At 40.7% G+C, this 57,671-nt stretch carries 45 protein-coding genes (2 of these 45 running past the window's edge); 34 read left to right on the top strand and 11 right to left on the bottom strand.

Annotated features, from left to right (window positions below; all coding sequences use genetic code 11):
- The 3 genes from BSCG_RS22450 to BSCG_RS22460 all read left to right on the top strand — a co-directional run.
- Window positions 1-1,938, top strand: the 3' portion of a protein-coding gene (locus tag BSCG_RS22450) for a bifunctional DNA primase/helicase (RefSeq protein WP_008775016.1). It extends 105 nt beyond the left edge of the window; only the last 1,938 of its 2,043 coding nucleotides appear in the window; its start codon lies off the left edge, out of view; it ends in the stop codon at window positions 1,936-1,938.
- A gap of 12 nt (window positions 1,939-1,950) precedes the next feature.
- Entirely contained in the window at window positions 1,951-2,229 is a 279-nt protein-coding gene (locus BSCG_RS22455; RefSeq protein ID WP_008775015.1) for a helix-turn-helix domain-containing protein, read from the top strand.
- A gap of 409 nt (window positions 2,230-2,638) precedes the next feature.
- Window positions 2,639-3,157 (top strand): dihydrofolate reductase family protein, encoded by a 519-nt coding sequence (locus BSCG_RS22460; RefSeq protein ID WP_032849351.1) that lies wholly within the window; start codon window positions 2,639-2,641, stop codon window positions 3,155-3,157.
- Window positions 3,158-3,187: 30 nt separating this feature from the next.
- Here the strand turns inward: BSCG_RS22460 and BSCG_RS22465 are convergent, their stop codons facing one another.
- Window positions 3,188-3,556, bottom strand: coding sequence for a winged helix-turn-helix transcriptional regulator (locus BSCG_RS22465; RefSeq protein ID WP_008775013.1), 369 nt, complete (start codon window positions 3,554-3,556; stop codon window positions 3,188-3,190).
- A 198-nt stretch (window positions 3,557-3,754) separates the two neighbouring features.
- On the opposite strand from BSCG_RS22465, the gene BSCG_RS22470 reads away from it, so the two are divergent.
- Window positions 3,755-4,648 (top strand): radical SAM protein, encoded by an 894-nt coding sequence (locus BSCG_RS22470; protein ID WP_032849322.1) that lies wholly within the window; start codon window positions 3,755-3,757, stop codon window positions 4,646-4,648.
- Between the two features lie 57 nt (window positions 4,649-4,705).
- Here the strand turns inward: BSCG_RS22470 and BSCG_RS22475 are convergent, their stop codons facing one another.
- The 5 genes from BSCG_RS22475 to BSCG_RS22490 form a co-directional block, all read right to left on the bottom strand.
- Entirely contained in the window at window positions 4,706-5,215 is a 510-nt protein-coding gene (locus BSCG_RS22475) for a nitroreductase family protein (protein WP_008775011.1), read from the bottom strand.
- Window positions 5,216-5,257: 42 nt separating this feature from the next.
- Window positions 5,258-6,079 carry an MBL fold metallo-hydrolase gene (locus BSCG_RS22480; protein WP_008775010.1) on the bottom strand — a complete coding sequence of 274 codons (822 nt, stop codon included), beginning with the start codon at window positions 6,077-6,079 and terminating at the stop codon, window positions 5,258-5,260.
- Window positions 6,076-6,288 carry a hypothetical protein gene (locus BSCG_RS0127220; RefSeq protein ID WP_032849321.1) on the bottom strand — a complete coding sequence of 71 codons (213 nt, stop codon included), beginning with the start codon at window positions 6,286-6,288 and terminating at the stop codon, window positions 6,076-6,078. The genes BSCG_RS22480 and BSCG_RS0127220 overlap by 4 nt, the downstream gene beginning before the upstream one ends.
- 12 nt (window positions 6,289-6,300) lie before the next feature.
- Entirely contained in the window at window positions 6,301-8,517 is a 2,217-nt protein-coding gene (locus BSCG_RS22485) for a heavy metal translocating P-type ATPase (RefSeq protein WP_008775009.1), read from the bottom strand.
- A 79-nt stretch (window positions 8,518-8,596) separates the two neighbouring features.
- Window positions 8,597-9,169, bottom strand: coding sequence for an AraC family transcriptional regulator (locus tag BSCG_RS22490; RefSeq protein WP_229097321.1), 573 nt, complete (start codon window positions 9,167-9,169; stop codon window positions 8,597-8,599).
- Between the two features lie 739 nt (window positions 9,170-9,908).
- Between BSCG_RS22490 and BSCG_RS22495 the strand changes: the two genes are divergently transcribed.
- From BSCG_RS22495 to BSCG_RS22560, 14 genes are all read left to right on the top strand, one after another.
- Window positions 9,909-11,093, top strand: a complete 1,185-nt coding sequence (locus BSCG_RS22495; RefSeq protein ID WP_032849349.1) for a PLP-dependent transferase — start codon at window positions 9,909-9,911, stop codon at window positions 11,091-11,093.
- 134 nt (window positions 11,094-11,227) lie between these two features.
- Window positions 11,228-14,467 carry a SusC/RagA family TonB-linked outer membrane protein gene (locus tag BSCG_RS22500; RefSeq protein WP_008775005.1) on the top strand — a complete coding sequence of 1,080 codons (3,240 nt, stop codon included), beginning with the start codon at window positions 11,228-11,230 and terminating at the stop codon, window positions 14,465-14,467.
- Window positions 14,468-14,494: 27 nt separating this feature from the next.
- On the top strand, window positions 14,495-15,943 hold the full coding sequence (locus BSCG_RS22505) for a SusD/RagB family nutrient-binding outer membrane lipoprotein (RefSeq protein WP_008775004.1): 1,449 nt from the start codon (window positions 14,495-14,497) through the stop codon (window positions 15,941-15,943).
- 70 nt (window positions 15,944-16,013) lie between these two features.
- Window positions 16,014-16,664 carry a response regulator transcription factor gene (locus tag BSCG_RS22510; RefSeq protein WP_008775003.1) on the top strand — a complete coding sequence of 217 codons (651 nt, stop codon included), beginning with the start codon at window positions 16,014-16,016 and terminating at the stop codon, window positions 16,662-16,664.
- Window positions 16,665-16,736: 72 nt separating this feature from the next.
- A complete protein-coding gene (gene rlmF / locus BSCG_RS22515) occupies window positions 16,737-17,666 on the top strand; it encodes a 23S rRNA (adenine(1618)-N(6))-methyltransferase RlmF (protein ID WP_004305783.1) in 930 nt (309 codons plus the stop codon).
- A 55-nt stretch (window positions 17,667-17,721) separates the two neighbouring features.
- A complete protein-coding gene (locus BSCG_RS22520) occupies window positions 17,722-18,501 on the top strand; it encodes an N-acetyltransferase (protein WP_004302258.1) in 780 nt (259 codons plus the stop codon).
- Between the two features lie 141 nt (window positions 18,502-18,642).
- A complete protein-coding gene (locus tag BSCG_RS22525) occupies window positions 18,643-20,400 on the top strand; it encodes a helix-turn-helix domain-containing protein (RefSeq protein ID WP_004302259.1) in 1,758 nt (585 codons plus the stop codon).
- A gap of 64 nt (window positions 20,401-20,464) precedes the next feature.
- Window positions 20,465-20,827: a DUF488 domain-containing protein gene (locus BSCG_RS22530; RefSeq protein WP_008775002.1), complete on the top strand. Its 363-nt coding sequence runs from the start codon at window positions 20,465-20,467 to the stop codon at window positions 20,825-20,827.
- Window positions 20,828-20,910: 83 nt separating this feature from the next.
- The gene (locus tag BSCG_RS22535) at window positions 20,911-22,143 is read left to right on the top strand and encodes a Cof-type HAD-IIB family hydrolase (RefSeq protein ID WP_004305786.1); all 1,233 of its coding nucleotides are present in this window, start codon (window positions 20,911-20,913) and stop codon (window positions 22,141-22,143) included.
- Window positions 22,140-23,255 (top strand): isochorismate synthase, encoded by a 1,116-nt coding sequence (locus tag BSCG_RS22540; protein ID WP_008775001.1) that lies wholly within the window; start codon window positions 22,140-22,142, stop codon window positions 23,253-23,255. The genes BSCG_RS22535 and BSCG_RS22540 overlap by 4 nt, the downstream gene beginning before the upstream one ends.
- A 19-nt stretch (window positions 23,256-23,274) precedes the next feature.
- A complete protein-coding gene (gene menD / locus BSCG_RS22545; RefSeq protein WP_008648533.1) occupies window positions 23,275-24,942 on the top strand; it encodes a 2-succinyl-5-enolpyruvyl-6-hydroxy-3-cyclohexene-1-carboxylic-acid synthase in 1,668 nt (555 codons plus the stop codon).
- 3 nt (window positions 24,943-24,945) lie between these two features.
- A complete protein-coding gene (menB, locus tag BSCG_RS22550) occupies window positions 24,946-25,770 on the top strand; it encodes a 1,4-dihydroxy-2-naphthoyl-CoA synthase (protein WP_004302264.1) in 825 nt (274 codons plus the stop codon).
- Between the two features lie 60 nt (window positions 25,771-25,830).
- A complete protein-coding gene (locus tag BSCG_RS22555) occupies window positions 25,831-26,856 on the top strand; it encodes an o-succinylbenzoate synthase (protein WP_008775000.1) in 1,026 nt (341 codons plus the stop codon).
- A 31-nt stretch (window positions 26,857-26,887) separates the two neighbouring features.
- Entirely contained in the window at window positions 26,888-27,985 is a 1,098-nt protein-coding gene (locus BSCG_RS22560; RefSeq protein ID WP_032849320.1) for an AMP-binding protein, read from the top strand.
- Window positions 27,986-28,066: 81 nt separating this feature from the next.
- Here BSCG_RS22560 and BSCG_RS22565 read toward each other — a convergent pair whose 3' ends face one another.
- Together BSCG_RS22565 and pulA are read right to left on the bottom strand one after the other, a co-directional pair.
- Window positions 28,067-29,170: a mechanosensitive ion channel family protein gene (locus BSCG_RS22565; protein WP_008774998.1), complete on the bottom strand. Its 1,104-nt coding sequence runs from the start codon at window positions 29,168-29,170 to the stop codon at window positions 28,067-28,069.
- 43 nt (window positions 29,171-29,213) lie between these two features.
- Window positions 29,214-31,181, bottom strand: a complete 1,968-nt coding sequence (gene pulA / locus BSCG_RS22570; RefSeq protein WP_008774997.1) for a type I pullulanase — start codon at window positions 31,179-31,181, stop codon at window positions 29,214-29,216.
- A 295-nt stretch (window positions 31,182-31,476) separates the two neighbouring features.
- Between pulA and BSCG_RS22575 the strand changes: the two genes are divergently transcribed.
- Entirely contained in the window at window positions 31,477-32,922 is a 1,446-nt protein-coding gene (locus BSCG_RS22575) for an alpha-amylase (protein WP_008774996.1), read from the top strand.
- 356 nt (window positions 32,923-33,278) lie between these two features.
- On the opposite strand, the gene BSCG_RS22580 is transcribed toward BSCG_RS22575, so the two are convergent.
- Window positions 33,279-33,842: an RNA polymerase sigma-70 factor gene (locus tag BSCG_RS22580; RefSeq protein ID WP_008774995.1), complete on the bottom strand. Its 564-nt coding sequence runs from the start codon at window positions 33,840-33,842 to the stop codon at window positions 33,279-33,281.
- A gap of 375 nt (window positions 33,843-34,217) precedes the next feature.
- Here BSCG_RS22580 and BSCG_RS22585 point away from each other — a divergent pair, with 375 nt between their 5' ends.
- From BSCG_RS22585 to BSCG_RS22610, 6 genes are all read left to right on the top strand, one after another.
- Window positions 34,218-35,513 carry an InlB B-repeat-containing protein gene (locus BSCG_RS22585; protein WP_008774994.1) on the top strand — a complete coding sequence of 432 codons (1,296 nt, stop codon included), beginning with the start codon at window positions 34,218-34,220 and terminating at the stop codon, window positions 35,511-35,513.
- Between the two features lie 167 nt (window positions 35,514-35,680).
- Window positions 35,681-36,598, top strand: coding sequence for a FecR family protein (locus BSCG_RS22590; RefSeq protein WP_008774993.1), 918 nt, complete (start codon window positions 35,681-35,683; stop codon window positions 36,596-36,598).
- Window positions 36,599-36,851: 253 nt separating this feature from the next.
- Complete coding sequence (locus tag BSCG_RS22595) at window positions 36,852-40,172, top strand: SusC/RagA family TonB-linked outer membrane protein (RefSeq protein WP_008774992.1); 3,321 nt, start codon at window positions 36,852-36,854, stop codon at window positions 40,170-40,172.
- A 22-nt stretch (window positions 40,173-40,194) separates the two neighbouring features.
- Window positions 40,195-41,835, top strand: a complete 1,641-nt coding sequence (locus BSCG_RS22600; RefSeq protein WP_032849348.1) for a SusD/RagB family nutrient-binding outer membrane lipoprotein — start codon at window positions 40,195-40,197, stop codon at window positions 41,833-41,835.
- Window positions 41,836-41,865: 30 nt separating this feature from the next.
- Window positions 41,866-42,936, top strand: a complete 1,071-nt coding sequence (locus BSCG_RS22605) for a glycoside hydrolase family 18 (protein ID WP_008774990.1) — start codon at window positions 41,866-41,868, stop codon at window positions 42,934-42,936.
- A 21-nt stretch (window positions 42,937-42,957) separates the two neighbouring features.
- Window positions 42,958-44,157 (top strand): DUF1735 and LamG domain-containing protein, encoded by a 1,200-nt coding sequence (locus BSCG_RS22610; RefSeq protein WP_008774989.1) that lies wholly within the window; start codon window positions 42,958-42,960, stop codon window positions 44,155-44,157.
- A 95-nt stretch (window positions 44,158-44,252) separates the two neighbouring features.
- Here BSCG_RS22610 and BSCG_RS22615 read toward each other — a convergent pair whose 3' ends face one another.
- A complete protein-coding gene (locus tag BSCG_RS22615) occupies window positions 44,253-44,729 on the bottom strand; it encodes a Dps family protein (RefSeq protein WP_004305814.1) in 477 nt (158 codons plus the stop codon).
- Between the two features lie 136 nt (window positions 44,730-44,865).
- On the opposite strand from BSCG_RS22615, the gene BSCG_RS22620 reads away from it, so the two are divergent.
- Entirely contained in the window at window positions 44,866-45,792 is a 927-nt protein-coding gene (locus tag BSCG_RS22620; protein ID WP_004305816.1) for a hydrogen peroxide-inducible genes activator, read from the top strand.
- 146 nt (window positions 45,793-45,938) lie between these two features.
- Window positions 45,939-46,619 (top strand): MIP family channel protein, encoded by a 681-nt coding sequence (locus BSCG_RS22625; RefSeq protein WP_008774988.1) that lies wholly within the window; start codon window positions 45,939-45,941, stop codon window positions 46,617-46,619.
- Between the two features lie 138 nt (window positions 46,620-46,757).
- Here the strand turns inward: BSCG_RS22625 and BSCG_RS22630 are convergent, their stop codons facing one another.
- Entirely contained in the window at window positions 46,758-47,480 is a 723-nt protein-coding gene (locus BSCG_RS22630) for a NigD-like protein (protein ID WP_004325420.1), read from the bottom strand.
- Window positions 47,481-47,655: 175 nt separating this feature from the next.
- On the opposite strand from BSCG_RS22630, the gene BSCG_RS22635 reads away from it, so the two are divergent.
- The 7 genes from BSCG_RS22635 to BSCG_RS22665 form a co-directional block, all read left to right on the top strand.
- Complete coding sequence (locus tag BSCG_RS22635) at window positions 47,656-48,204, top strand: RNA polymerase sigma factor (RefSeq protein WP_008774987.1); 549 nt, start codon at window positions 47,656-47,658, stop codon at window positions 48,202-48,204.
- 6 nt (window positions 48,205-48,210) lie between these two features.
- Window positions 48,211-49,515: an outer membrane beta-barrel protein gene (locus BSCG_RS22640; protein ID WP_032849319.1), complete on the top strand. Its 1,305-nt coding sequence runs from the start codon at window positions 48,211-48,213 to the stop codon at window positions 49,513-49,515.
- 212 nt (window positions 49,516-49,727) lie between these two features.
- Complete coding sequence (locus tag BSCG_RS22645; protein WP_004302285.1) at window positions 49,728-50,324, top strand: RNA polymerase sigma-70 factor; 597 nt, start codon at window positions 49,728-49,730, stop codon at window positions 50,322-50,324.
- A 63-nt stretch (window positions 50,325-50,387) separates the two neighbouring features.
- Window positions 50,388-51,350: a FecR family protein gene (locus BSCG_RS22650; protein WP_008774985.1), complete on the top strand. Its 963-nt coding sequence runs from the start codon at window positions 50,388-50,390 to the stop codon at window positions 51,348-51,350.
- A gap of 159 nt (window positions 51,351-51,509) precedes the next feature.
- Window positions 51,510-55,052: a TonB-dependent receptor gene (locus BSCG_RS22655; protein WP_004302288.1), complete on the top strand. Its 3,543-nt coding sequence runs from the start codon at window positions 51,510-51,512 to the stop codon at window positions 55,050-55,052.
- A gap of 19 nt (window positions 55,053-55,071) precedes the next feature.
- The gene (locus BSCG_RS22660) at window positions 55,072-56,517 is read left to right on the top strand and encodes a RagB/SusD family nutrient uptake outer membrane protein (protein WP_008774984.1); all 1,446 of its coding nucleotides are present in this window, start codon (window positions 55,072-55,074) and stop codon (window positions 56,515-56,517) included.
- A gap of 12 nt (window positions 56,518-56,529) precedes the next feature.
- Window positions 56,530-57,671, top strand: the 5' portion of a protein-coding gene (locus BSCG_RS22665; RefSeq protein WP_008774983.1) for a glycerophosphodiester phosphodiesterase family protein. 13 nt of this gene lie beyond the right edge of the window; the window shows 1,142 of its 1,155 coding nt (coding positions 1-1,142); the start codon lies at window positions 56,530-56,532; its stop codon lies off the right edge, out of view.

Genomic DNA, 57,671 nt, shown 5'->3' with positions numbered 1-57,671 from the left:
CTTTATGAGGATAACAAAGCGTCCTGTAACATCTATTTCGACCGCCGAAGTGGTATCTATAAGATGAAAGATTTCGGCAACGACAGTTATAGCGGTGATTGTTTCTTTTTCGTGGGGCAACTTAAAGGGCTGGACTGCAACAACTCAATGGATTTTGTGGAAATACTGGAAACCATAGACCGGGATTTGGGATTGGGACTGGCAACAGGTAATCCGATACCAGTTACCCGTACTTTTTCCCATATAGTAAATGATATGCCGGAGCAAACACCTGAAAAGGAAAGCAAACCCTACCAGTTCAGGGAACAGAAATTTCCGCTTGCCGAATTGATGTACTGGCAACAGTATGGTATTACACCGGAAGTATTGGAATTTTATAAGGTGTGTTCCTTACGGGACTTTCAGAGCGTAACAGCGGATGGAACACCGTTCACTTATACTTCATCCGTAACAGAACCGATGTACGGGTATAAGAACAAACGGTACATAAAACTGTACCGTCCGTTCTCGAAAGCCCGTTTCCTCTATGGTGGCAATTTCGGGGAAAACTATTGTTTCGGATTAGAGCAGCTACCCGCAAAGGGTGATACACTGTTTATCACAGGCGGAGAAAAGGATGTCATGTCATTGGCGGCACATGGTTTTCATGCTATCTGCTTCAACAGTGAAACGGTGACTATCCCGCCTACGCTGATTTATAAATTGACGTTCCGTTTTAAGCATATCATCTTATTATATGATACTGACAAGACGGGAAAGGAAAGCGCACGCAAACAGGAAAAGCAGTTGGAAGAATTTGGAATAAGACGGTTACTTCTACCGCTTCCTGGAACAAAAGAGGAAAAAGATATTTCCGATTATTTTAAGGCAGGAAATACCCGTGAAGATTTCCTGAAATTGTTTATCGAATTTTTAGATAACCTATATAGTGATACATTGATTATGCTCAAATCGTGCGAAATAGACTTCAATAATCCCCCGGCAAAAGCGCAGGCAATAATTTCTGCCGGAGATGTTCCATTAGGGACACAAGGAAACCTGTTTGGTATTACAGGCGGCGAGGGAACAGGAAAGAGTAATTATATAGCTGCCATGTTAGCGGGCTGTATCTGCCAACCGGATAAGGAAATAGATACGCTCGGCATACGGATAGCCGCCAACAGTAAACACAAAGCGGTATTACTCTATGATACGGAACAGTCCGAAGTACAACTGTTCAAAAATGTAAGTAACCTGTTGACACGTGCCAAGCAACAGAACAAACCGGAAGAACTGAAAGCATTCTGTCTGACGGGTATGTCCCGTAAAGAACGCCTGCACGCTATTGTACAAAGTATGGATAAATTCTATTACCAGTATGGCGGCATCCAGTTGGTAGTTATTGACGGCATCGCCGACCTTGTAAAGAGTGCCAATGATGAAGTGGAAAGTGTGGCAGTGATAGATGAACTATACCGACTGGCAGGAATTTATAATACCTGTATTCTCTGCGTGTTGCATTTCGTACCGAACGGATTAAAACTACGGGGACACTTGGGTAGCGAATTACAGCGTAAAGCGGCTACAATTCTTTCCATCGAAAAAGACGATGAACCTACGCAGTCAGTTGTAAAAGCCCTGAAAGTAAGGGATGGTAGCCCGTTGGACGTTCCTTTGATGCTGTTCGCATGGGATAAAGCAGCCGGGATGCACCTTTACAAAGGAGAAAAGCCACGAGAGGAAAAAGAGAAGCGCAAGGAAAAGGAACTGGTCGGGGTTGCCCGTGACGTGTTCGGCAAGCAGGAACATATAACCTATATAGACCTGTGCGAGCAGATACAACAGATTTTGGACGTGAAAGAACGCACTGCCAAAAGCTATATCCGCTTCATGCGGGAACGGGACATTATCATCAAAGACCCGTCAAACCAAAGTTATTTTATAATTGGTTTAATTTAATCAGACAGCCTTATGTATATAGACAGAGAAGATTTTATTGCATGGATGGAACGTATCATGGACAGGTTCGATATGCAGGACAAGAAGATAGACAAAGTTATAAAAGGCCGTAACTGTTTGGATGGGGAAGAACTGCTGGATAATCAGGACTTGTGCCTGCTGCTAAAAGTAGCCCCCCGAACACTGACCCGTTATCGGAAAAAGGGAATACTCCCTTTCCTTATGCTGGATGGCAGATGTTATTACCGTGCAACGGACGTACACAAGTTAATCCGGGAGAAAACCGATTAATTTTTTCTTTTCTAATGGCTTTCAATCCTGTTTTGTCGTAAGGTAAGGCAGGATTTCTTGTTTTGTATATAGGAGTTTTCAGGGATTTGGCTAACTTTGCAAAAGTTACATAGAAGATAATGGCGATTGAACAGTAACCTGTGATGTTGCCTTTATATATATCATATTCGTTCGCCGAATATCTCACTACGAAAACTGGCACTTTTCAAAATGACGAGATTTTCAGCGCAATGTCTATGCTATGTTTTAACATAGCGTGGGCTTGCCTGTTTCGTCATTTAGGTATGCCAGTACCTCGTAGTGGAGCAGTGTGAGTTCACGCTTCTTTTTTGAGATACTGGCGGACAGTTTGAATAAAGATTATAAACGGGTCACCCGTAAAAATATAAACTGTTTAATGCCTAACAATATGAAACAAATTAAAGCGCATATCGCTGTGTCTCTCGATGGTTTTATCGCAACATCGGACAATGAACTGGACTGGATTACTTCAAATGTAAAATCGCTTATTGGAAAAGAATACGAAGCGGCTACTTGCTTGCTGATGGGAGCTAATACTTATACCTATTTATTTGAGCATTGGGGTGGATGGTTATATAAAAGTAAACGTACTTTTGTAGTTTCCCACCACGATGCAAATGTTACGCCGGATTGTGGAGTGGAATTTCTTATAGATGCTCCACTTCGGAAAGTACATGAAATGAAAAGTGATAATGATATGCTGTTAGTCGGTGGTGGTAAACTTTTGACTACACTTATTCAAGCGGGACTGCTGGATAGTCTGACCCTTTACACTATTCCTGTTATGCTTGGTAAAGGTATCAGTTTCATAGGTGAAACTTTTGGTTCAAATTGGTATTTGGAGAGTTCTAAAATTATAGATAACAATATTTTGTTATCCTCATATAAATATGTGAATGCAAGATGATAAAAAGGGAGAGTATAGAACATTGAAGTTCTATACTTTCTTCTGTTTTTCCGTTTTTTGACGGTGTTCTAAAATTTCATCGGAATGTTCCAAAGCCCATTGAATAATACCATCTAAGGGCAACATTAAACTTTTTCCAAGCGATGTAAGACTGTATTCCACTTTTGGTGGTATTTCCGGGTACAGTTTACGATTCACTAACTTATCGGCTTCTAATTTCTTTAATGCTGTAGCCAGCATCTTTTGTGACACATTCGGAGTGTTTCTTAATAGCTCATTGAAGCGCAAGGTTCCCTTCTGATGCAGAAGAAACAATATGCGTAACGACCATTTATCACCGAAACGGTCAATTATTCCACAGGCAGGACAAATAGCTTCTCTATAATGAGTATCATCCATCTTTTTTTCTTATTTAATTTATTATCAATCAATAATAGTTACCTCTACGTTACTATCTTACTTAATGGTAAGTTCTTTTTTTATACTAAGTATCTTAGTAACTTTGTTCGCACAAAAGTAACTAAATATATTGAATATACAAAGTTTTCGGTCTTTCTAAATATTTAGCAAAGACTGAAACTTATAAAAATTAAGAGTATGGAAATAGAGAAAATGCACTTTGACGGTCAAATTTGGCGACCACCCTATGAAGCAAGTTCGCAACTGTTACAGGTAACAGCAGGATGTACATATCATAAATGCAAATTTTGTAGCCTGTATCATGGAACTAAGTTTAGATTATCCCCTGTTTCGGAAGTTGAATCAGACTTGAAAATAATTCACGAATACCAGCCTAAGGCAAGACGTGTCTTTCTGACTGGTGCCAATCCTTTTGCTTTGAGCTATAACAGATTGTTGGATTTGGGGTTATTGATTCGGAAGTATCTCCCTTATTGCGAAACAATAGGAACATTTTCCCGCATAGCAGACATTAAATCGAAGAGTGTAGAAGAACTGAAGAACTTGCGTCATTTAAAGTTTGACAGTATTAGTATTGGCACGGAATCGGGAGATGATGAAACCTTGTCAAGAATGAATAAGGGTAATACGGCAGCAGATATATTGGAACAGTGCAGAAAGCTGGAAGAAGCCAATATTCGTTATAATTTGGTTTATCTGACAGGGCTTGCGGGAAAGGGGAAAGGACAGCAGAATGCAATCCATACGGCTGAAATATTTAATCAGCTACATCCTTTTACTATAAACTTCGTTTCTTTGACCGTATTTCCCGAATCGGAACTTTATCAGGAAATACAAGAGGGTAAATTTATTGAGGCATCGGAGCGGGAACGTCTGTTGGAGTTGAGAACCTTTATTTCTGCCCTTAGCATAAGGACAACTTTATTGGGAAATACAGTTTCAAATACAATACCTTTTGTAGGTATGATTCCCGATGATAAAGTCCGAATATTGAATGAACTGGATGCTACAATCCGTCAAAGTACTGAAATAGAATTAAAGCAGTATAGAAACGGTATAAGGTCATTATAAAAGCAGAGAGAAACGGGGGTAATTGCCCTGTTTCTCTCTTTCTATGGCATGATGACGTTATAATATAGTTACTATCTCATCAATGCTTTTGCGGGCTGTTGGATTGTGCTTTGAATCCGCTGGATAACCTATAGGAATTATTGCAACCGGGTGAATATTAGCAGATAATCCCAAGCTATGTTTGCATTCATCTATATCGAAATTGCAAACCCAACAAGTTCCTAACCCTTGTTCCGCTGCTGCCAAACAGATATGTTCCGTAGTGATAGCAGCATCAATATCTGCATGATTTTTATTATCATACTGACGTGTCCATGCAATCGAATCATTAGCACATACAATGATATATAAGGGGGCTTCCGCAAACCATTTGGCAGAGTAAACCTTTTGCAGCTTTTTTTTCTGCAATTCACTGTTTATCACTACAAATTGCCACGGCTGTTTGTTTACGGCAGACGGTGCATACCGGGCGCATTCAAGAATATAATCCAACTTTTCTTTCTCTACTTCTTGGGAAGTATAGCTTCTTACGGAATAACGCTTTTTTGTTAATTCTAAAAAATCCATGATGTATAATATTAATTGAGTTAAAAAATAAATCGCTATGTCTTATAACTGTATTATTTGTCCTGTACTGATATAATTTATTTTTTCGTCAGCAATACCTTTCAATATTCCATAGGCTTCTTCACCAGTACAATGGCAAGTATAAAATGTTGTATTTCGGCATAAAAACGTATTTGCAATATCTTTAATTAGGTTTATGTTTTCGGTTCTTTTCTTCAATGGGTCATAAAGATGAAAACCTGATATGCAATATTTCATTTCCTGTTTTGCAATATCTTCGGCTCTATTTAGAATATTGACTATTCCATTGTGAGCACAACCGCTGAATAAAGTTTTATAATTGCTTTCGGTTATAATCAAATATTGTTCATGCTTAAATGTATCATGCTCATACGTCCCATTTTGTTTGACGAATAGACTATTGTTTGCTGTAGGTAAATAACGATGTTCCTCTATATTGGAAAATATTTGCAATTCTTCATCTATTACATACTCATCCTCGATAAGAATAATTCTTGGATTATCTTTTAATTTTCTATCGAGACCAACATACCATTTCATACCTAAGAAATTAGCATAATATTCCTCAAAAGCGTATCGACTAATGTATATGTTCGCTTTGGCATTATTTTCTAAAAAATACTTCAAAGCTCCCCCGTGGTCATTGTGCCCGTGAGAAATAATGACAGAATCAATGTCCGAAATATCCACATCTAATTTGACTGCATTTCCCAAAAACAAACTATTTGAACCTAAATCAAATAGCAGTTTATGCTTTTTTGTTTCAATATACAAGCATAGTCCGTGTTTACTTTTATAGTCTTTGAATATGCTTGTGTTTTCAACCAATGCTATTACTCTCATTTCATTTGTTCTATTTTGAAACCAGCTTTGCTAATCAGTTCTACTATTTCACCTGCTGCCAACTTATCGGACGTTACAGTCTGGGGACGATTGGAATCGGACAAATCCAAATTCCATTCTTCTCTGTTCATTTTATCTTGCAATATTTCTTCTATTTTAGCAAGACAGCCCATACATTTGGCATTTGTTTTAAAAGTCATTGTTTCCATTTTAATTGATTATTAAGTTATTCTTTTTCTTTTTAAACGCAAGCTGTTTAACACCACAGATACAGAACTGAATGCCATAGCCGCACTTGCCCACATCGGATTTAAAAGGAATCCGTTTACTGAATAAAATATACCTGCCGCAATGGGAATACCAATCAAGTTATAAATAAACGCCCAAAACAAATTCTGATAAATTGTTTTTATCGTCAATTGTGACAGCCGGATGGTTTCCGGTATTTTCAGCAAATCGGATGAAAGAATGGTTGCCATTGCCGTATCTACAGCAATATCACTGCCTTGCCCCATTGCTATGCTTAAATCCGCTTGTGCTAAAGCCGCACTATCATTAATTCCGTCACCTACCATGCCTACTTTTTTCCCATTCGCTTGCAATTCTTTTATGAATTGAGCTTTTTCGTTCGGCAACACTCCGGCTTTATAATGGTTTATTCCTACCTTTCGAGATATGGCTTGTGCTGAAATTGCATTATCTCCTGTCAGCATATACACTTCAACACCCATTTCCTGTAGTTGTGATATGGCTTGTGCCGAAGTTTGTTTAATTTCATCGGTAAGGGCTATAGCTGCAATAGCTTGTGTGGAATCAGCAAACCATACCAATGTTTTAGCTTCCTGTGTCCATTTGTTTGCCAATTCCTGCAAATGACTGGCTATCGTAATATGGTTATCATTCAATAATGACAGGTTGCCTGCGTAATAAGTCTGACTGCCTACTACACCTTTTACACCTTTCCCCGGAACGTTTTCAAACTTATCAATGGAAATCTCTTTTTCATTCTGCAAAGTATTGACTACGGCATCCGAAAGAGGATGTTCCGATAGTTTCTCTAAACTGTACAGTATTTTTCGGCTATGTTCAAAGCCGTTTTCCCATAGGCTTTCGACGACTATGGGATTCCCTGCTGTGATAGTCCCTGTTTTATCAAGAATTATCGTATCTATCTTTTGGGCAATCTCCAAGCTTTGGGCATCTTTAATTAAAATCCCTTTTTCAGCACCTTTTCCAATGCCTACCATAATGGCAGTGGGAGTAGCCAAGCCTAATGCACAAGGGCAGGCAATTATCAATACAGTGACCATTGCCAACAATCCATTGGTGAAGCCGTTCGTTGGTGCTAAAAATATCCATGCAACAAAAGCTATAATTGAAATACTAATAATAGCCGGGACAAAGAATCGGGCTATTCTATCCACTAACTTTTGAACGGGAGCTTTGCTGCCTTGCGCATCCTGCACCATGCGGATGATTTGTGCCAGCATCGTGTCAGAACCTATTTTATCGGCAATAAACCGGAATGTCCCCTTTTGATTGATGGTTCCGGCAAATACCTTTTCGCCGGATTGCTTGTGCAGGGGAACAGGCTCGCCATTCAACATACTTTCATCCACGTATGATTCTCCTGTAACAACCATGCCATCTACTGCAATGCGTTCTCCGGGTTTAACAAGAATTGTATCACCTTTTTGTACGGCTGTTATCGGAACGGTACGTTCATCAGAATCTACGATAATAGTTACCGTCTTAGGTTGCAGTCCGATTAACTTTTTTATGGCAGTTGAAGTGTTTTGCTTCGCGCGCTCTTCGAGTAATCGTCCCAACAGGATGAATGCAATGATAACACTTGCCGCTTCAAAATAAATATGCGGTTCAATCCCTCTTGACAACCAAAAATCAGGAAACAACAGATTAAAAACACTGAATGTATAGGCTATTCCGGTACTAACAGCTACAAGGGTGTCCATATTGGAAGTGCCATGCTTTAATTGCCGCCACGCATTGATATAAAATTCACGTCCTAAACCGAAAACTACAGGCGTGGCGAGAATCCAAAGTACATATTTTAAAGAAGATATATCTTCAAAAAACATACTGATAACCATAATTGGGAGAGATAACAGCAGGGCTGCCACTGTACGCCTTTTTATCTTCCGGTATCTTGTCAAGCGAATTTCTTCCGCTTTATCGGCTGCGTCTTCACCGGTATCAACCAGTAAATCATATCCTGCATCTTGTACGGCAGATTGCAGTGTTGCATCGGAACATATTTCTGGATTATATTCTACCTGTGCTACCGCAGTCGCATAATTCACTGTTGCCTGATATACTCCCGGCAAAGCATTTAATGTTTTATCCACACGAGCCGCACATGAAGCGCAACTCATACCCAAAACCGGATATGTATTTTTGATGTTCTTACCTTTTTCCATATTGATGATTTTTACGGTGCAAAGGTAGGATGCTTTTATCTTCCGGTTCTTACATAATTATGGATATGACTTATATCTTTCAGACTTCATCCAAAGGTTTCAACTTGTGTCCTTTTAAACGCTTGAACTGGCTTGGAGAAATGCCAGTCATATTACGGAATTGTGTACTTAAATGTGCTGCGCTTGAGTAATTAAGCTTATCGGCAATTTCGCTAATGGATAATTCATCATACACCAACAGTTCCTTTATACGTTCTATTTTCTGAATGATGTAGTATCTTTCTATACTTATGCCATTCACTTCGGAAAACAACTTGCTAAGGAAACTGTAATCGTGATGGCACTTATCCGTAAGATAATCAGACAGGTTTGTCTTAGACGAATTATCGTTATAATGCACTAATTCAATCACCGCAACTTTTATTTGTTCGATAATCCGCATCCGTTTATCATCTATCAACTCAAATCCGTATGCTTCGAGAACTGGCTTTATGGCAGCACGTTCCTCTGCATTTATCGGTTCTTGCAAAATAGCTGTCCCCAGTTCAACACTAAGTGGAGTAAAACCCATTCTTTTCAGTGCTTCTGTTACAACCATAATGCAACGGTTACAAACCATATTTTTAATGTGAATAGTATTGTTTTTCATCATATATCCATCGTTTCCGCAAAGTTAATAACAATACACTGCTTATCGTTTGGCAAGCTCTGAATATTCTCAATATTTAAGGCTTGCAATTTATTGATAGCGTTTATTGTTTCTTCATTTTTTGCAAATTTACGAATCGGGTAGTGCAACCTAATTGCAAAGTTGAGTAACCTGAATTAGGTGTAAGGTGCAAGTATATATCTATATATAGCTTGCACCTTACACCTAAGCTGAAATATTTATATTCAGACATTTGCGTAATTCGGAAAAGAGTTGTATCTTTGAACCGAAGTTTTAGGCAGACAATGAACAGCCAAAGGACGACAAACAAACGTCTTTTTTGAAACCTAAATTGTACCCCCTAAGGCATTGACATATTGATAAAGAGTTGAATTAAAGCGACATAAGGAGATAGGTTCATTACCCTGTCTCTCCGCTTCAATTAATAGATAAATCCCTGTAAATTAGTACTTTACGGGGATTTTTTATTTTGTGTATGTGAATAAGATAAGCATAAAAAGGGGCGGTTTCTGTTGAAATAGAAAATAACACTATTTGAACTGTTTATTTTAGAATAAACACTCTTTTTTCAGATTGAATTTATCGGTTTAAAGAATATTATTCCAAAATGCTTATTATCAGTTAAATATCTGTTTTGATCTACTGTCGGATTTCAGTTTTTATATCTACCTTTGTTCTGATTGTACGAGATTTGATAGTTATAATATTAATGAATAGAATGATGAAAAAACAGACCCAAGCGATTCATACGCAGTTCCAAAGAAGAGATGCTTACAATTCTCTCAGTATGCCGGTTTACCATACAGCGGCTTATGAATTTGACAATGCTGATGACATGGCTGATGCTTTTTGCGGGCGGACAGATGCTTCGGATTACTCCAGAGTGATGAATCCCACAGTGACTTTTTTTGAGAATAAGGTGAAGGAACTTACGGGGGCAGCAGAAGTCATAGCCCTCAATTCCGGTATGGCGGCTATTAGTAATACATTATTTTCAATTGCAGCTGCAGGAAAGAATATAATTACATCGCGTCATTTGTTTGGTAATACTTATTCGTTTATTGCTGGTACATTGTCCCGCTTCGGGGTGGAACCTAGATTGTGTGATTTGACAGACATTGGAGCAGTAGAGAAAGTAGTAGACAGTAATACCTGCTGCATTTATGTGGAGATTATCACCAATCCGCAGATGGAAGTGGCGGATTTACAGGCGCTCTCACGGATAGTTCATGAAAGGGGAATTCCTCTCATCGTTGATACTACGCTTATTCCTTTCACAGAATTCGATTCACATAGCTTAGGCGTAGATATTGAAGTGGTTTCCAGTACCAAATATTTATCAGGGGGAGCCACTTCCATTGGTGGTTTAGTAATTGATTATGGTACATGTCCGGGATTCGGTAAACGTATGCGTACAGAGATGTTACTCAATCTGGGAGCTTATATGACTCCTCATGTGGCCTATATGCATACTATCGGATTGGAAACATTGGACGCGCGATATCGGATACAGTCTGCCAATGCCGCTATGTTGGCTGGTAAGCTTCGCATATTATCTGCTGTCAAACGTGTGAATTATGTGGGGCTGAAGGATAATTCATACTACGCTTTGGCACAAAGACAGTTTGGTCCGACTGCCGGTGCTATGATTACGATAGACCTGGAAAGTAAAGAGGCATGCTTTGCTTTCATCAACCGACTGAAATTGATACGTCGCGCTACTAACTTGTTTGACAATAAGACGCTTGCTATTCATCCTGCAAGTACTATTTTTGGACCGTTTACTGATAAACAGCGACAGGACATGGATGTGTTGGATACGACTATCCGTTTCTCAATTGGTTTGGAGGATGTGGATGATCTGTTTGACGATGTCAGACAGGCTTTGAATAATAAAAAGGATTAGAAGCAAAAATCTGAAAGTCATACACGCAACTGTAAATATACCGCAAATATGGTATATAAAATGCCATTCATACGGGATTTATCAGCTTGTATATATCTAATACCTTTGCCCCATCATTTTAACAGTAAACAATAATGGGTAAAAGGATTCATTTATTTTTGCTTGCTCTTGCAATAGGAGTGATACAAGGGGCAGCACAGGTGACAACAGTGCGGGGCATCGTCACCACAGAAGAAGATGGGGAGCCGGTTATCGGTGCCTCAGTTATAGTGAAAGGAACTTCATTGGGTACCGTAACTGATGTCAACGGGAGATTTGAACTGAGTGGATTCCCGCCATCAGCCACCCGGCTGCTAATCTCTTACATTAGTCTGATGGCAAAAGAGGTGGCTATTGCACCACAGGTATCGGTAACACTGAAGAGTGATACGCATCTGCTGGATGAGGTAGTAGTAACGGCTTTGGGTATTTCACGCGAGAAAAAGGCATTGGGCTATACGGCACAGGAAGTAAAACAGAATGCTTTGGTGCAAGGGAAAGATAATAATCTGTTAAATTCGTTGAGTGGTAAGATAGCTGGTGTGCGTATTACCAATACACAAGGAGATGTTGGTTCCAGTCGCATCGTTATTCGTGGTGAAACTTCTATTGCAGGTGAGAATCAACCGCTTTTTATTGTGGATGGAATCCCAGTGGATAATTCGCAGCTTAATGCACGTTCCAGCGGACGCGATTTTAAAAATGCAATAGCAGACCTGAATCCGGAAGACATAAAAACACTTACTGTATTGAAAGGTCCGAATGCCGCTGCCCTTTATGGTGCGCGTGCTGCTCACGGTGCTATTGTCATCACTACTAAGGGAGGAGACAAAAGGCAGAAAGGGATAGGGATTACATTACATTCTTCCACGCAAGTCTCTTTTGTTGCTACCTTGCCGGAGTTTCAAAATCTTTTTGGACAAGGGGCAGGGGGACGGTTCAGTTATGTAGATGGCAAGGGTGCAGGTGTGAATGACGGGGTAGACGAAAGCTGGGGGCCACGTCTTGATATTGGTTTGTTGATTCCTCAGTTCGATAGCCCATTGGACGCTGACGGTAATCGTGTGGCTACTCCCTGGGTATCCCATCCCAACAATGTACGCGATTATTTTCGCATGGGTATTTCTACAAACAGCGGTATTTCTGTTGCCCGTGGAGACGACAAATACCAGTTCCGTGTAGGATATAACTACGAAAAACAAGTCAGTATCGTTCCTGATGCTGGAACTAATAAGACGAATATCAGCCTAAATACGGATTACCATCTGGCAAAATGGATTGTGGTGGGAGCTACGGCCAATTACATCGTTTATACAGCTCCCAGTTTACCGGGGTCAGCTACCCCCTCGGGCAGTAACGTACGTTCTAACAGTCCTATGCTTCAGTTCTTGTGGTTCGGACGTCAAGTGGATACGAACTCATTGAAGGCGGACTATACTCGCAACTGGAATTCAAGCTATTACGACAATCCTTTTTGGAGTGCTTCTTATAATACACAGAGTCAGGAACGTCATCGTCTGATAGGTGATCTGCATGCCGAATTCCGTCTGACAGATGGGCTGAATGTGCGTTTCCGTACTAGTACCGACTGGTATAATGACCGGAGGAAATCCAAAGTAAAATGGGGGAGTGCAGGTGCCGGTTCGCCTTACGGCAGTTATGCTGAAGATGCCTATACGGTGAAAGAGAATAACACAGAAGTATTGGCGACTTATATCAAACAGTTGAATAAAAATTGGGGAATTGACGCTCTTCTGGGTTTTAATGTACGTAACAAACAATATGAGAATAATTATCAGGCTGCTCCCCGTTTGGCGGTTGCTGATCTTTATACATTGACTAACTCGCGTGATCCGCTCATTTCGTCCAATGATTTCTACCGTTTACGGCAATATGGCCTTTACGGTTCCATACAACTGGATTACCGTCGTTGGGCTTTCTTGAATATAACAGGACGGAACGATTGGTCGTCTACACTACCTGTGGACAACAATTCTTATTTCTATCCTTCGGTGACGGCTAGTGTGTTGCTTTCTGAAGCTTTCGGATGGAGAAGTAAAGCTGTTAACTACCTAAAAATACGTGGAGGATGGTCTCAAGTGGGAGCAGATGCCAATCCTTATCAATTGGCAACGGTCTTTACTTCAGAAACAGCTTTCAATGGGAATCCACTTCAAAGTTCTTCTACCATTGGTATGAATCCGAATCTAAAACCGGAGAAGACGTCATCTATAGAAGCTGGTTTCGAGGCGGCTTTTTGGGACAATCGCCTATACTTGGATTTCACTTACTATAAGACCGATAGTCGTAATCAAATATTGAAACTAGCTACTACTGCTGCCAGTGGGTACACGTCGCAGGTGCGTAATGCCGGACATATCCGTAATCGTGGCTATGAAATACAATTGGGCGCTGTTCCTATACAAACATCGAAAGGGTTTCGTTGGAATCTGGATTTGAATTATGGTGCCAACAGCAGCAAGGTTGTCAAATTGGATGATGAAGGTTTGATTACGAGTTACCAGCTCTACTCGTCTGGTATTCAGATACTGGCTTCAGTGGGCGAAGCTTATGGAACCCTGTTCGGCACTTCATACGTGCGTGATGCTAATGGAAACGTTGTGGTGGATGCTAACGGTCTGCCTAAGATTTCGACCACTAATAAAACGTTGGGGAAGTTTACGCCCGACTGGACAGGCGGTATCAGTAACACTTTCAGTTATCGTTCGTTAAGTCTTTCTTTTCTGATAGATGCAAGTGTAGGTGGTTCTATTTTTTCCAACACTAATAAAACTGGAAAATATACCGGTGTATTAGCTAACACATTATCGGGCCGGGATGCCGAGCACGGTGGCTTGTGGTATTATACTGACGCCATGGGTAACAATGTACGATTATCAGAATCTCCTTCTTATTCCGTATCCTCTGATGGACTTTACTATGCCCAGGTCAATGGGCAATCCACCCGTGTGTATCAGGATGGCATTATGGTAGAAGGAGTGACGGAAAGTGGTTCTAAGAACGAAGAGGTTGTATCTGCCGAGAAATACTACCATCGTATTTACAGTATTGCTGAAGCTAATGTATATGATGCTTCTTACGTGAAACTGCGAGAAGTCGCTTTGAGTTACCGTCTACCTCGCTTGTGGACGCAGAAACTGCATTTGCAAGAAGCTTCCGTTACACTGACGGGACGTAACTTGTGGACTATTTATAAGAGCGTCCCTAATATAGATCCGGAATCGGCTTTGACTACTGGAAACGCACAAGGAGTAGAAGCCTATTCATTGCCTACAACACGTTCCTTTGGTGTGAACCTTTCCGTGAAATTCTAAATGTGAACTTTTAAATAATAGGATAAGATGAAAAGAAGAATATATTTTTTATATATAATATGGGTACAAGTGGTTGCCATTTCTCTATCATCGTGTGATGATGAATTGACTGATATCAACCGCAACCCCAATGCCACTGAAAATCCACAGCCGGCTTATTTACTTGCCGCTGCACAGTATCATGCCGCCAATCTTTATTGGGGAAGTAGTACGAACTATAATTCTACTCTGTTGTGGGTGCAACATTGGGCTAAAATACAATATACAGAGCCAGATTGCTATAATGTGGATAATGGCAGCTTTACCACTACGTGGGACACCGGCTATGCAACGCTAATAACCGACTTGAATGCTATTATCAGTTCGGAACTCGGAAATGATAATTATCGAGGGATAGCTACAGTGTGGCGTTCGTGGGTTTACCTGTTGCTGACCAATCTGTATGGAAATATACCATACAGTGAATATGCACAAAGTGTAACACCCGCTTATGATTCACAAGAGACTGTTTTGCGCGGGCTTTTGGAGGAGTTGATCGCTGCTGACCAGTTGCTTTCTACCACAGGAGGAACGGTAGAAGGGGATTTGATTTACGGAAATGATATTACCCGCTGGAAACAATTGGCCCACTCCCTACGGCTACGTATCGCCCTTGAATTAGCTGACCGGGATGAGGATACAGCGCGTCGGGTTATTGCTTCCCTTTGGGATAATCGTAACAGTGTAATAGATAGCAATGATGCTATAGCCCGTTTTGTTTTTACTTCTTCACCACAATGGAATCCATGGGCATCTGCTTTCAATTCACGTGATGATCAGCGGGTATCAAAAACGTTGATTGATAAACTGAATGAATGGAATGATCCGAGAATTGGAATTTTAGCCCAGCTACCTCAAGACGAAGGTGTGAAAAACTATGTAGGAGCTGCCAATTCCTTATCTGCTGATGCCGCTAATAATCAGGGATTTAATAAAGTTTCCCGTCCCGGTACTTATTTTTTGAAAGATAGCTCTCCGGCTGTATTTTATACGTATGCCGAGGTCTTGTTTATCTTTGCAGAATCCGCTGCACGCGGCTGGATAACGGCTGATGCGGAAACGCTCTACTGCGAAGCTATTACTGCTTCATTGAATCAGTTTGGCATTATAGACAATCGTATAATCGATTCCTATTTACAGCAGGAGGCGATTCGGTTCGACGCCGCACATTGGTATGAATCTATCGGCTGGCAGAAGTGGATCGCTTATTATGGACAGGGACCCGATGCTTTCACTGACTGGCGCAGGCTCGGTTATCCCCAGCTTATCCCTGGTCCCGATTCCGTTTTGGGTTCCGGAGAGTTACCTCGTCGCTTTTTTTATCCCGTAACGGAACAATCACTGAATGGTAAGCAGTATCAGATTGCCATATCCCATCAGGGAGCAGATGAGATTACTACCCGTTTGTGGTTTGATGTAGCTAATAAAGAACGATGATACCTCCGTGTCTCCGGGCTGCAATATGCGTTTGAAAAATATCCGTTGAATTTAAAAAAACAGAATAACAATGAACACTGACATTACATTTATCATAGCAGATAATCAGGATATAACCAGAATGGGAATGTATGGATATATTTCCGCTATATTCAGTGGATGTCGCATGATAGATGTGACAGACAAGAAAGAGCTCATGCTTGCATTGGTAGAATGTAATGACAGTGTCGTTATACTTGACTATACACTGTTTGACATCAATGGTATAGAAGAGTTTCTTATTATAGAAAAACGTTTTCCGAGAGTTCGTTGGATATTGTTTTCCAATGAATTGAGCGAAGACTTTATTCGTAGGATGAGTATAGAAAGGAATATTGGTATGATTTTGAAAGAGAACTCCGGTGAGGAAATTCATTCTGCATTGATGTGTACAGCACACGGGGAGCGATTTCTTTGTCATCAGATAACCAATTTATTGATAATCGGTTCCGACAAACCGGAAATTCATTCTGTTTTGACTGTTACAGAGATTGACATTCTTAAATTGATAGCACATGGGAAATCTGTGAAAGAAATAGCATTGGAAAGAACCTCAAGCATTCATACTATTATCACCCATAAAAAGAATATTTTCCGGAAGTTGGGTGTGAATAATGTATATGAAGCAACTAAGTATACTTTACGCGCCGGGCTGATTGAAATGGTAGAATATTATATATGATATTCAGAAGAGTGTTAGGATAAGAGTTAAGAAGAATTTGTAGGCAGGAAAATTCTCTGTATCTTTGCCCGCATGGCAAAAAAAGGTGAGTTACATATAAGAAATAAGCACAATGGTCAGTATGATTTTCCATTGTTGATGGAAAATTATCCTCCATTAAAGAGATTCGTATCGCTCAATCCCCTCGGAATACAAACTATAAACTTTTTTAATCCGCAAGCGGTGAAGGCTTTGAACAAAGCATTATTGGTAACTTATTATGGCATCCGGTATTGGGACATACCGAAGCAATATTTGTGTCCGCCTATTCCCGGAAGGGCGGATTACATTCATTATATTGCCGATCTTATCCAGCCGAACGGAACAACACCGGATTTACCGGCAGGAGATGCTAATGGACAGAAGTCTAAATGTAGATGTCTGGATATTGGGGTAGGTGCAAATTGCATTTATCCGATCATAGGACACACTGAATATGGATGGACCTTCGTTGGTACTGATATTGATCCGGTTTCGATAGAAAATGCACGAAAGATAGTGACTTGCAACCCTGTGTTGGCTCATAAGATTGACTTGCGACTTCAGAAAGATAGTAAGAAGATTTTCGATGGAATTATTATGCCTGATGAGTATTTTGATGTGACAATATGCAATCCTCCGTTTCATAGTTCGCGTGAAGAGGCGGAAGACGGAACGTTACGCAAATTAAGCAGTCTGAAAGGTACGAAGATAAATAAAGTGCAGCTAAATTTCGGCGGGAGTGCGAATGAACTTTGGTGCGAGGGCGGAGAAGTTCGTTTCTTATTGAATATGATTTCCGAGAGCCAAAAATATCAGAAGAACTGCGGATGGTTTACGAGTTTGGTTTCTAAAGAAAAAAATCTGGAAAAGTTATATACCAAATTAAAATCGGTGAATGTGTCCGAATATAAAGTTATTCGAATGCAGCAGGGAACTAAAAGTAGCAGGATATTAGCTTGGCGATTTGCTACCAACTCATAACAATGAGTGAATATCGAACTGTTATTTGTTTAACCTATTAATTAAATAGAATATTATGGAAACCAATTACATCACTTTGACAAAGGAGAATATTGCAAACGAACATATATGCTGTGCTTTCTCAGATAAGAAATGCAAGGATAGTTATGAACTCAAAAAAGAATGGCTGAAGAAAGAGTTCGATAACGGCTATGTGTTCAGACGTATTGATGAACGGGCAAAAGTGTTTATCGAATACGGTCCTGCTGAAAAAGCATGGGTTCCGGTGAATGCTCCCAATTATCTGATGATAAACTGTTTCTGGGTGTCAGGTAAATATAAAGGTTGCGGACATGGTAAGGCATTATTGCAGTCTGCCATTGATGATGCAAAATTGCAGGGGAAAGATGGGCTTGTCACAGTGGTGGGCACTTCTAAATTTCATTTTATGAGTGACACGAAATGGCTGTTGCGACAAGGTTTCCAAACAATAGAAAAACTCCCTTACGGATTCAGCCTTTTAAGTTTGAAACTAAACCCGGCTGCTCCTGATCCTTCTTTTAATGATTGCGTGTTGAGCGGTGAGTGTCCGGATAAGGATGGAATAGTCGTTTATTATACCCATCGCTGCCCGTTTACGGAGTTTCACGTTCGCGGTTCTTTGGTCAGTGCTGCTAAGAGCAAAGACATTCCATTGAGAATAATTGAATTGGAAAGTATGGAACAGGCGCAAAATGCACCTACTCCGGCTACCATATTTACTCTTTTTTATAATGGCAAGTTTGTAACGACTGACTTAAGTGTATGCCTTGAAGGGCGATTGAGCAAAGCATTGGGCTGTGATTCAGGAGAATAGCTGACTTGGAACCATGTTACGTCTCTGATATGTTTAGCTAATGTTTCTTATTTTTATTTTGCAAATTTAAATTGTGTCTGCACATTTTTTGGAAAATACATACCTTTGGATAATTAATGATTAAACACGATTAAGAGTTTTATGCGTTTTTGGGTATGTATTTTTGTGCTTCTATTTGTACACAATCAATTTTCAAGGGCTGATAAAATTATAAATAATGACTCTTTGTATACAGAAAAATATATCAGAGATATTTATATTTCCAACCCCAAACGTGCTTTACAGTTGTTGGATGAGGCCGAAACCAGAAAAGCCTTCCCTCTGCGTCTGATTAATGAATTGCGCAGTTTGTCATATCGTAATATGTATATGAATAAACTAGCTTTTATGTATGCAAGGAAGTCGTACTTGCTTGATTCCATCTCTCAAAGAGAACCTAAGCACATGTTGAAGATGACGGTTTATTTAGCTGAACTTTCATCCATAATGAGTAAATATAATGAGAGCATGCATTATGCTCTTAGTGGAATTATGCAGGCTCAAAAACTGAAGGACAGAGAGGCGGAAGCTAGATTGCTTTTTTGCATAGGAGAGAATAATTGGAGGCTGTCATTGAAAGATGAGGCGTATAATTATTTTGGTCGTACGATTGAATTACTGCGTGGGTCAAAGGATATGAGAGAAATGATGCTGCTTTCCTATTATTATGGAGCAGAGATGGGATTTTTAATGACAGATTCCCGTATTGATGAAGCTTTGGCTCTTGCTTATGAACGTGAAAAACTTCTTAAAAAATTAGAGAAAGTACCGGAGGTTCCCGAAGGCTACATTGATGGTCAATATAGCTATTTATATGCAAATTTGGCCTATATTTCTTATTTAGAAAAGAAATATGCGCAAGCAGAAGGATATTATCAAAAATATCTGGCAATAAAAGAATCTCATACTCCGGATGGCAAGATGTATTCGATTCCTTATTTGATTCTTTCCAAACAATATGAGACAGTAATAGACAACTGTAAGGACTTTAAAGAATTGTTGAGAACACAGCGGGATACCTTGAACGCTCAATATTTAACTATACTTAATAAGGAAGTCCAGGCATATCTGGGGCTGAATCGTTATAAAGAAGCCGCAGAAATACGTGAAACCATCATTGCAATAACGGATAGCATTAACAGTACCGACAGGAAAAATGCTGCATTAGAATTGAACGCGATGTACGGTGCTTCCGAAAAAGAAGAATACATCGCCGAGCAAGCCTCACAGCTAAAAATAAGGAATGTTTCACTCTGCTTTTTGGCGTGTATTGTAGTGCTGACCCTGTTTATACTTTGGCGTTTGTGGCGTTTCAACCATATAATCGAGTATAAAAACAGGATGCTTGCCAAACTGATAAACGAGAAATTTGCCAATAAAAAAGATGGTAATCAGTTATTGGAAGTGTACGAGGAACAGGAGGTTTCATCAGAATTGGAACCGGAATTGATTTCTCCTGAAGAACAGGATGAACTTTTGGACGAAACAGACAAAGAAAGTGGGGAAGAAGAGGAGAACAAGAAAATATTCCAGGAATTAAATCATACAGTCGTTCAAAAACAGCTATATCTTTCTCCAGAGCTCTCAAGAGAAGATTTGGCGCAGATTGTACATCTGAATAATGCACGCTTTGCCCGGATGATAAGAGAATGCACCGGAACTAATTTCAATGGGTACATCAACGGACTGCGCATTAATTATGCGATCAAGCTAATGAAAAAATATCCTAACTATACCATACGTGCCATCGCTGATGAATCCGGATTTAATAGTGCCCCGATATTATATAACCTTTTTAAGAAAAAGACGGGAATGACTCCTTATGAATTTAAAAAAGCGCAGGACACATTGAGGAATTAAATAGTTCTACTAAACAATTTTCGTTTTTCCCGGTTTATCTATTGATAACTAAATATTAATGGAAATGATACAGGTAAGGATAAAGAGGGTTTACGAAGATTTTTCAGAAACAGATGGATACCGGGTGTTGGTAGATAAATTATGGCCACGCGGAATGAAGAAAGAATGGTTGAAATACGATTATTGGGCAAAAGACATAACACCATCCCTTACATTACGTAAATGGTTTCATGAAGATATTCCCGGACATTGGGGAGATTTTGTCACGCAGTATCAAAAAGAGCTGGATGCTTCTCCATCAATGGCTGATTTTCTGACTCTTATCAAACCACATCCGGTGATAACACTACTTTATGCTTCAAAAGAACCGGTGTATAATCACGCCCGAATTCTTCGCGATTATCTGGAAATGCGTTTGAGAGAGTGAAATTAAAGTAATTTTATCTGTTTACGCTTTCTGTCGTTCACTCAATTTCCTACCTTTGTAATCTAAATCAAAATCGTGTAATCATGAAGTATAAATTATTGGTTCTTGATGTAGACGGAACACTCCTCAATGATGCGAAAGAAATTAGTAAACGTACATTGGCTGCCCTGTTGAAGGTTCAGCAAATGGGAGTACGTATTGTGCTGGCGTCCGGCAGACCGACTTATGGCCTAATGCCGCTGGCCAAGATGCTCGAACTTGGAAACTATGGAGGTTTTATCCTTTCCTATAATGGCTGTCAGATTATCAATGCACAAAACGGAGAAATTCTGTTTGAACGTCGGATTAATCCCGAAATGTTGCCGTATCTGGAAAAGAAAGCCCGTAAAAACGGTTTTGCTTTATTCACTTATCATGATGATACGATCATAACGGATTCTCCTGAAAATGAACATATCCAAAATGAAGCCCGGTTGAATGACCTGCAAATAATCAAAGAAGAAGAATTTTCTGCTGCCGTTGATTTTGCTCCTTGTAAGTGTATGCTGGTGAGCGATGACGAAGAAGCATTGCTTGGTTTGGAAGATCACTGGAAGAGACGACTGAATGGGGCGTTGGACGTATTCCGTTCGGAGCCCTATTTTCTGGAAGTAGTTCCCTGCGCCATCGACAAAGCCAATTCTTTGGGTGCTTTGCTGGAGGTGCTAGGTATGAAGCGTGAGGAAGTGATTGCTGTGGGCGACGGTGTGTGTGACGTAACAATGATTCAATTGGCGGGGCTGGGTATAGCTATGGGACATTCACAAGACTCGGTGAAAGCCTGTGCCGATTATGTGACTGCTTCGAATGAGGAAGACGGAGTGGCCGTTGCAGTGGAGAAGGCTATCATATCCGAAGTGCGTGCAGCCGAAATTCCCCTTGACCAACTGAATGCGCAGGCACGCCACGCATTGATGGGAAACTTGGGAATTCAATATACCTATGCCGACGAAGACCGTGTGGAAGCAACAATGCCGGTAGACCATCGTACCCGTCAGCCTTTTGGCATTTTGCATGGCGGGGCTACTCTTGCATTGGCGGAAACAGTTGCCGGACTCGGTTCAATGATTCTTTGCCAGCCGGACGAGATTGTAGTAGGAATGCAGGTCAGTGGAAACCACATATCTTCTGCACATGAAGGAGATACAGTGCGTGCAGTAGGAACAGTTGTACATAAGGGACGTTCCTCCCATGTATGGAATGTAGACGTGTTTACTTCAACAAACAAACTAGTGTCTTCCATACGGGTAGTCAACAGTGTGATGAAAAAGAGATGACCGACGAAGAAATAAGTAATTTGACAACTATTGATGCATTTATTCAGCGGAAGCAGCCGTTTGCTGTTTACCGTATTCCCGGGGAGAAAGTTCCCCGTCTGTTGACACAGGCGGAAGGAGCGGTACGTCTGATATACGACCTGAAAGAACTGAATGGACAGAGAGGATTTGTCATCACTCCGTTTCAGGTGAGTGAGACGTGTCCTGTCGTATTGATTCAACCCGATCAGTGGGGGCAACCTTTGCCGATTGACAATGATACGGCAGAAGAACGGGAAGTCGCTTTGCGGATGCAAGGACAAGAATCGTTCCTGACTTCTTCTACGGAGGAATATGCCTCCTGCTTTCATACCTTTATAAATGCTTTGCGTGATAATACTTTTGATAAATTAGTACTTTCACGTCATCTTACTATTGATAAAGTATCCGGTTTTTCTCCTTTGTCTATATTTCGTGCAGCGTGCAGGCGTTATATTCATTCATATATATACTTGTGCTACACTCCGCAGACGGGTATCTGGCTGGGAAGCACTCCTGAAATCATTTTATCAGGTGAAAAAGACGAATGGCATACGGTTGCGTTAGCCGGAACGCAGCCTTTACAAGATGGCAGACTGCCGCAAGTGTGGGATGAAAAGAACCGGAAAGAGCAGGATTATGTCGCTTCTTATATTCGTCGCCAACTCCTATCGTTGGGCATTCATTCTACGGAGAACGGGCCTTATCCGGCTTATGCAGGTGCTTTGTCACATTTGAAAACAGATTTCCGGTTTTCTTTGAAAGATAACAAAGGTTTGGGAGATCTCTTGAAAGTGTTGCATCCAACGCCTGCTGTATGCGGTTTACCGAAAGAAGAAGCCTATCGGTTTATATTGCAGAACGAAGGTTACGACCGCCGTTATTATTCCGGTTTTATCGGTTGGCTGGACCCGGAAGGGCGAACTGACATCTATGTGAATCTGCGCTGTATGCATATTAAAGATGAACAACTGACTCTTTATGCCGGCGGTGGACTACTGGCTTCTTCGGAATTGAATGACGAATGGCTGGAAACGGAAAAGAAGTTGCAAACCATCAAACGGCTGATTGCAACGCCTCCTTTAAAATCATAAACTACTAATAATTATCATCATGTATACAGACAAGAAGAACATACTCCAGTTGGTTGCGTTGCTCGAGGCGCACGGGATTACTAAGGTTGTGTTGTGTCCGGGTAGTCGTAATACGCCCATCGTACATACTTTGTCTAATCATCCGAACTTCACCTGTTATGCAGTGACGGATGAACGGAGTGCCGGTTATTTTGCCATTGGTCTTGCGTTGAATGGTGGTAAGCCCGCTGCTGTGTGCTGCACTTCCGGTACTGCATTATTAAATCTTCATCCGGCTGTAGCGGAAGCATTTTATCAGAATGTTCCTTTAGTTGTCATTTCAGCAGACCGTCCCGCTGCCTGGATCGGACAGATGGATGGACAGACAGTGCCGCAACCGGGTGTGTTTCAAACGCTGGTAAAGAAGTCGGTCAATCTTCCGGAGATTCATACGGAAGAAGATGAATGGTATTGTAATCGCCTGGTGAATGAAGCTTTGCTGGAGACGAATCATCATGGAAAAGGGCCGGTGCATATCAATGTTCCTATTTCCGAACCGCTGTTTCAATTCACGGTAGATGCACTCCCGGAAGTACGTGTGATAACCCGTTATCAGGGATTGAACGTCTATGACCGTGATTATAATGATCTGGTCGACCGGATGAATAAATATCAGAAGCGCATGATTATCATCGGTCAGATGAACCTTATTTATCTGTTTGAAAAAAGATATATCAAGTTATTATATAAACATTTTGCCTGGTTGACGGAACATATCGGCAATCAGACAGTTCCCGGTATTCCGGTAAAGAATTTCGATGCGGCACTTTATGCCATGCCCGAAGAGAAGATAGACCAGATGGTTCCCGAATTGCTGATTACTTACGGAGGACATGTCGTTTCCAAACGATTGAAGAAGTTTCTCCGTCAGCATCCGCCTAAAGAGCATTGGCACGTATCGCCGGATGGTGAGGTGGTCGATTTGTACGGCTCATTGACTACAGTGATCGAGATGGACCCGTTTGAATTTCTGGAGAAGATCGCCAGCCTGCTGGATAACCGGACTCCTGACTATCCCCGTGTATGGGAGAATTATTGTAAGATTATTCCCGAACCGGATTTTGCCTATTCGGAGATGTTGGCTGTCGGTACATTATTGAAAGCTTTGCCGGAGTCCTGTGCATTGCATCTGGCAAACAGTTCGGTAGTTCGTTATGCACAACTATATTCGATTCCTCCTACAATTGAAGTTTGTTGCAATCGGGGAACAAGTGGTATTGAAGGATCGTTGTCTACCGCTGTCGGTTATGCGGCAGCTTCCGACAAACTGAATTTCATAGCTATCGGAGATCTAAGTTTCTTCTATGATATGAATGCGTTGTGGAATATCAACGTCCGTTCCAACCTGCGTATCCTTTTATTAAATAACGGAGGAGGAGAGATTTTCCATACTTTACCGGGATTGGATATGTCGGGCACCTCACATAAATTTATTGCAGCAGTTCATAAAACGTCAGCCAAAGGCTGGGCGGAGGAACGTGGTTTCCTTTATCTGCAGGCACAAAATGATGAAGAGCTGACTGAAGCAATGAAAACTTTCACCCAGCCGGAAACTATGGAACAACCTGTGCTCCTGGAAGTGTTTACCAACAAAAACAAGGATGCACGTATGTTGAAGAATTATTATCATCAATTAAAACAAAAATAAATTATGCCAACACAAAGAGAGTGGACAACCATCAGAGAATACGACGATATTCTTTTTGATTATTATAATGGAATTGCCCGTATCACAATCAACCGTGAACGTTATCGGAATGCATTTACCCCGACTACTACTGCCGAAATGAGTGATGCATTGCGCATTTGCCGTGAAGAAGCGGATATTGATGTGATTGTAATTACCGGAGCCGGTGATAAGGCGTTCTGTTCGGGAGGCGACCAGAATGTGAAAGGACGTGGCGGATATATCGGAAAAGACGGTGTGCCTCGTTTGAGCGTATTGGATGTGCAAAAGCAAATCCGTAGTATTCCGAAACCTGTGATTGCTGCCGTGAACGGCTTTGCCATTGGTGGCGGACACGTGCTCCATGTAGTATGTGATTTATCCATTGCTTCGGAAAATGCCATTTTCGGTCAGACAGGTCCTCGCGTGGGTAGTTTTGATGCCGGATTCGGTGCATCTTATCTGGCGCGTGTGGTAGGACAGAAGAAAGCACGTGAAATTTGGTTCCTTTGCCGCAAGTATAATGCACAAGAAGCATTGGATATGGGATTGGTGAATAAGGTAGTACCTTTGGAACAGCTGGAAGATGAATACGTGCAATGGGCGGAAGAAATGATGTTGCTTAGTCCGTTGGCTTTGCGCATGATTAAAGCGGGATTGAATGCCGAACTGGACGGCCAGGCAGGTATTCAGGAGTTGGCAGGTGACGCAACATTACTTTATTACCTGACGGATGAAGCACAGGAAGGAAAGAATGCGTTCCTGGAGAAACGTAAACCGAACTTCAAACAATATCCGAAATTCCCTTAAAATAATAGGCTAATGAAAGACTGATTGTGCAGTAATTAGCAGATTGAAAAGATATTCATTATGGATTGTAAGATAGATATTATTCCTCGGTTGCTTCATTTCAAGCAACCCGCGGGAACTTCCCGGGGAACATATACTACACGAAAAGTCTGGTATCTTCACTTTACTTCTCCTGATTTTCCGGGTAGAGTGGGAATTGGAGAATGTGCGCCTTTGCCTGCGTTAAGTTGTGATGATCTCCCTGATTACGAAGATATATTAATAAGAACTTGCCGGCAAGTAGAGGAAGAACAGGGAAAATTGGATAAAGATGGTCTATGCAAGTATCCTTCCATCTTATTTGGCTTGGAAACGGCTATCTGGCATTTCTTTGCAGGGAGTTGGGCTTTGTCCGATACGGCTTTTTCACGTGGAGAGGTAGGGATTCCAATCAACGGCCTGATCTGGATGGGAGATTTTGAAAACATGTTATCCCAGATCGAGAAAAAGATGGAAGCCGGATTCCGTTGCGTCAAACTAAAGATTGGCGCTATCGACTTTGAAAAAGAATTGGCATTACTACGTCATATTCGTACCCATTTCTCTTCTAAAGAAATAGAGTTGCGTGTAGATGCAAACGGTGCTTTCTCTCCGGGTAATGCAATGGAAAAACTGAAACGTCTGTCGGAATTTGATTTACATTCTATCGAACAGCCGATCCGTGCCGGACAATGGGAGGAAATGGCCCGGCTCACTTCTGAATCTCCGTTGCCGATAGCATTGGATGAAGAGCTGATAGGATGCAACACGCTGGAAGAAAAAAAGAAACTGCTGGCAACCATCCGTCCGCAATATATCATCATTAAACCATCTCTCCACGGAGGAATATGCGGAGGGGATGAATGGATTATGGAAGCGGAAAAGCAACATATCGGCTGGTGGATCACTTCCGCTTTAGAGTCCAACATTGGTTTGAACGCTATCGCCCATTGGTGTGCAACATTCAATAATCCGTTGCCACAAGGATTGGGAACGGGTATGCTCTTTACTGACAATATAGAAGTGCCTCTTGAAATCAGAAAAGATTGCCTGTGGTTTTGTAAATGATGGTATTTAGTGGTATTTAAAGGATATTCTGATGATATTTGATCGACATCAACAGCGCTTGCTACTGGAAGGAAAAGAATACACTTTTGAAGATATAAGCCAACTGATAGCACGAGGAGCAGAAGCTCATTCTTCTGCTTATTGGGATTTATATCTTTTCCTGAACGAATGGTTTAATGATTCTCCTGTTATTACAGTTCATACATCGGGCTCCACGGGTATACCTAAAGAACTGATGGTACGCAAGGATCAAATGATGCAAAGTGCACGTCTGACTTGTGAATTTCTGAATTTGAAGAAAGGTGAGTCGGCATTATTATGTATGAATCTTCGTTATATCGGTGCAATGATGGTGGTCGTACGTTCATTGGTTGCAGGCTTGAACCTGATTGTTCGTCCTGCTTCCGGTCATCCGTTGGCGGATATAAAAGAATCTTTGAGATTTGTGGCAATGGTCCCATTGCAAGTTTATAACACGATGCAGGTTCCCGAAGAAAAAGAGCGATTAAAACAAACGGATATTCTGATTATAGGAGGCGGAGCCGTTGATGAGGCTCTGGAAACGGAGATAAACCATCTTCCGACTGCCGTTTACTCCACTTATGGCATGACTGAAACTTTGTCGCATATTGCCCTTCGTCGTCTGAACGGAGCATCGGCTTCAGAACATTATTATCCATTTCCTTCAGTAAAATTGTCTTTATCCGCAGAGAATACATTAATCATTGATGCCCCTTTGGTATGTGACGAAACATTGCAGACCAATGACATTGCACGTATCTATCCCGATGGAAGTTTTATGATTCTAGGCCGGAAAGACAATGTGATTAACAGTGGAGGAATTAAGATTCAAGCAGAGGAGATGGAGAAGTTGCTCCGCCCGTTTATTCCTGTGTCCTTTGTCATTACTTCAGTTCCGGATCAGCGCTTAGGGCAGGCTGTCACTTTATTATTGGCAGATCAGCCCGATATAGAAGAAATCGGAAATAAGTTGCGGGAAATATTGGAACCTTATTATCGTCCCAAGCATATATTGACAACAGAATCCATTCCGCAAACAGGGAACGGAAAAATAGACCGTGTGGAGTGCCGTAATTTGGCTCAACAATTGTTGGCAAGTACTCTCTAAAGAAAGGCAAGTCGTAGAGAATCAGTGGGTCATACAACTTGCCTTTTAAGAAATGAAGAATTAAATGGAGTTATCTGTTTCTTATTTTAATGAGTCAACCTTAGATTCCGGTGCTTTACCGGTATCTTTTGATTCATGTTCCGATTCATCATTTTGTATATAAACTGTCCGTGTCGGGAAGGCGAAGTCAAGACCCGCTTTATTGAAGGTATCCAGAATCTCCATATTCATATTCGAAGTCACCCCTAATATGTCTCCTTGTTTTTCAATAAAGTAGATATACATGATGACAAGTGCGGAATCCGAATATTCCGTAAAAACAGCAACCACATCAGCAGGATTGGAAGAAACATTCTCCACTCTTTTCGGAATGGCTTTCAGTAATTCCAAAGCTTCTTTCATTTTTTCAGCGGTTGTGTCATAAGTCAGTCCGAGATTAAGGACAACCCGTCGCATCGGTTCGGAAGAGATGTTGATGATAGAAGAATCGGTAATCTTATAGTTCGGGAAAGTGATGATGCGCTTGTCATAGTTCATGATTCGCGTGCTTCGGATGCCTATATCGACAACTGTTCCTTCAAAGTTATCGAAACGAATTGTATCTCCGATATTGAACGGTTTGTCTGTCAGGAGCGTGAAAGCACCGAACACATTCTTTACGGTGTCTTGCGCCGCTAAAGCGAATGCGATACCACCGATACCCAGAGTCCCCAGCAATGCACTGATGTTGACACCGACATTACTCAAAGCCATCACAAGACCGATAATCCAGACAACAACCAGCATCGTCCTTTTGATAATCGGCAGCATTTTGTTATTCTGACCGTCACGGTGCCCCCAGTAAACCTGAAGTAAACCGCCGAATAAACGGGCAAACACCCAGGTGATATCCAGCACAATCAGGATGCGGTAAATGTTGTCGACTACCTTTACGAAGCTGTCCGGATAGACCAGCCGGTGAATAGCTATCCAGATGCCCAATAAGATAATAGCAAATTTAATGGGCGGTTCGAGAGAATAAAAGATAATATCGTCCAGATGATTCTTAGTCCGGTCTGTTAATGGTTTAAGTACCTTTTTGCTTAATAGCGATATCAGTTTTACGAGAACAATCGCGGCAACAATAATAAGTATGGAAATAATCCAGTTCTGGATGGAATTTCCCCAAATTTCATTTTCTAACATATTCGAGTTGATTTTAATTGTACATCATGATAATTGTTTTGACTTAGTTTCTATACAGGATCAGAGCGGAAGAAGCTGCGATGGAAACATCTCCACCCGGCAAGTGCTCCTGGCTGTCCAAGTTGATTTGCCCATCTTTGCAAACCACTATCCAATCCTGTTCGGGAAGGTGAATGCCCGCCTCATTCCGGTTGCCATTATAAGCAACTAATATTTCTTTCCACATATCGCCATTGGCATATTCACCCAATGTATAAGCAATGATACCGGAATTTCCCGTATCAAGGAAATGCAGCCATTGTTCCAACCCTTGTACTGTTGGAATGCGAAAGGCCGGATGTGCTTTACGCAATGCAATCAGCCCTCTTATATAGTCGAAAATATCGCGGTTTTGGGCTTTTAAAACCCAGTCAATACGGTTAACGGAGTCGGAAGACTTGTAACTGTTTGGTTCCCCTTGCTTGTCTTGCATGATTTCTTCGCCACTACGGATGAAAGGTATTCCTTGTGAGGTCAGAAGTACTGTATGTATTAATTTGTCGATAGCGGGTAATTCTTCTTCCGCATGTTCACCCTGTACGGATAGCTGAAGTTTGTCTACCAAAGTATATCCGTCATGGCAAGAAACAAAATTGACCATTTGCGAAGGAGCACCGGCGTAAGGGCCGTCACAATAAAGTAAGCCGTCATAATCCACCTGAGGATGTCTTGTGCCGCCGACAATTCCGTATTTTACCGGTTCGAAATGTCCGTTTATGTTTCCGGAAGCATATCCTGGTTCCTGTTCATCAAACGTACTTCCTTTCAAGCCGTCACGAAATTCATCATTGAAAACGGCAATGCCTTCCATCTGCCCTACATTCTCTTTGACTGCCCGTTGTTCGAAAGGCAGCGGGGAGTCGGCAGCCGCCCAACCTTCGCCATAGATGAAAATAGTCGGGTCGATTTTCAGCAATTCTTCTCTAAGGCGGTTCATTGTTTCAATGTCATGTATTCCCATCAGGTCAAAGCGGAAACCGTCGATATGATATTCTTTTGCCCAGAATTTCACTGATTCAATAATGTAACGACGGACCATTTCACGTTCCGAAGCTGTCTCATTCCCGCAACCGGACGCATTGGAGTAGGAGCCGTCGGAATTATGCCGGTAGAAATATCCTGGAACGGTTAAATTGAAATTAGAATGCTCCGTCGAGGCAGTATGATTATACACTACATCAAGAACAATACGGAAACCTTTCTCATGAAGGCTTTTAACCATTTCCTTAAGTTCCCGGATGCGGGCGACAGGATTGGCAGGATCAGTGGAGTAACTTCCGTCCGGCACGTTATAGTTTTTGGGATCATATCCCCAATTATAACTGTTTTCTTCTAAGCTTGTTTCATCTATTGTGGAGAAGTCGAAAGAGGGTAGGATATGGATATGTGTTACACCTAGTTCTTTCAGATGGTCTATGCCGGTCGATTGTCCGTCAGGAGTTTGAGTTCCGGGTTCGGTCAGGGCGAGAAACTTTCCTTTATATTCAATTCCCGAGTCCGGATCAATGCTGAAATCACGGTGATGCAGCTCATAAAGAATAATGTCCGAATACATTTTTAGTTCAGGCGCCCGGTCTGATTCCCAACCTTCGGGATTCGTTGCATTCCAGTCAATTACAGCCGCGCGGTTGCCGTTGATGCCGACTGCTTTTGCCCAAATGCCGGGTGTTTCGTCCAGCCATTTTCCATCTTTTTCTATCTGGAAAGTATAAAAAGAACCTTTCAAGTCACGGTTGACACGGGTACGCCACACACCGTCGTCGGCCATTTCCATTTCGATTTGTTCTTCCGGTTTTCCGCCTTCTCCGGACGAATACAGGTTTAATCGGACGTTGCCGGCACTGGGAGCCCAAAGTGTAAATACGGATTGTTTTGGAGTATAGACCAACTCCAAATCATCTCCGTAATAACACGGATATTTGTCATACGAATCCAATTGATCCGCGGACGGATGATTTTTCAATTCTCTCATGCATTCTAATTTAATATTAATACTATATAAATAATTTAATGAACAAGTGGAATAAATGAACCGGTAAATTCCGTTATGGTATGATGCAAAACAAATGGAAAATTAAAAGTTCCTGTGCTTGTCTTTGTAAATAAGAAAATAAAAGGAATAATTAATATAAATTTACTCTGTTGTGAATCAGAGTTTTATCCTTTGCAATTTTTCATGTTTGTTAGCTTATAATTCATGATAACGAAGGAACTTTGTTAACATCAGCTTTGTTTTATACATTGTTAAATATAAAAAAGAGACAGATATGGAAAATGGTATAATGATGCAATATTTTGAGTGGCATCTCCCGAATGACGGGAAATTATGGAAACAATTAAAGGAAGACGCTTCGCATCTTCACGATATTGGTGTGACCGCAGTATGGATTCCGCCTGTCTATAAAGCCGACGAACAGCAGGATGAAGGATATGCAACCTATGATTTGTATGATTTGGGCGAATTCGAACAAAAAGGAACTGTGAGGACGAAGTACGGCACGAAAGACGAACTGAAAGAGATGATTGACGAATTGCACAAATATCATATTGCGGTTTATTTGGATGTGGTGCTTAATCATAAAGCTGGAGGTGATTTCACCGAGAAATTCATGGTTGTAGAAGTCAATCCGGATCAACGGAACGAAGCTTTGGGAGAACCGTTTGAAATACAGGGATGGACTGGATACAGTTTCCACGGTCGCAAAGATAAATATTCGGATTTCAAGTGGCATTGGTATCATTTTTCAGGAACAGGTTTCGACGATTCAAAGAAGCGGAGTGGTATCTTCCAGATTCAGGGAGAAGGAAAAGCCTGGAGCAAAGGAGTGGACGGTGAGAATGGAAATTATGATTTCCTTTTATGTAATGACATTGACTTGGATCATCCGGAAGTCGTTGCCGAGTTGAACCGTTGGGGAAAGTGGGTTTCTGCCGAACTTAATCTTGACGGAATGCGGTTGGATGCCATTAAGCACATGAAAGACAAATTTATAAAACAATTCCTCGATGCGGTAAGAAGTGAGAGAGGAAAAGACTTCTATGCTGTCGGCGAATATTGGAACGGTGATTTGGAAACACTGGACAACTATCTTGAATCTGTCGGACATAAAGTTAATTTGTTTGATGTCCCATTACATTATAATATGTTTCAGGCATCGCAGGAAGGCAAAAACTATGACTTGAGGAATATTCTGAAGAATACTTTGGTCGAACATCATTGTGAGCTGGCTGTTACGATTGTCGATAATCATGATACGCAGCGTGGCAGTTCTCTTGAATCACAAATTGAAGATTGGTTCAAACCATTGGCTTATGGACTGATTTTAATGATGAAGGACGGCTATCCTTGTATCTTTTATGGAGACTATTACAGTATTAACGGCGAGAAATCTCCACATACCAAGATATTGGATATTTTGTTGGGCGCCAGAAGAAAATACGCTTATGGCGACCAGATTGAATATTTCGATCATCCTTCCACTATTGGCTTTATTCGTATGGGCGACGAAGAGCATCCCGGCTCTGGTCTGGTTTTTCTGATGTCTAATGACGAGGCGGGTAGTAAAATGATGAGTTTAGGCAAAGGGCATAAAGGCGAAGTGTGGCATGAAATCACCGGAAGCATTCAGGATGAAGTGACTTTGGATGAGGAAGGAAACGGTGAATTTTCCGTTGATGCCCGCAATCTTGCCGTTTGGGTAAAGAAAGGTTGAGCCTGCATTACTGATATCTCTTTCGGATATTTGTGTTTAAATACTATTTTACGCCTGGATCATTAATAGTAAAGTTATTCTTCATTATAGATAAACTTGTTTTGGGTTAATAGTAAACTTGTTTTTTACCTATTATAAACTATAATTGCAAGCTTTGATTATATAATTGCAAGTTCCATTTTTATAAATGCAACCTTTGATTATAAAAACGAAACTTGCATTTATAGTTTATGATTAGTCGAAAGCAACTTTAGATATAAAGGAATGGAAGTTTGCTGTTAGGCAATAGCAACTTTACTATTAATACTTTCCGGACGGACAAGTAATAGTTAGTATATGATGATAAGGAGAGATTGTTATGCGCGATAGAATAACAAAAGTAACAATGGCAGATAGTCTTTCAGTTCATTGCGCAAAAGTTCCATTGTCTTTTGCTTGTACCGGTTGATGGATTTGACACTGAGATTCATCTCTTCTGCAATTTCTACATGCGTTTTGCCTTCAAAGAAGCTTTTCATAAATACTGTACGGTAGTTCTCCGGAAGTTTGTCCAATGTTTCATACAACATTCTGTATAGTTCGTCAAGAGTATATACGCTATCCGGTTCTGTTTCATAAACAGGTGCTTTCTTTTGTATATTTTCCGCATAGCTCCATTCATACTCTTGATGCTTCAGAAAGTTCAGGCAACTGTTTTTCACGCACATTTTGATGTAAGCTAATGCAGTGTTCGATTGAAGATTAAAAGAATCAGTATCCAGTTTATCCCATAATGAGGTGAATACATCCGAAACAATGTCTTCACGTGTTTCTTTATCATCAACAAACCTTTTTGCATACAAACAAAATGGGGCGTAGTACTCCTCATAAAGTTGTTTGAAAGCTCGTTCTTTAGTCTGTTTGGAAAAAGATATTTTCATTATTTAGAGATTCTGTGGTTTTTCATTTCGATACAAATATATAATAAGATGGTTAGTTAAACCTAATTTCATATTCTTTTTTTTGTCTTTCAGTTGGTATTATCGCCTCATTTTAACTGGATTCGGGAAAAAATAAAAAAAGTTTGATATCCCTGTCCTTTTTTGAAATCCTGTTTGTATTATTAATGTTATTGAACTTAAAATAATAGCCTATGGAATATATATTTCAATTGAATTAAACAACAAACCTTGATCAACAATCTTTTTCTTTTGTTTTTAGATTCATAGTCCGGGGTCTCGCAAACGCTGACGGGAATCAAAAGTGAGTTTATCATCAGTATGAATGTGGATAAGTGAGGATAATTCACCGCCTTAGTGAAACAAGATGAGTTTGTTGGTAACATTGAATCATTTAGTAATAAATTTATTAATCAACAAGAATTGAAAAACATGAAACGATTGAGTTTTTTATTTATGGCTGTAGTTTGTGCTGTATTCTTTTCGTGCGGGGAAGATGAAGACAAGCAGGTTCATTCAATTACTGCATTTGCCGGTTATGGTGGCGCCATTGCAACTGCTGATAAGGAAATAGCTGTAGCGGGAGAAGCTGTAACTGTTACGGCTACTCCTGCTGAAGGCTTTTTATTTAAAGAATGGAAAGTAAGAGTCGGTAATACTATAGTTGAAAATGTGCAGGCAAATCCTTCCACATTCACTATGCCTATGGAGGATGTGATAATTGTAGCTACATTTATGATAAGAAATGATGTGCTTGAAAGGATAACAGATCCTGCTTTGAAAGCTTATTGTCAATCCAGAATGGATACAGAACAGGAAATAGACGGAGTTATTTATCCGAAGTGGGACACGAATGGTAACGGTGTACTTTCTCCTGATGAAGCATCAGCAGTAAAAGCTATTGATATTACCGGTGGTGTGAATGGAGTCAAAATAAAAAGTGTGAATGAATTGATTGAATTTACAGGATTAGAAGTTTTGAAAATTGGTGGAAACGAACTGGCTACATTGAATGTAGTATGGACCAAGCTTGCAAAACTTGATTGCAGTCATAATGAATTGACCAATTTATCTGTGGGGGGAAGTGAAAAACTGAAAGAATTGTATTGTAACAATAATCATTTGTCTTCATTGAAATTAAAGACTATGGTATACGAGAATGGTTATATGCTCCATTGCGGCAATCAAATGACAGAAGAGGGAGAAGTTCAGATTCTTGAAGCCATATTGACTGACGAACAAATTTCTTTTTGGGAAAGCAACTTGAAGAATCTTAGTGAAAATGCAAATGTGGAAACTAAAACGATGCCTGCTGCGGATGTTTATTTGACATTAACTGAGGCGGCTAAATACCAATGGGGCAATTTGATATTAATACTTGGAGATGACAACGGTAATAGCATACAGATGTATTTGAAATCATCGGAATTACAGCCGGGAGAATATTCAAAAGAGCAGATGAGTAGCGCGTATGTGACAATATCGGGTGGTGGAAGTTATCGGAATTTAGATTCTGACGATCCTGGCTCATTTACTGTAAAATATGATGAAGGTACTGGAGTATACACTATTGAGGGGGTATTGATTTTACAGCCAAATGTATCATATCCTTCTGTAAATGTAGTGAGATTTGAATATGTCGGAGCAATATAATTTGTAACAATAATGAAAAGGAAAACATCCGCAGTTTTTTCTATGTGCGACAAAAAAAGAACCGGCGGATGTCTTTTCTCAAGTTAGTGAAGAATTATTAGCTTTCTGTGTCCCTTTTCAATGAGTCGGTTGTATTATTAATATAGTTGCAATTATAAAAAGGAAGTATGGATAATAAAGAACTGGAGGCATCATTCCGCAAGGCGAAAGCTTTGGGTGATGATATTAGAGAAATGGAGTCGATTGATGCATTAGCTGCTTATCGACAGTCTCAAATGAAGATTCGGAGTCTGAAAAGAACGAGACTGCACAATCAACTGATACGTTGTGCCGCATTTCTGGCCATACCGTTGCTATTGGCTTCATTGACTTTGGGATATTTATATTTTGCAGAACCGGAAGAAATAAGATACGCAGAAGTTACTTCTACTATGGGAACGGTGGTGCGCTACGAACTTCCGGACCATTCTGTTGTCTGGCTCAATTCAGGTAGTAAGTTGCGTTATCCTACTGTTTTCAAAAAAGACAACCGCAATGTGGAACTGACTGGTGAGGCTTATTTTCAAGTGGAGGCAGAACCGGAGCGTCCGTTTTATGTGAATATGCCGAATGGGTTGAGCGTATATGTGTATGGTACGCAATTTAACGTGACAGCTTATGAGGACGATAGCTACATAGAGACTGTATTGGAGAAAGGTAAAGTCAATGTGCTGCCTCCCGGACAGGAAATGATTACATTGCTTCCCGGTGAACAGTTGCTTTATGACAAACAAACCTGCCAGGTGCAGAAGAATCAAGTGGATGTTTATGGGAAGGTGGCTTGGAAGGATGGAAAGTTGATATTCCGGAATGCTTCGTTGGAAGAAATCATCAAGCGTCTGGAACGCCATTTCAACGTAGATATTGAATTCAATAATCATTTGGGAAAGGAGTATAGCTATCGAGCCACTTTCAGAACGGAAACATTGACGCAGATATTAGACTATTTAGCTAAGTCGGCAAACCTGAAATGGAAGATTTTGACTCCCGAACAACGGGAAGATGATGCATTTACAAAAACGAAAATAATAGTAGATTTATATTAGTAATCATCTGAAAAAACAAATAGCCTATGATATAACACATATTGATAATCAAAAAAGGGAGGAGGGCCGCTACCAACGGCTGTCTTCTCCCAATTCTAAAATTCACGGTGCAGGGTCTCGCAAACGCTAACCGGAATCAAAACCTTAGTTCATTTAGTAATAAACTTTAGTCAGCTACAAATGTATGAAAAAAAATCATTCATTTATTGCATTATGCTTTAAATATGCTTTAAATCTAAAACTTCCTTTAGTTATGAGGATTAGTCTAACACTACTTTTTGCAGTCGTATTGCAACTTTCTGCAGCAAATGGCTATGCCCAACGCATACGGGGAACCATTTCGATGAACAATGTATCTGTAGAACAGGTATTGAACAAGATAGAGGAAAGTTCGGATTATGTGTTCCTTTATAATGATAAGGCGATTCAGAAGAACCGCATTGTCTCAGTGAGTAACAATTCCGGCAAGATACAGGATATTCTGGATGAAATATTCCGGGGCACTTCTATATCTTATACGGTAGTGGATAGACAGATCATTCTTTCTGTGAAACCTTTCGTACGGAAAATAGTGGAAGATGCGACTATTCCGGTAAAGGGTATGGTAAAGGATGTGAATGGCGAACCTCTTATTGGCGTAAATGTAAAAATAAAAGGTTCAAATGTTGGTACAATTACAGATATTGACGGTAATTTTACGATTAGGACGAAGAAAGGGGATGTTCTCGAATTTTCTTATGTAGGATATACGGTTCAAAACGTAACAATTACAGGAAATGCGACTTTGAATATTATACTTCAAGAAGACAATGCAGTGCTTGAAGAAGTAGTTGTCACTGCATTGGGTATCAAGCGTTCGGACAAGGCGTTGAGTTATAATGTACAGAAATTGGGCGATGCACAGTTTATGTCTGTCAAGGAAGCCAGTGTGCCGAATGCGTTGAACGGTAAGGTGGCAGGTGTCACTATTAGTCAGGGTGCTTCCGGTATCGGCGGTTCCACAAAGGTGGTGATGCGTGGTACTAAGTCTGTAAATGCAGAAGGGAACAACAATGCACTGTATGTGTTGGACGGCATACCGCTTCCCGACCTTTTCCCGCGGAGAGGGGCTACCTCTAATGCGCAGTATGGAGGAGTGGACGAAGGTGACGGTATCTCCAATATCAATATGGAGGATATTGCGGAAGTGACTGTGTTGACAGGACCTTCGGCAGCCGCTCTCTATGGTGGTCAGGCTGCGAATGGAGTAATCATGTTGACTTCCAAGCAAGGAGGACTGAAAGACGGAAAGCCTCGTATTTCATTCTCCCATTATTCCGATTTCTACCAACCGCTTCTCTTGCCGAAGTTGCAAAATACGTACGGAAGTCGTACGGATGAATTTTCCAGTTGGGGGCCGAAGCTGGAGACTCCTGCGGATTATGATCCGGCAGATTTCTTTGACACAGGCATGAGTTTCTCCAACAGCATCGGGGCACAGTTGGGAACGGAGAATCATAAATCCTATATTTCTCTTTCTTCTTATAATGCCCGTGGGGTAGTCCATAACAACAACCTCGACCGCTACAACGTTTCTTATAATGGTACATACGCCATTACGGACAAACTTTCTTTGGGAGCGACTTTCATGTATACGAATAAGAAGGCGCAGAACATGCTTTCGCAGGGTGATTATTATAATCCGATTGTGCCGATTTATCTGTTCCCGCGCGGGGATAATATAGATAAGTATAAATCTTACGAGCGTTACAGTGCGGACAGAGGATTCCCGGTTCAGTTTTGGCCTTATGGCGACCAAAAGAGAAGTATCCAGAATCCGTATTGGATTACGCACCGCAATTTCAACATTAACCATAACGAGCGTTTCATTATTGGAGGAAGTTTGAAATATACGTTCAATGAATGGTTTAACATCAGTGCTCGTTTCCGTACGGACCGCGATAACAAGAAGAATGAAATCAAGAATTATGCTTCTACATTGTTGTTGCTGGCTTCCAGTTCGGATAAAGGTTCGTACTTGTTGGCAACGGAAAAGAATATCCAGGATTATGGGGATGTGATTGCCAATTTCCAGAAAACGATATCAGACTGGGGATTTGTAGTCAATGCGGGTGCCAGCTTTAAGAATGCGTCATTCGATTATACGGCCAATTCTAACAAACTGGAATTCGGAGCACCTCTTGCCAGTGTAGCCAATAAGTTTACATTGAACAACCTGACTCCGGAACCCCAATATCAGGAAGGTAAAACGATGAAGTCGCAAGCTGTGTTCTTCAGTGCTTCTGTGGATTGGAAAAGAAAAATATTCCTTGATGTAACCGGACGTAACGAATGGACTTCATTGTTAGCCAATACCAAGAACAAGAGTTTCTTCTATCCGTCGGTAGGTATGTCTTTTGTATTGACAGAGTTCTTCAAAGTGCCGGAGAAAATATTGACGTTCTCCAAGCTTCGTTTGTCGTATGCCAAGGTAGGAAATGTGCCGATGTCACTTGCAGGAATCACGATTCCGTCTTATCCGATTAGTCCGGGCGGTGGTGTAAGTATTAATCCTGACCTGCCTATCGATAACCTGAAATTTGAAAAAACACAATCGTTTGAAATTGGTTTGAATGCCCGCTTCCTGAATAACAAACTGGGATTAGACATCACCTATTATAACGCTAATACATACGACCAGTTATTCAAATTCAGAGCACCAGAAAGTAGCGGTTATGCCAACTTCTATGTGAATGCCGGTAAAGTAAACAATAAAGGTCTTGAGGCTTCTATTGATGCCGACCTGACGTTTGGAGAGTTTAATTATTCGCCGAAACTAACCGTTACGTACAATAAAAATAAGATTGTGGAATTGGTGAGGAATATTCCTAACCCCTTTACCGGAGCCAATATGGATGTTTCGCATTTTGACATGGGCGGCCTTTCATATTCATTCCGCAACTATATCGATGAAGGTGGTTCTATCGGTGATATATATGTCAATTCGGTGAAGAAAGACGGAAACGGATATGTATATGTGAATCCGAATACCTTGAGCATGATGGTGGACAATGAAAACTTGATTTATGCGGGAAATACCAATCCTGATTGTTCTTTGGGATTGAACAATACGCTCAGCTATAAAGGGTTTACGCTCTCCTTCCTGATTGACGCCCGGATTGGCGGAAAAGTGGTTTCTGCAACACAAGCTGTGTTGGATTCTTTCGGTGCATCCGAACAGAGTGCAAAGGCACGTGACAATGGTGGTGTGCTTGTAAACGGAGTGCTGATGGATGCGGAAACCTACTATACTCAAATAGGAGCAGGTACAGGCGTATTGTCCAATTATGTATATGATGCTACCAATATACGTTTGAGGGAAGCTTCGCTTTCTTATCGTTTCAAACCATTGTTCAAGAACTTTGTGAAAGATTTGACTCTGTCCGTGACCGGACGTAATTTGTTTATGATTTATAATAAGGCTCCTTTCGACCCGCAACTGACCTCTTCGGTGGGTACTTTCTATCAAGGTATCGATTACTTCCTGATGCCGAGCTTGAGAAGCTTCGGTGTGAGTCTTAAATTTACATTATAACTAAATTAACAAACAGATGAAAATGATACTAAATAATAGATATTTCGGCAAAAGTCTGCTTCTGGTTTCTGCTTGTTCTTTGTGGATGTTGGGAGCTTGTACGGGAGATTTCATGGAGACAAATACCGATCCCAATGCCGTAACGGAAGAAGAGTTAGGGTATGATAACCTGGGTACGGGATCAATGATTACGCAGATGCAATATCAGATGTATCCATGTATTACAAAAGATCAGAATATAGATGTCAATAACTATCAGAAAATGTTTAGCCTTGCCGGAGATATCTTTTCCGGACATCAGGGAGCTTCCAACATGTTTGATAGTAACGGAAGGAATAATACGACGTATGACATGTATCCCGACTGGTGTGCGGCTGCATATACAGTGGCTTATCAAAATTATATGACTCCTTGGTATACTCTTTACACCAAGAGAAATATCAATCCTTCCACATTTGCGGTGGGACAGATTCTGAAAGTATTCGGTATGCACCGTATCACGGATATGTATGGTCCGGTCCCTTATAAGGATTTCGCACCTGCTTCTAATGTTCCGTTCACTTCACAACAAGTCATTTATGAACAGTTCTTTAGTGAATTGGATGAAGCAATCGGGATATTGAAAGAATTTATCAAAGATAATCCCGGTGCCAAACCATTGGTGAGTTATGATAAGATTTATGGCGGTGATTTTGAAAAGTGGGTAAAGTTTGCCAATTCTTTAAAGTTGCGTCTGGCTCTTCGTATCGTGTATGTGGATAAAACGATGGCTCAACAGAAAGCAGAAGAAGCGATAAGAGATGGCGTGTTTATAGATAATGAGGATAATGCCATGTTAAAAGTGGATGGTTCTGCAACAGTCAATCCTTTGTATATGATTTGTTATACTTATAACGACAGTCGTTTGGGAGCAACCATGGAGAGTTACTTAAAAGGATATGAGGATCCTCGTCTGGATATTTGGTTTGCCAAATCGGAAGTTTCCGGATTTAAAGAATATAACGGAATCAGATGTGGTAGTATGTTCAATGGAAATGACTATAAGGTGTTCTCTAATCTGAATGTCTCTTCAAGTACGCCTATCCAGTTTATGAATGCTGGAGAAGTTTATTTTCTGCGTGCGGAAGCTGCTTTGCGTGGATGGAATGCGGGAGGCGATGCAGAAACATTGTATGAAAATGGAATTGCAACTGCTTTCTCCCAACCTTTGGGGGCTACTCAAGCAAAAGCGGGAGACGCGAGTGCATACATAAAACGAACTACTTTGCCGAAAGGCTATGTTGATCCGAAGAACTCCAGTTATAGTGACAGTAGTACGGGACAAGTGTCAGTGAATTGGGCGGACGCCACTGGCTTTGATGAAAAGTTGGAGAAAATCATTACTCAAAAGTGGATTGCTCTGTTCCCTGACGGACAAGAAGCATGGAGCGAATTCAGAAGAACGGGATGTCCGAGAGTGATTCGGGTAGCCAGAAATAATAGTGGCGGGCTTATTGACTCTAAGAAACAAGTGGCAAGATTGCCTTATCCTACCAACTTGTCGAAAGATTATCCCGATTTGTATCAGGAAGCCGTGAATAATTCTGAATTGCTCGGTGGTGCAGATAATGGTGGAACGAAACTTTGGTGGGATAAAAGAAATGATAAACCTTATCAGAATTAAAAATATAGTGTATAATCTTAATAGTTTTATATGGATATGAAAAACGATCGGATAATAAAATTTCTGTGTTGCCTGTTTATGGTGACCCAGATTATCGGATGTAGCGATTGGATAGAAGCAGAACCGACTATTTTGCCGGAAATGAAATATAAGGAATTGACGCCGGAAGAAGAGGCTGCGTTGATTGCCTACAAGAACTCGAAACATAAGATTTTCTTTGCATGGATGAACTATAGTCCTGCTACCTCTTCCATGCAGACCCGGTTAAGAGGTATCCCGGACAGTCTTGATATTGTCTCATTCTTTACGGGATATGTGAATAATAAGCAGAATCGGGAAGATGTGAAGTTTCTTCAAGAGCACAGAGGTACCAAAGTATTGTTGACAATGTGGCCGGATAAATATTTTGCTACGACTGGAGAAGGAAGAGAGGACTTGGATTCGATGATAGTATACGCTGAAAATCTAGTTGATTCTATTTATACATGGGGATTGGACGGGTTTGATTTGGATTACGAACCTAGTTTCGGTGGGGATAGCTATACCACGGAAATGATGCGTACTTTTATTGATGTGATGAGCAAATATCTGGGTCCTAAGTGTGATGAGCAATATAAAGTGAATGGTAAACATAAGTTGCTAGTTGTTGACGGACAGTGGAATGACGCTGAATATGCAGATCGGTTTGATTATTTTATCGGTCAGGCATATAATGCCAGTTCCGAATCTTCATTGAATGGAAGATGTCAGGATGGATCTCAAGACTATGGAAAAGGATTTCCAAATGAAAAGAGAATCTTTTGCGAATGGGTGAGCCAGGTTGGCAATGCGTTTGGACAAGGCGGAGTGAGATACCGGTATAATAATGAATACATCCCCAGTTTATGGGGAATGGCGCATTATGCTGCGGAAAGTCCGAATAATGTAGCGGGTTGTGGTGCTTATGTACTACAGTTCGGATATGCTGAAGGAAACCATTTGAATCTGCCTGTACCACCTAATAATTACTATTATGCACGTCAGGCGATTCAGATTATGAATCCTGCTGGTAAAACAGTGGAAGATGAATCTGAAGGAGAAGAGGATGAAGTCGAAGAATAACAATTATAAAGTTATAAAGAAATGAAGAATTTATTCACAAAAAATATATGGGCTGTTGCTTGCCTTTCATGTCTTGCGTTTATAGGAACGTCCTGCAATGAAAGCATAGATGTGGAAGCGGTGTATATCACTGCTGCTGAAAAGACTCCTATAACGACTTTTTCTGCAACGAACAATAACGATGAACTGGGAATAACAATTTCCAGTTCGTTGGTTGCGAATTCAAATATAGAAGGTGAATTGATGATTGACAATTCATTGGTGGAACGTTATAATAGTGATCATGGGGAATCTTACAAGACACTACCGGAAGGTGCTTGTGTGTTGTCAAGTAGTTCCGTATTGATAGAAAGTGGAAAATATCGTTCTGAAGCGGTAAAATTGGTGGTAAAGGATATCAATGCCATACAGAAAGGCGTTAATTTTTTGTTACCTGTAAAGTTGGTTAGTAAAAATAAAGATTATCCAAGTTTGCCGGGAAGTGATGTTTTGTATGTCATAGTCAACAGAAAATTACTTGTAAACGTTCCAAAACTGAACGGGCAGAATTATTTTAAGATAAACTTTAAGGATAATGATGTTAGCAGATTCCAGAATATGAGTGCATTTACTATCGAAACAAGAGTAAGTTTATGGGAATTCCCTAAATATTATGGCGGTAATCTGATGAGTATTATAGGTTTTCCTGTTGGAGAGAATGCAGAGAAAGGTACATGGATTTTTGTAGACGGAACTCCTGACCGTGTGGGAGGTGAAGGCGATGTGCCTGTCTTTATGTTTGCAACGAAAGGGTGGTCAGTGTATGCCGGTAAGTTGGGATATACGCTCGAAAAGAATGCTTGGTATCATGTAGCCGGAGTGTTTGAAAATAATACCTTGTCTTTGTATATTGATGGAATTTTGTTTGTACAGGCTGAATATGCAAATCCGATTTCATTGTCAGATAAGTTCTACATCGGAGCTGCACCGGGAGTGCAAAACGGTTTCTATTTGAAAGGCTCTGTGAGCGAAGCACGTTTCTGGACAAGGGCATTGTCTGCTTCCGAGTTGAAGAATCCGCTTCATCGTTGTTTTGTAGAAGTGGACAGTGAAGGGTTGGAAGGATACTGGAAACTGGATGACATGAGTGACGAGTGTAAGGATTATACCGGGCACGGTCATACTGCTGTAAAACAAGGAACTGGCGATATAGAATGGATGACTGAGGTACCTTGTCCTTGATTCTTCTAGTTTATTTGTAAGTTTGAATAGAAATAAGAAGGAGATGTGATTATTTTGACACATCTCCTTTTTTTAACCTAAACCTTTTATCTTAATTACTTGCTATTATAAGCCACCAACATCCAAACCAACTTTTCCTGTTCTTTCAGATAATCGCTCATCATCGAAACGGTTACTTCGTCTCCGGCTTGAGAAGCGATAGATAAGATCTTACGTTCTTCACCAATCAGATAGCTGATAGACTGAAGGATATTATTCAATGCTTCGTCTCCGTTGCTTACCTTATCCACTTCATTCACATTTGCTACTTTTAGATAATCGCTGAATTTATTGGCAGGAGTACCACCCAGCATCAAGATACGTTCTGCGATTTCATCCACCTTTTCAGCCGTGTCATCATACATCTTTTCGAATTGACTGTGGAGTACAAAGAAATTATGTCCCTTGATATTCCAGTGGAAACCGCGAAGATTGGTGTAATACACTTGGAAGTCTGCTAATAGTTGTTGCAAAGATGCTACTACGTTGTTTGCTCCCGATTCGTTCAATTTGATAAATTCTAAAGTTTTCATATTCTTCTATTTTTAATGATTTATACTTGTTCTCTTTTTTTCTGTACTGCAAAGATAAGGCGTAAAATGCTTGCTGTCAAACTGAAAATTTCTATCTTTGCATAGATGAAATCTATAACTTAATAAGATTTGATAGATGACGATACAACAATTAGAGTATATACTGGCTGTAGACCAGTTCAGGCATTTCGCACGGGCAGCTGAATATTGTCGTGTGACGCAGCCTACTTTGAGTGCAATGATTCAGAAACTGGAAGATGAACTGGGAGTAAAGTTGTTCGATAGGACAGTGCAACCCGTTTGTCCGACACCCATCGGGCAGAAAGTGATAGACCAGGCTCGCGTGATTCTGGCGCAGGCAGCTCAAGTGAAAGAAATAATCAGTGAAGATAAACAGTCATTGTCAGGCGTATTCCGCTTGGGGGTATTACCTACTATCGCTCCCTATCTGCTTCCTCGCTTTTTTCCTCAACTAATGGAAAAATATCCCGAACTGGATATTCGTGTCACGGAAATGAAGACACAGGATATTCAGCAGGCTTTGCATGCCGGAGATTTGGATGCGGGAATTATTGCCAGCAAACTGGAAGATACGTTCTTGACAGAAGAAACTCTTTTCTATGAGCAATTTTACGCTTATGTGTCACGAAAAGAATCCTCTTTCAAGCATGATATGATCCGTACTTCTGATATAACAGGCGAACATCTTTGGCTTTTGGACGAAGGACACTGCTTTCGCGATCAACTCGTCCGTTTCTGTCAGATGGAGGCTGTGAAGGTTAATCAGATGGCCTATCGTTTGGGAAGTATGGAAACCTTTATGCGAATGGTAGAAAGTGGAAAAGGAATCACTTTTATTCCCGAATTGGCAGTGATGCAATTGACGGAAGAACAGCGGCAGTTGGTACGTCCGTTTGCCATTCCCCGACCTACACGGCAAGTGGTACTGGTAACAAATAAAGATTTTATTCGCCACAGTCTCTTATGCGTCCTGAAAGAGGAAATAAAGGCGGCGGTTCCCAAGGAAATGCTTTCTTTACAGTCCATACAATGTTTGTTATAGCACATTAGGGAATCCCTTTTTCCATCGAGAACAATCTCTTTCTGTAAAAAATGTAGCAAAGTTGCGTTATAATAATACGGATATGTTTTGATTTCTAGTCTGAATTGCTTATTTTTGGAAAGTAAACAAAAACAATATTAATTACTATGAAAAAGTACATTGCAGAAATGATTGGAACGATGGTGCTCGTTCTTATGGGATGTGGTAGCGCCGTCTTTGCTGGTGGTTTGGCTGATACAGTAGGTGCTGGTGTGGGAACAATCGGCGTAGCTTTAGCCTTTGGTTTATCCGTAGTAGCGATGGCGTATGCTATCGGAGGTATTTCGGGATGTCACATTAATCCTGCTATTACATTAGGAGTGTTTTTGACTGGTCGTATGAATGGAAAAGATGCAGGTATGTATATGATTTTCCAGGTAATCGGAGCTATTATCGGTTCGGCTATTCTTTTTGCTTTAGTTACTACCGGTGCTCATGACGGGCCTACAGCGACAGGTTCGAATGGTTTTGGTGATGGAGAAATGTTGCAGGCATTTATTGCGGAAGCAGTATTTACTTTCATTTTTGTATTGGTAGTGCTCGGCTCTACCGATTCGAAGAAGGGAGCAGGTAATCTGGCAGGACTTGCCATCGGTTTGACTCTTGTGTTAGTACATATTGTATGTATTCCTATCACAGGGACTTCTGTGAACCCGGCACGTAGTATTGCTCCGGCATTATTCCAAGGAGGAGAAGCATTGTCACAGTTGTGGTTATTCATCATTGCTCCATTTGTAGGAGCTGCATTGAGTGCAGTAGTCTGGAATTATTTAGGAGATAAGAAATAACTCTTTTAGAAGAAAGAATATAAAATATAAAGAAGAAAGTAAGAGGGCGGCAGTTTCACAACTACCGCCCTCTTTTGCGTAATTAATATATTATATTAAAAAAGAGTGTGTTTCGCATGTTCACATTAGATTAGTCGTCTAAGGAAATTTCACTTCATAAGTTTTCGGCCCGCCATAAATGGTGTTGACACGAATTCTTAGTCCCTTTTTCCCCTCCATCCGGTCTTTAATCTTATCCAGTTTGAAAGACACATATCCTTCACCCAAACGTTGAGGATCATCTCCTTCACTGTTATGACGGAATTCCAGATTGATATATTCGTCCTCCGCATTGCCTTCGTCAGCAGTGGGAGCAGTCTCTTCTTTGTCATTAATCACCAGATTCAGGAAATGTTTTTTATCTTCACTATGTGTTCCGTAATATTGGAATTCAATCGTCAGATATTTATTATCCTTATTGATCCACATATAAGTCGTGTTGATCTTATCATCTCCGATTTTCTCTTCGTCGTTGTCATCTTCACCCATTGTGACGATGTCTTTGGTTAAGATTGGATTGATACCTTTCACCTGAATATTAAGGTCGTATCCATTCACAGGCTCTTCCAACTCGTTGAATATCACAAAAGCTCTTTGTCCCTCCACCCAATCTTCATTGTTCCATCCTTGTGAGTTGCTGGGATACATCTTTTTCCCGTCATCCAAAGTGAAATAAAATTCCTTGCTATCCTGGCTAATCATATTGATGGTGCTGATAGCCAGAAGATCGGACGAATTATCATCGTCGTCCAAGCATGACTGGAGAATCGGCATGGTAGTCATAATAGCAAAGATAAAGGCAATGAATTTAAATTTCTTCATATACTTACTAGGTTTTAGATTTTATAATATTTATGTTTTCTGTAGTGAAAATGCAAGAGGATAGAAAATATTGCATTCGGATCTGTTAAAGAAACAAAAGTGATAAAAGAGTTGTTCTCTCTATGCAGTATTTCTATCTTTGCTGCATTTATAAGGTAAACACGTGTATAAGAGAATGGAAGAAATAGAGTTGTCGGAACAATGTAGGCTGGGTAATAACCGGGCCCGCAAGGAACTGTATGAACAGTATGCGGGGCGTATGCTTGGCATCTGTCTACGCTATACCGGCGACCGGGATACAGCCCAGGATCTGCTTCACGACGGTTTTTTAAAGATATTCGATTCGTTCGATAAGTTCACCTGGAGGGGTGAAGGCTCTTTGCGAGCCTGGATGGAACGGGTGATGGTCAACACAGCTTTACAGTATCTTCGGAAAAATGATGTGATTAATCAGTCGACACCTTTGGAAGAGTTGCCCGAAGAATATGAAGAGCCGGATGCTTCTGATGTAGAAGCCATTCCACAGAAAGTGTTGATGCAGTTTATAGAAGAACTACCTGCCGGATATCGTACAGTGTTTAACCTTTATACATTCGAAGACAAATCGCATAAAGAAATCGCACAGGTATTAGGTATTAATGAGAAATCTTCGGCTTCGCAATTATTTCGTGCGAAGAGTGTATTGGCAAAAAGAGTAAAAGAATGGATAATGCATAATGGATAGATAGAAATGGAAGAGAAAGAATTGTGGATGAATAAGTTGAAGGAGAAGCTCGCGGATTATTCCGAGCCGACGCCTGCTTCCGGTTGGGAACGACTGGAGAAAGAGCTTATGCCTCCTGTGGAGAAGAAAATATATCCTTATCGAAAATGGATGATGGCTGCTGCGGCTGTTATATTGTTGGCTGTCGTTTCGTCAGTAAGTCTGTATTTTCTAGGGACACCCGCTGCGGATGAAATACGTCATATAAAGACTCCGGTATTGGCGTCTACACCTGATGCGTTGCCGGGCGTGCAACAGCCGGATGTACAGGGAACTGTTGTGGAACCTGTCTTACGGCCGGTAACTTGCGAAGATCGTTTGGCGAAAGTCGACAGGAATCATACGGAGCAGAAAACAGGTGTAGATCCATTAGGGATCGGTAATGAAAATAAACTTTCAACAGGAAATGGAGAAGACTCTTTGAGTGAGGAAGATAAGAATGTAAAAGGAAATGGAGAAACTGAAAATGTAAAAGGTGAACCGAAGCAGGCAGAAAATACAGATGTCAGTCAGGGACAGTCACAGGATACAGAGCGATCGAATAACAGACCGCGTCGTCCTTCCGGTAAAGACAAACTTCATATTCCGACAGAAAAAAGATCTTCTCAAAAGGGAACATGGTCAATGGGACTTTCGGTAGGAAATTCAGGAGGTGCTTCAACAGAAGTAGGTGCCGGATCTCATGCTTATATGTCACGTGTGAGTATGCTTTCAGTTTCCAACGGTCTGATGGAGACGATTCCTAATGACCAAACATTGGTTTTCGAAGATGGAGTACCTTACCTGCGTCAGGCAAAACAGGTGGTTGACATTAAACATCATCAGCCTATTTCTTTCGGATTGTCCGTTCGTAAAGGTTTAGCTAAAGGATTCTCTCTTGAGACAGGACTGACTTATACGCTGCTTTCTTCGGATGCAAAACTGGCAGGTGAAGAACAACAGATAGAGCAGAAACTGCATTATATCGGTATTCCGTTGCGTGCCAACTGGAACTTCCTGGATAAGAAACTCGTCACTCTTTATGTTTCCGGTGGAGGTATGGTTGAGAAATGTGTTTATGGAAAGCTAGGATCTGAAAAAGAAACAGTGAAGCCTTTGCAGTTCTCGGTATCCGGTGGTGTAGGTGCGCAGATCAATGCAACGAAACGTTTGGGTATTTACGTGGAACCGGGTGTTGCTTATTATTTCAATGATGGCTCCGATATACAGACTATACGTAAAGAGAATCCGTTTAACTTCAACATACAAGCAGGTGTTCGTCTGACTTATTAGTACGAACTACCTCACTAAATATAGTAACGCCATCCGGTTCGGATACCGTCACTATCCTGATTGGATAGCGTCATTATCCTGACCGGATGGCGTTACTATTTGCTATTTACTATCTTTTTCTTCAGAAAAGTCGGATAATTGAGAAAATATTAATAATATTGTCACCTGTTTATGACCTATGGCTGCATACCTTTGTTGCAAAATTCTAAGATATGGTAGATTCTACAGATGAAAAACATTTATTAATCGACTTAAAAGGCGGTTCCTTTCAGGCATTCGAAAGATTGTATAATATGTATAGTGGCAAACTGTACAATTTCATTATGCGACTCTCTTCCGGCAATCAATATATGGCCGAAGAAGTGGTGCAAGCCACTTTCATTCGTATATGGGAAGTGCATGAAAAAGTAGACCCGGCTTCCTCGTTTATCTCTTTTCTCTGTACGATTGCCAAAAACTTATTGATGAATATGTATCAGCGTCAGACCGTAGAGTATGTTTACAATGAATATCTCATGAAAAGTAGCGTAGACCGTGATTCACAGACAGAAGAGAATATTGATCTGCGCTTTTTGAATGAGTATATCGATTCTCTTGCCGAAGAACTGCCTGCGCAACGGAAGAAAATATTCATTTTGAGCAAAAGGCAGAATTACACAAATAAAGAAATAGCCGAAATCATGGGAATTTCCGAAAGTACGGTTGCTACCCAATTATCTTTGGCTGTGAAATTTATGCGTGAACAGTTGATGAAGCATTATGATAAGGTAATTACCCTTTTGTTGGCCTTTTTTGTTAATGAAATGTAATAGTAATACTTGTTTTTGGATGGGAAGTAGGATGAAAATGTATACTTGTAAATAAGTGGAAAGATGGATAAGACACATTATAAAGAGCTAATTGAAAAATATTTCGAAGAAACGATCACGGATGTCGAGATAAAAGAACTGTCAGACTGGATAAAGAATGACCGTCAGTTGCATGACTGGTGGGAACAAGAGTTTGAGAGATCGGATTCCTCCATGAACCCAGTGTTGCGTGATAAACTTTTTGCCCGGATCAAAGAAGAGACTTTGGGCAAGGAAGTGCGCCCCCTCCGTATCATCCCTTGGAAATGGGTTGCTGCCATTTTATTACCTGTCTGTGTCGCTTTCTTCACTTACTATCTTTTAGATTCTTCTCCAACGGCAGAAACACCCTTTATTGTGAAAGCGGGCAAGGGAGATAAAGCAACCATCGAATTGCCGGACGGAACAAATGTTGTTCTCAATTCAGCTTCCCAATTAAGTTACCTGAATAACTTCGGAGAAAATGTGCGTCGTGTGCAACTAAATGGTGAAGCCTATTTTAAAGTAGCCCATGATGAGAAACACGCCTTCATTGTGCAAATCGGTGATTTGGAAGTGAAAGTGCTCGGTACTTCTTTTAATGTATCTGCCTATGAAGATGCCAAAGACGTGACAGTCGTTCTTTTGGAAGGAAAAGTAGGGGTCTATGCGCAGAAAATATCGCATATCATGAAGCCCGGCGACAAAATAGAATATAATAAAGCCACTCATAAGATAACAGCCACTCAAGTGCATCCGAATGATTATATTGAATGGACGAAAGGAAATATGTACTTTGAGAAAGAATCTTTGGAAAATATAATGAAAACCCTTTCACGCATCTATGACGTAGAGATTCGTTTCGACTCCAATAAACTACCTAATGAATATTTCACCGGAACCATTTCGGGAGGCGGCATACAGAATGCGCTGAATATTCTGATGCTAACTTCACCTTTCTTTTATGAAATGGACGGTTCGGTGATAGTTTTGAAAGAGAAATTGTAGAAAAAATAATGAATAGAGCCATTCCGAAGCCCACTACTTAGGAATGGCTTTTTTGTTCTCTGAATTGAATAAGTTAACGAGAGTTAAAGTCTGATAGGCGATTGGACGAGTGAGTATAGTAGTCTGTATACCTATCAAACAACTTAAAAGTTTTGATATATGAAGCACAAAACAACCTTTGAAAAACTCCCTCAAACAAACGTGGGGAGAAGTAAGAACTGGAAAACACTGCGGGCTATTTGTCTGCTATTGTTTTTAAGCGTCTCTTTTACCGCTTATTCTCAAATAACGGTGAATGTGAAAGACATCTCTTTGAGAGCCTCTTTAAAGAAAATCGAGCAAGTAAGCAATTACAAATTCTTCTACAATGAGAGCCTTCCGGAGTTAAACCAAAAAGTTTCGTTAAATGTGAAAGATGCAACGATTGAACAAACCATGCAACAACTTTTGGGTAAAATGGAGTTAACCTACAAGAAAGAGCAAGAGAATGTCATTGTATTGATTCGTAAACCACAAGAAAAGCAGCGTAATATAAAGGTTTCGGGAACCGTAGTTGATTCGAATGGAGAGCCTATTATCGGTGCTAGTGTTGTGGTCAAGGGTACATCTAATGGAACAATAACCGATTTAGATGGTAATTTTTCCATCAATGATGTCTCTGAAACATCTCAACTAACAGTTTCCTACATCGGATATAAACCCGTTCAACTTCGTGCTACCGATAAAAATATGGCGAAAGTTGTTCTGCAGGAAGATAGTAAGATGATTGAAGAAGTCGTAGTCGTTGGCTATACTCCTATGCGTAAGAGTGATTTTACAGGTTCTTTGGCAAGTGTTAAGGCTAGTGAATTATCTCTTTCAGCAGCAACTGCCGGACAAGCTTTAGTAGGTAAAGTCGCTGGTGTACAGGTGATGCAGACAAGTGGTGCGCCGGGAGAAGGAGTGAAGATTAAAGTTCGTGGAACGAACTCTCTTTCAGCTAGTACAACACCTCTCTATGTGATTGATGGATATCCGGCTTCAGAAGATGTATATATCAATCCCGAGGATATCGAAACTATTGATGTATTGAAAGACGCAGCTTCGGCAGCCATTTATGGTTCTCGCGGTGCCAGTGGCGTGGTACTTATCACCACAAAGAGGGGGAATTCAGGAAAAGCCCGTATTGATTATGACTATCAGTTTAGTATGCAACAAGTAGAGCGTAAGATTAAGTTGCTGGATGCCTATCAATACAGGGATTTGGTGATTGAAGCCCGTAATAATTCTTATCGTGATAAAGCAGAAGCTGCTGGAAAATCATGGAACCCATTGGATGATAATGCAATAAGAGCTTCAAAAGGTTTTAACTTGAATGAAGTGGGCATTTCTGATTTGTTTTTTGATTTCACAACCGGAAAACCGGTCGATCCTACTTACAATACAGATTGGCAGGACGCCATCTATGGGAATGCTCCGATGCATCGTCATAATCTATCTGTTACAGGAGGACAGGATTTCTTGAAATATCGTTTTAGTTTGGGTTATCTGGATCAGGATGGAATTATAGCTCCTTCCGGACATAAGCGTTTGAATGTTCGTGCCAATGTAGATGCAGAAGTCACGAAACGCTTGAAAGTTGGAGTAAACTTTTCTTTTGTTGATGTTTCGGAACGACAGGTTCAAGCAGACGGTCGTTATATAAATGATGGTGTCGTACAAAGTGCTCTATTAATGTTTCCTCAATTCCCTGTATATAATTCGGATGGAACTTATGCAGTCGGAAATCAGATTGCGATGAAAGCTGATGGCTATCAGATGGTCGAGAATCCCGTGGCACTTGCTCATGAAATTGATATCCGCAACAAGTCAAGCCGAATGAATTTCAATGCTAATATCACTTATGATATATTGAAACAGCTTCAGTTTAAAGCCAATTTGGGAACTCAATATTATACTTCCCGTTATAATTACTATCGTCCGCGTACTGTAGGACAAGATGGTGATATGCCCAATTCGGATGCTGTTCAGGCACGTGTGAAAGCTCGTGACATAACAAATCGTGATATTGACCGTTTGGGAGAGTTTACGTTAAATTATAATGGTGAATTCGGGAAACATCGCCTGAATGCTTTAGTGGGCTACACCTTACAGAAAAAAACTTATGACCGCGTAGCCGTTGAAGCAACAGGTTTTCCCGACGACCGTATTCATGAAGTGACAGCGCATGGTCCGAATGCTTCCGATATAGGCTTGTATAGCAGCGATACCCGAAAGGCTGCATGGACAATGATGTCTTATCTGGCACGTGTAAACTATTCATTCGATAATCGCTATGTAGTGACGGGTACAGTAAGAACTGACGGATCTTCACGTTTTGGAAAAGAAAACCGTTGGGGTTGGTTTCCTTCTATTTCTTTAGGTTGGACTATATCGAATGAAAAGTTTTATCAGGATTTGTTAGGTAATAATTCATCCTTAAAACTTCGTGCCAGTTGGGGATTGAGTGGAAACAACAATATTGGTAACTACGAGCATACAGCTACTATGTCTCAAGGTGGTTACGTATATGGTAATACTGTCGAAACAGCCTATTGGCAAGGAACTTTCAAAGATGCGGCTATCGGATGGGAAAAAACATCCCAATACAATGTAGGGTTTGATTTGGGATTATTCAATGGTCGTGTCAACTTGATAGGTAACTATTATAATAGTCTTTCGTATGATTTGTTGTACGACCAGCCTATATCATCCATATCGGGCTCTTCCAGTGTAAAAACAAACTTGAAAAATGCAAAAGTACGTAATAGCGGAGTTGATTTCCAAATAGACGGGCGTATTTTGACAGGAGATTTTAAATGGAATGTAAGTGCTAATATATCAGTAAATCGAAATAAAGTTGTCGATTTGGGTGGTATTAATGATTTGTATTTAGTTAGTGAGCGCAATGTGGTAAGCCATGTGACCCGTTCCGGGCTTCCTATCGGCTCTTTCTATGGCTACATTGCTGATGGTATTATTTCCGAGAAGGATTACACCAATATAATGATTGATAAAAGCAATCTGGTTAATGGCAAATTTCCTGACGGATATCAGTTGATAGGACCGGCAGTTCCTAATTATAATAACATACATCCGGGAGATGTGAAATGGCGGGATGTTGATAAGAATGGTTTGATTACAGAAAACGACCGTGAAATTCTAGGCAATGCTTACCCGGATTTTACATACGGTATCAGTACCGATTTCTCTTATAAGAACTTTGATTTGAGAGCGACATTTACCGGTTCTCAAGGAGCTGAAGTAATAAACTTCCAGAAATATTATCTGTACAATATGGAAGGCTCCGGCAATCAGTTGGCATCTGTTTTGAACCGTTGGCATTCTGACGAAAATCCGGGTTCCGGCGGAGTGTTTCGTGCAGCGCGTAGTTCCACTCCTAATACCAGTCAGCGGCTTAGTTCTTATATGGTGGATGATGCTTCCTATTTCCGTTGTGCAAATATCACATTGGGGTATAATTTTCCGGTGAAGTGGATGCAGAAAGTGAGCGTTCAGGCGTTGAGGCTATATGTCAGTGTTGACAATTTATTCACATTGACCGATTATGAAGGATATAATCCTGAAGTGGATTATAAAGGTAATAACCTGTTACCCGGTTTTGATTGGGGGGTTTATCCTTTGGCACGTACTTATAGTATAGGAGCAAAAATAACTTTTTAAATAAATAAAGAATCAGATTATGAAAAAATACATAGTATTTATCGCAGTAAGTTCGCTATTGTTTTGCAGTAGTTGTACGAGTTTTCTGGAAGAAACCAATCCAAATAAGATTCCGGCCAGTACTTTCTATCAGACCGAAGATGATATTGCAATGGCTGCGAATGGTGCGTATGCAGCTTTGAGAGGAAACGGGTATTATAAGAATATGTATTTATACACAGATGTTCGTTCGGAAAACACCACGTTGCAGGATCCGGGAGCAGGAAATGGGGTTAATTATCAATTTTATAACTATACATTGACAACAGATAATGCACAAGTGAAAACTCATTGGGCAGATTTGTATAAATGCGTGACAAGAGCTAATATAATATTGGATCAGATAGATGATATTCCTTTTAAGGATGAAGTTGTGAAAAACCAGAAAAAGGCGGAAATGTATTTCTTGCGTGGATTGACTTATTTTCATCTTGTAATGCAGTTTGGAGATGTCCCTATCGTAACCAAAGAACTAAAGACGAAAGATGAAATTCAGAAATATACTGCCCGCCAGCCAAAGAGCGAAGTCTATAATTTGATTATTTCCGATTTGACACAGGTTATTAATAGTGAATTGCCGGATATTCAAACGGGTAATGGGGTAGACCGTGCTTCAAAAGCTGCTGCGTATGCTTTATTGGGCAAAGTTTACTTGACAATGGCTGCTGATTCTGATTTTCAGTCGGAAAGAACTTCAAATCTGCAATCTGCGAAAACAAATTTAGTTGCAGCATGGAACATGAAACCTTTTACAAGCCTGAAAGATATCCCTTATGCTGATGTTTTTGATAAGGAAGCTCAAACATTCTGTCAAGAGAATATTTTTCAGGTGATGTATAAAGGAGGCAACTCCAGTTTAGCCTCAAATTACGCCTATATATTTCAACCCACTTCCCAGACGGGGCTTACTTCGCAGAAAACGGGGACGGGGAATAATATACCGACGTCTGATATGATGAGTGCCTATGAATCGGGAGATACGCGTAAGGCTATCTCGTGCGGTACGTCACAGAACGTTAATTATGTGAAGAAGTACACAGATCTCGATGACATAAATGGCTATGGGGCGAATAACTGGATTGTGCTTCGTTATGCCGATGTCGCATTAATGTTGGCAGAAGTGAAAATGCATTTGAGCGAGAATGATGCGGTAAGCTATTTGAACATGGTACGCGAACGTGCTGGTCTGGATGATTATTCCGGCAGTAGTTTGCGCGATGCGATCCTTCGTGAGAGAAGAGTCGAGTTTGCTTTTGAAGGACAGTATTGGTATGATTTGTTACGTCTTTATTCTCGTCAGGAACTGTTGGAGCACATGAAAGCGAAGAATCCAAATTTCTCTGCGAAAGATTTTTTGTTGCCTATCCCGTATGATGAACATAAACTGGATCCGACAAGAATGTATCAAAATGAAGGATATAACTAAAAATAAAATAGTATGATAAGAAAAATCTCAAATATCATTTATATATCAGTATTAGCAGTCGTTTTATTTGCTTGTGGGGATGATAGTACGATTGAAGAACAGGGGAGTGGAACGATTACTGCTAGAGTTATGGCAAGTAATGCCTATCCGGCATTAGAAGAGAAAGTTGTTCTGAAGGTAGCTCTTAATGATGGGCAAGACATCCAATCTGTGGTTTGGACGATGGAAGGGCAGACATTGGGTGAAGAACCTGAATTGGAATATACGTTTACGAAAGAAGGAAGTTATAATATTTCGGTTAGGGTGACAGATAAGACTGGCAATGTAGCGGCGGCTCTGCAGAAATTACAAGTATCCGGCAAGAGTTTACGTTATGCTTTGCAACACTTTGACCCTGCAAAAGTTTGGATAATGGGGCATCGTGGCAATTCTTCCAACCCGAATATTCCCGAAAATTCGATAGCTGGAATTGAAAGTTGTATAGAATTAGGGGGAGCTGTAGATATTGTAGAAGTAGATCCTCGCATGACAAAGGATGGAGTAATTGTGTTGATGCATGATGAAACCATAGACAGGACAACTACAGGGAAGGGGAAAGTGAAAGATTTGACTTATGAGCAGCTCCAGTCTTATCGTCTGAAGCTGGCAGACGGCACAGTAACCAATCACACGGTCCCCTCTTTGTATGACGCATTGGTTGCAGGGCGGGGAAAGATCTTTTTTGATTTGGACTTCTTGAATAAAGTGTCTCCTAAAGAACTGTATGATGTTGTGAAAAGCTGTGGGATGTTAGACCGTGTGTTCTTTTATACATCTAATAATCGGGATGTCTTGCAGAATATTTTGGATTATTCGCCGGCTCCTATACCTTATCCGCAGTGTGAAAACGAGGAGCATGCAGATTTCCTTTCACAGCAACCAGGAGTGATGTTTGCCCAGATATCTTTGTCGAAAACATTAAATGGCGGGCTCTCGACAGCCATATCTTCAAAAGGGCTGTTTGTCTCGACTAATATGTTAGATATGAATGGTTATACCTATGATACACAGATGACACAAGGAAACTATACAGGAGTGGACTTGATTTTGTCGAAGGGGATTAATTTGATACAGACAGACCATCCCCAGTTGCTGGATGCCTATCTGAAACAGAG

Source organism: Bacteroides sp. 2_2_4 (assembly GCF_000157055.1).
Taxonomy (GTDB): Bacteria; Bacteroidota; Bacteroidia; order Bacteroidales; family Bacteroidaceae; genus Bacteroides; species Bacteroides ovatus.
The sequence above is the reverse complement of the archived record's forward strand: the minus strand, read 5'-3'. Positions and strand labels throughout refer to the sequence as shown.

Excerpts from the sequence above, each read along its gene's own strand:
- BSCG_RS22460 (WP_032849351.1), top strand. The coding sequence starts at position 2,639 with ATGAAACAAATTAAAGCGCATATCGCTGTGTCTCTCGATGGTTTTATC.
- BSCG_RS0127220 (WP_032849321.1), bottom strand. The coding sequence starts at position 6,288 with ATGGAAACAATGACTTTTAAAACAAATGCCAAATGTATGGGCTGTCTT.
- BSCG_RS22470 (WP_032849322.1), top strand. The coding sequence starts at position 3,755 with ATGGAAATAGAGAAAATGCACTTTGACGGTCAAATTTGGCGACCACCC.
- BSCG_RS22620 (WP_004305816.1), top strand. The coding sequence starts at position 44,866 with ATGACGATACAACAATTAGAGTATATACTGGCTGTAGACCAGTTCAGG.
- BSCG_RS22650 (WP_008774985.1), top strand. The coding sequence starts at position 50,388 with ATGGATAAGACACATTATAAAGAGCTAATTGAAAAATATTTCGAAGAA.
- BSCG_RS22475 (WP_008775011.1), bottom strand. The coding sequence starts at position 5,215 with ATGGATTTTTTAGAATTAACAAAAAAGCGTTATTCCGTAAGAAGCTAT.
- BSCG_RS22600 (WP_032849348.1), top strand. The coding sequence starts at position 40,195 with ATGATACTAAATAATAGATATTTCGGCAAAAGTCTGCTTCTGGTTTCT.
- BSCG_RS22640 (WP_032849319.1), top strand. The coding sequence starts at position 48,211 with ATGGAAGAGAAAGAATTGTGGATGAATAAGTTGAAGGAGAAGCTCGCG.
- BSCG_RS22485 (WP_008775009.1), bottom strand. The coding sequence starts at position 8,517 with ATGGAAAAAGGTAAGAACATCAAAAATACATATCCGGTTTTGGGTATG.
- BSCG_RS22480 (WP_008775010.1), bottom strand. The coding sequence starts at position 6,079 with ATGAGAGTAATAGCATTGGTTGAAAACACAAGCATATTCAAAGACTAT.
- BSCG_RS22540 (WP_008775001.1), top strand. The coding sequence starts at position 22,140 with ATGACCGACGAAGAAATAAGTAATTTGACAACTATTGATGCATTTATT.
- BSCG_RS22580 (WP_008774995.1), bottom strand. The coding sequence starts at position 33,842 with ATGAAAATATCTTTTTCCAAACAGACTAAAGAACGAGCTTTCAAACAA.
- pulA (WP_008774997.1), bottom strand. The coding sequence starts at position 31,181 with ATGAGAGAATTGAAAAATCATCCGTCCGCGGATCAATTGGATTCGTAT.
- BSCG_RS22510 (WP_008775003.1), top strand. The coding sequence starts at position 16,014 with ATGAACACTGACATTACATTTATCATAGCAGATAATCAGGATATAACC.
- BSCG_RS22595 (WP_008774992.1), top strand. The coding sequence starts at position 36,852 with ATGAGGATTAGTCTAACACTACTTTTTGCAGTCGTATTGCAACTTTCT.
- BSCG_RS22630 (WP_004325420.1), bottom strand. The coding sequence starts at position 47,480 with ATGAAGAAATTTAAATTCATTGCCTTTATCTTTGCTATTATGACTACC.
- BSCG_RS22605 (WP_008774990.1), top strand. The coding sequence starts at position 41,866 with ATGGATATGAAAAACGATCGGATAATAAAATTTCTGTGTTGCCTGTTT.
- BSCG_RS22655 (WP_004302288.1), top strand. The coding sequence starts at position 51,510 with ATGAAGCACAAAACAACCTTTGAAAAACTCCCTCAAACAAACGTGGGG.
- BSCG_RS22560 (WP_032849320.1), top strand. The coding sequence starts at position 26,888 with ATGATATTTGATCGACATCAACAGCGCTTGCTACTGGAAGGAAAAGAA.
- BSCG_RS22505 (WP_008775004.1), top strand. The coding sequence starts at position 14,495 with ATGAAAAGAAGAATATATTTTTTATATATAATATGGGTACAAGTGGTT.
- rlmF (WP_004305783.1), top strand. The coding sequence starts at position 16,737 with ATGGCAAAAAAAGGTGAGTTACATATAAGAAATAAGCACAATGGTCAG.
- BSCG_RS22535 (WP_004305786.1), top strand. The coding sequence starts at position 20,911 with ATGAAGTATAAATTATTGGTTCTTGATGTAGACGGAACACTCCTCAAT.
- BSCG_RS22455 (WP_008775015.1), top strand. The coding sequence starts at position 1,951 with ATGTATATAGACAGAGAAGATTTTATTGCATGGATGGAACGTATCATG.
- BSCG_RS22645 (WP_004302285.1), top strand. The coding sequence starts at position 49,728 with ATGGTAGATTCTACAGATGAAAAACATTTATTAATCGACTTAAAAGGC.
- BSCG_RS22490 (WP_229097321.1), bottom strand. The coding sequence starts at position 9,169 with ATGATGAAAAACAATACTATTCACATTAAAAATATGGTTTGTAACCGT.
- BSCG_RS22625 (WP_008774988.1), top strand. The coding sequence starts at position 45,939 with ATGAAAAAGTACATTGCAGAAATGATTGGAACGATGGTGCTCGTTCTT.
- BSCG_RS22565 (WP_008774998.1), bottom strand. The coding sequence starts at position 29,170 with ATGTTAGAAAATGAAATTTGGGGAAATTCCATCCAGAACTGGATTATT.
- BSCG_RS22465 (WP_008775013.1), bottom strand. The coding sequence starts at position 3,556 with ATGGATGATACTCATTATAGAGAAGCTATTTGTCCTGCCTGTGGAATA.
- BSCG_RS22575 (WP_008774996.1), top strand. The coding sequence starts at position 31,477 with ATGGAAAATGGTATAATGATGCAATATTTTGAGTGGCATCTCCCGAAT.
- menD (WP_008648533.1), top strand. The coding sequence starts at position 23,275 with ATGTATACAGACAAGAAGAACATACTCCAGTTGGTTGCGTTGCTCGAG.
- menB (WP_004302264.1), top strand. The coding sequence starts at position 24,946 with ATGCCAACACAAAGAGAGTGGACAACCATCAGAGAATACGACGATATT.
- BSCG_RS22520 (WP_004302258.1), top strand. The coding sequence starts at position 17,722 with ATGGAAACCAATTACATCACTTTGACAAAGGAGAATATTGCAAACGAA.
- BSCG_RS22635 (WP_008774987.1), top strand. The coding sequence starts at position 47,656 with ATGGAAGAAATAGAGTTGTCGGAACAATGTAGGCTGGGTAATAACCGG.
- BSCG_RS22500 (WP_008775005.1), top strand. The coding sequence starts at position 11,228 with ATGGGTAAAAGGATTCATTTATTTTTGCTTGCTCTTGCAATAGGAGTG.
- BSCG_RS22525 (WP_004302259.1), top strand. The coding sequence starts at position 18,643 with ATGCGTTTTTGGGTATGTATTTTTGTGCTTCTATTTGTACACAATCAA.
- BSCG_RS22530 (WP_008775002.1), top strand. The coding sequence starts at position 20,465 with ATGATACAGGTAAGGATAAAGAGGGTTTACGAAGATTTTTCAGAAACA.
- BSCG_RS22555 (WP_008775000.1), top strand. The coding sequence starts at position 25,831 with ATGGATTGTAAGATAGATATTATTCCTCGGTTGCTTCATTTCAAGCAA.
- BSCG_RS22495 (WP_032849349.1), top strand. The coding sequence starts at position 9,909 with ATGAAAAAACAGACCCAAGCGATTCATACGCAGTTCCAAAGAAGAGAT.
- BSCG_RS22615 (WP_004305814.1), bottom strand. The coding sequence starts at position 44,729 with ATGAAAACTTTAGAATTTATCAAATTGAACGAATCGGGAGCAAACAAC.
- BSCG_RS22590 (WP_008774993.1), top strand. The coding sequence starts at position 35,681 with ATGGATAATAAAGAACTGGAGGCATCATTCCGCAAGGCGAAAGCTTTG.
- BSCG_RS22660 (WP_008774984.1), top strand. The coding sequence starts at position 55,072 with ATGAAAAAATACATAGTATTTATCGCAGTAAGTTCGCTATTGTTTTGC.
- BSCG_RS22610 (WP_008774989.1), top strand. The coding sequence starts at position 42,958 with ATGAAGAATTTATTCACAAAAAATATATGGGCTGTTGCTTGCCTTTCA.